Raw genomic sequence first — 57,289 nt, 5'->3', positions numbered from 1 at the left:
CGGCAGCTCCGGCTCATCCTGGCCCTCGACGTGCTCCTCGCTCCAGTTCACCACGGTCCCGTCCGTGTAGGACTGGGCCGCCGGCAGCAGCACGGTGGTGCCTTCGGCCGGCAGCCGGCCGACCGAGATCGAGAACGTCTGGTACTGGTTAGGGCCGATCTGGTGCGCCTCGTCCGCGGTCCACACCACGGAGGTGGCCGCGCGCGTCACCGTGGCGCCGTTGACCTCGACCGGCTCCGGCAGCTCGGACTCGATGACCTCCGCGGTCCAGCCGTCGATCGGCTTGACGGAAACGGAGGTGAACGGCGTGTCGGTCGGCAGCGTGACCTCGAGCTTGTTGGTGCTGGCGCTTTCCGATTCGTTCGGGACGCTGAAGGTCAGCTGCGAAAAGCCGCCTTCGGAGGTCGACGTCGGCGAGACGGTGACGTGGGCCGAGGCAGCGCCGAGGCCGAAGCTCATGAGGCCGGCGGTGGCAGCGAGGACGGCCGCGGCCTTGAGGGTCCTGTGGGCGCGCGGGGTTCGGGTGTTCATGGGTTTGCCTTTCGCGGGTCGCTGCCGTGCGTGCGCGGGCACGCCGATAAAGGGCAGCGGGAAATTGTGGACTGTGGGTTTAGGGAAGTACGACGGTGGGTGGTCCCCGCAGGCTGTCCGTGCGCAGATTGCGCCAGGGCGCCGGGATGGTGACGGAGTCGCGGCTGAACTGCCGCGGTCCGGCGGGAAGGACCGCCGCCGGACGCAGGATCGGAACCGACGGTCGGAGCCAGGCCAGCAGCAGGACCAGGGACGCCTCGCCCTTGCTGAGCAGCCAGGCGGTCACCACGGCGGCCAGCACGTGGCCGGCGAGCATGCTGAGAGGGTCGAAGCTGTCCGCGGCGTGCTGGGCCGGGGCCAGGACCTCAAGCGGGAGGCAGTGGATGCCGGTGCTTCCGCTCGCTGCGGCGGCATTAGTGTGGGCGGCACCGGCATGGCCGGCATGGACCGCCGGCGCCCCGGGCAGGCAGACGGTGGGATGGGACAGCACCGTGAAGGCTTCGTGGAGCAGCAGCTGGCCTGCCCCGAGAATCCCCAACAGCGCCGGCAGGGACAGCGGCCGGCCGGCCAGCCAGGTCACCGGCATCAGCAGTAGGGCCGTCAGCGCGATCAGAATTTCCACCGGCGGCAGAGTCCCGCCGCCGAGCACGTGTCCTCCGGCGGCCAGCGAGAACACGGCGCCGGTAATCAGGGCAGAACGGAAGAGACGCAGCGGGCCGTGGCGGCTCATGCCATCCTCCCATTCCCCGAGTCCAAGGCGGCTGCTTCGACCGTAAAAGCGGAAGATTGGAAAAAACCTACACACAGCAGGCCTTGCGGCACCGGGACGGCGGCCTCCGATCGCTCAACCGTCTTGGGTAGCTCGAAGGCACCCTCCGCGCCCGGCCCAGATTGCTCAGGTTCTTCCGTGGCGTCGCCACTTTTTGCGGCGTGTTGCCCAGACACGCCGACGAAGCCCCCCAGGACCTGAGCAGACTCAACCCGAGGGCGGGATCCTACATTTCCGGACCGAAAATGAACTCCTTCGCATGCGCCACGGCCTTCCGGAACGCGTCATTGCGCAGGGCGATCTGCTCCTCGTCCATCTCGTCACCGGCCTCCACGTACTGGATAAAGTCCGGCCGCAGCACCCAGATGTCCCCGGTCGGCGGCAGGTAAAAAACGCCGAAGGAACGGTGCTGGCGATCCTCTTCCTCCCAGATCGGCACCACCGCAACCGCGGCGCCGGTATCGATGTTGATCCACTGGGCCCGCGGGCGGGGCTGGTCATGGAAAAAGACGCTCGGATCCAGAAACGGCGCCGTGCCTTTGCCCCAGCGTGCCTCGAAACGTTCATGGAAGACCGGAAAGAGGGTGGAGTCATAGCGACGCCAACTGTTCATGGTGTGTCCTTTGCGAGGTGACGGCACGCTAGCCAAGGAGCCGCCGCAGCAGCGCGGCCAACTCCTCGAAGGGATCTGGATCGTAGGGTTTCGGCCTCTGGGGCCGGGCCGGCTCCTGGGACCGGGCCGGGGGGTTCTCCCACAGCCGGCCGTTCCGGTACACCGGCCCGACGCGGATAGGCGGCTCGCCTGCGAAGTGCGCGGGGTCGGCCGGAGCCGGACGCGCAGCCCCGCCGGGAACCGGTCCCGGACGGGGCCGGTTGGCGCGGTCATATTCGGCGCGCCTCCGGCTGTCGCCGAGCACCTCATACGCGCGCATGACCTGGCCCAGAGCCGCCGCGTCGGAGTCCCTGTTCCGGCTGTCCTGCCCAGGCGGCTGGACGTCAGGGTGGTACTTCCGCATCAGCTGCCGGTACGCGCGGGCGATCTCCGGGGACGTAGCCGTTGGGGCCACCCCCAGGATGGCGTAGTAGTCGGGGTCGTTGCGGCTCATCGGAAGTCTCTGGGACAGGGACATCAAGTTCGACGACGGCGGTCCCCGGCAGGGTGCCGGGGACCACCGGGGACGCGCCGGGTTAGGCGTTGATCTCCTGCTTGGTCCCGGCGCTGGAGATCTCGATCTTTCTTGGCTTGGCCTTCTCGGCGACCGGAATACGCAAGGTGAGAACACCGGCGTCGTACGAGGCCTGGATGCGGTCCGTGTCCAGTGTCTCGCCCAGGATCAGCTGGCGGCTGAAGACGCCGCGGGGCCGTTCGGCGGCGAGCATCTCGGTCTTCTCATCCGTCTTGCTCGGCCGTTCCGCCCGGACCGTCACGACGTTGTGCTCAACGTCCAGGTCCACGGACGCCGGATCGACGCCGGGAAGATCGAACTCAACGATGAACTCCTCGCCTTCCCGCCAGGCATCCATGGGCATGGCGGCGGGCCGGGCGGTGGTGCCAAAAACCTGCTGCGTGAGGCGGTCGAGTTCACGGAACGGGTCGGTACGCATCAACATTTTTTAGCCTCCTCAACTATTTGGTTTTCTCGGTTCGTACCCGCCGATCTGTATTGGCTGGTACACATTTTTTATACCGCGGGTGTAAGTTTGAATCAAGAGGAGTTTTGGAGGTGATCATGCCCGGCGAACAGCCCGAAGGGTCCCGTGCCGTGTATGGAATCGCGGTGGCGGCGGATCTGGTCGGTCTGGGGCAGCAGACCCTGCGGCAGTACGAACGCAAGGGCCTGATCGAACCCGCGCGCACTGGCGGCGGAACCCGCCGGTACAGCGAGGACGACCTGGTGCGGCTGCGCCGGATCGCCGAACTCCTCGATGCTGGCCTCAACCTGGCCGGAATCCTCATGGTCCTGCGCCTGGAAGAAGCCAACGCCGTACTGATCCAGGAACTGGCGGAGGCCAAGGCCCGGGCGCGCCGGCCGCGGCACCCCCGCGACGGCTAGCCACTCGGGGCCAGCGCGCATTGATGAACAAGCACAACAGAACAGAGGACACTGGCCGGCGGAGACGCAACTCAAGCGCCGCCGTCGGCAACGGCAGAAAGCGAAGGTGGAAAAATGACTGTTGCCTATACCGGCAAGGACCGCGGCATCAACCTGCTTCCGGGCAGGAACGGGCGCACCGGCGACGAACTGGTACCCAGCTGCGACACCTGCGGCACGGACGAATACCTGGTCTTTGAAGACTACGAGCCGCCGCAGCAGCTCCCCACCGGACAAATCCAGCCCGGCAGCACCAGCTACTGGTGCACCCAATGCGACCAGTTCAGCGGCCACCATGTGCCGATCGGCTGGGCCCCGCCGCGCTGGCGGATCACCCTGACCTGAACTCCCGCCCCGGTTGACTCAGCAGTTCACGCACGAAAAACGCGTTTTTCATGCACCTGCTGCGGAGCCAGCCGGGGGGAGGCGGACAAACAAGCGTCAGCTGCTGAACCAGCGGGAGGGACGGGTGCCGCCGTCAGCGCCGGGCCAGCCGGTAGGAGTGCTCGCGCAGCCGCCAGGTCCAACCGTAGATTTCCGCGCCCGGCAGCACATTCAGCATCGGATCGAACCGTAGGTCCGTATCCACGGCTTGGGTGCTGCCGGGAGCAGCGGACGACGCCGGCACCTGGCTTCCGGCCGATGTCAGGTGAAGTGCCCCGAACCTGGTCCATTCTCCGGTTGGCCGGGCGTGGAACAGATCGAGCGTCCAGTCGGTGCCGGCAGGGACCGTTCCGGGGCTGCCGGGATCCCCGCCGGTGGTCCGGGCGCCCAGCAGCACCGGTCCCCCGCTTCCCCGGTACGGCATGAGGGACGTGAGCCGGGCGCGGCCCGCCGTGCGGTGCATCAGCAGCGCGAACCGGGCCGGCACGTTCCAGCCGGTGGAGGCCAGCAGGATGTCCGCCTCGCCGGCTCCGGTCTGCACGCGCAGGGCCAGGCCGATGATGTCCGGCCAGGAGGCTGGGAAACCCAGCGATCGGGAGAGCCGGGCGGTGACCAGGGCGGTGCCCTGCTCGTCCAGCCAGACGATCCCGGACGTCCCTTCGCCGGTCTTCTCCAGCCTGCCGGTGAACAGGGCGCCCTTGGGGTGGATGGGTCGGTGCGGACGGAACAGCTTCACGCCGGCGAAGGCCGCCGCGAAGAGCCGGCCGAAGGCATTCGTTGGATGCATCACGCTTTGCAGTCTGCCAGCAGTGAAGGCACGGGGCCACACCCGGCCAACCATCGGTGTTAAGGCGGCGTTCATGTGCTGGAACCTTGGGCTCCTAGTATCCGGTTCATGGGAACAAAGATTTCGGTAATCGGCTGCGGCTATCTGGGCGCGGTCCACGCGGCGTGCATGGCGGAGCTGGGGCATGAGGTGGTCGGCATCGACGTCGACGAACGCAAGATCGCGGCCCTGCGGGAAGGCAGGGCGCCGTTCTTCGAACCGGGCCTGCCGGAGCTGCTGACGGCCGCCGGCGAGAGCGGGCGCCTGCGGTTCAGCACCGACATCGCCGATGCCGCCGGCGCGCAGGTGCACTTCATCGCGGTCGGCACTCCGCAGAAGAAGGGCGAGAACGCGGCGGACCTGCGCTACGTGGACGCCGCCGTCGACAACCTGCTGCCGCACCTGGGCGATGGGGACGTCGTCGTCGGCAAATCCACCGTTCCGGTGGGCACCGCCCGCCGGCTCGCCGAGAAGATCACCGAAGCCAACCCGAGCGCGCACCTGGTCTGGAACCCGGAATTCCTGCGCGAGGGCTTCGCCGTGCAGGACACCATTGCGCCGGACCGGATCGTGTACGGGCTGCCGGCCGGAGCGGAAGCCAATGAACTCGCCGGAATCCTCGACGCGGTGTACGAGCGCGCGCTGGGCAACAACACCCCGCGGATCGTCACGGACTACGAGACGGCGGAGCTGGTCAAGGTCAGCGCCAACGCGTTCCTGGCCACCAAGATCTCCTTCATCAACGCCATGGCCGAGGTCTGCGAGGCCACAGGCGCGGACGTCACCCAGCTGGCGGACGCGATCGGCCTGGACGAGCGGATCGGGCGCCGCTTCCTCAACGCCGGCCTGGGCTTCGGCGGCGGCTGCCTGCCCAAGGACATCCGCGCGTTCATGGCCCGCGCCGGCGAGCTGGGCGTGGACCAGGCCCTGAGCTTCCTGCGCGAGGTGGACCAGATCAACATGCGCCGGCGCAACCGCACCGTGGACCTGGCGCGCGAGGTCTGCGACGGCTCCCTGATTGGCAAGAAGATCGCGGTGCTGGGCCTGGCGTTCAAGCCGAATTCCGACGACGTCCGCGACTCTCCCGCGCTCAACGTCGCCGCCCAGCTGCAGCTGCAGGGCGCCGCCGTCGTGGCCACGGACCCTGAAGCGGTGGATAATTCGCAGCTGCGCTTCCCGGAGCTGACCTACGCGAAGACCGTGGAGGAAGCGGCCGAGGGCGCCGACGCGATCATGGTGCTGACCGAATGGCAGCAATACCGCCAGCTGGATCCGCACTGGCTCGGCGGGCTCGTGCGGAGCAGGACCCTCGTCGACGGCCGCAATTGCCTGGATCCTGCGGTGTGGCGGGCGGCAGGCTGGCGGTACCGGGCGCTCGGGCGGCCGTAGGGATCAGGAGTCCATACGCGTGTCTGCGTCCGCTGCCAGGACGGACAGCGGTTCGACGACGGCCCCCTCCGCCGGAAGGCCTGTCTCGCGGATCTGGAACTGGTTCGCCCCGCGTGGCCATTCGCGGAAGCGCCGAAATGCCATCGGAACGCCGCGAGCACCGGAAGCGTCGGGGCCGTCCATGACTTGTACGTGCACATGAGGCTGGGTCGAGTTGCCGGAGTTGCCGCAGTCGGCCACGTGCTGCCCCGCTGCCACTTCCTCGCCGGTCGCCACCCGAAGGGAGCCGGCCCGCAGATGAGCCAGGACAACGAACATGCCGCTGTGCCGCAGCGCAATGACCAAATGGTTGCCGGCCAGGGCAGCCGCGCCCTGACGGAGCCGCGCAGCTTGGCCCAACGAGTAGGGCACCAGGGTTAGCTGGGAGCGCCGCCCCGCGTGATCGGTCTCGCCATCGTGCGCGTGGACGACGATGCCGTCGGCCGGTGCCAGAATCGGCCGGCCGTACGCGAAGAATCTCTCCACCGGTTCGGTGGAGAGAAAGGTTCGCCAATCACGGCGGTTCGCGGTCCGCTGGTGTTGGTCCACACCGACGAAGTCGATGGCGTACCGACTGCCCATCAGGTTCGTTCCGTGACTGGGAATCCGGCGGGCGGGACTGTTTCTCGCCAGCCACGGGCCCTCGAAGGGCAACGAAATCACGATCTCCTGGGTCACGCCATTAGCCCTTCTCGGTGTCGGAGTTGATGGGGAACCTGCCGCACGCAGTCGTGCCGCTCCAAGCAACCAGTATCACGGACCAATACAGCCTGCGATGCTGTCCGCCCCGGCAGGCAGGGGGCAGGTGAATTCTTCCAGGCGCCGCTGCCAAACCGGTCCCGCGTGGCATCGTGGAAGGTCTGCAGTTCCGGGGCGCCCGCCTCAACCCGGTGGAAGCTGACCACCATGTCGCCCTCGACGGTGGACCGCGCAATTGCCAGCTCGGCGCCGTCATTCAGGTATCCGTGTTGAAGGCACTCCAGGCCTTCCGGCCCGGGCTCCTGCCCCAGCATGAGCACCATATCCGGGCACTGCGGCAGCGGGGTCCGGTTCCTGAACGCAGCCGGCGCGGCGGGGTCCGAGCGGGACTCCGCGATAACGCTGTCCGTGGACCCGCCGTCGTCGTAGGACCACCCGAAGATGGCCTCGCACCCGCAGAGCATCACGACTGCAGCGGCGAGAAGCACCGCCTGTCCTGTTCTCCGTCCGACTCCCATGGCTCTGGCCCCCCGTCGATTCCTGACTCGCTGCGAGTGGCAAGTGCCTTCCTTGAGTGTGATCCGGCGGGCACGCGGGCGCAAGGGACGGCCGGACCCGCACGCCGAGCGCTCCCGTGCCACCGTTGCCGATTATTTACGGCGGCGATTCCAGGGCGCTCCTGGAATTAGCCCAAGGCCGCTCGCCGCCCACGGCCGGGCAGCGGCGCAGACGGCTGCCTGGATTGTGGGCGCTGGCCTGCTGCTGCTCCGCATCCTCGGCAGCTATCTGCCTTCAACGACAGCGCGGCCCGCTCCTACCTCTTTGTCAGCGGCCTGCTGTTATGGGCGCTGTGGGCCTACGGCATCATGGTGGGGCTGATGGCGCGGAAGGATCGCGGCAGAAACGCTTAAATTACGACGGCGGCTGGGCGGCTTTGCGTGCCACTCCCCAGGTGCCTCCGGATTAGACATTGCCAACTGGCAGGCCTGGTGGATAGCGTCCGCCCTCTCCTTCCGCCGAGGGGTCAGATGCCTAGGATCGCCCAGCCGTAGGGGTTCAGGGTCAGGCGCGTTCCATCCAAGGTGCCCTCGCCGGCCAAGATGCCGCTGCCCGGCACATCAACGGTGACCGGATTGTTGGCCACGTTCAGGGCAACCATGAGCGCCTGCCCATCGGCCCGCGCCTCGTACACAAGGTGTTCGTTCGCCAGCGCCAGCACCCTGGTGCGGGCGCGATGCAGCCAGGCGTGCCGCCGTCGTACTCCGATCAGCTGGCGGTGCAGGTCGTAGGTGTACCAGCCGCCCTCGTATAGCTCGTCCGGGCTGTCCGGGAATTGCGGGCGGATGGCGTCGTCGCCGCCGGCGCGGTCTTCCTTCACGCCGCGGAAGGCCTGTTCGTCGCCGGAGTAGACCGAAGGTGTGCCGCCGACGGTGAACAGCACCGCGAGCGCGTGCGGGATGAGCGCCTTGTTGGTCAGGCGGCTGCCGAGCCGGGTGACGTCGTGGTTGCCGACGAAGGTCAGCGGCGCGAAGGTCTCCAGGAAGGAGTTGTGCCGGTCGAGCGCGGCGGACAGTTCGTAGAAGTTGGCATCGTTCAGCGAGCTCCAGATTGCCTTCCACAGCTCGTACTGGGTCGCCGAGTCCAGCCTGCCCTCGCGCACGGCGGCAGGATAGTCGCCGTGGATGTACTCGCCGACGAAGTAGGCTTGCGGGAATTCCGCGCGCACCGCGGGCAGGACCGTGGCCCAGAAGTCCGGCGGCACCGCGTATGCGGCGTCCAGTCTCCAGCCGTCCGCGCCGCGGCCCAGCCAGTGCTTCATGACGCGGATGACCAGATCGGCCACCTGCGGCTCGCCGTGGTTGAGCGCCACGAGGTGATGGTGTCCTTCGAAATCCGCATAGTCCGGTTCGGTCCCCGGCTGCCATTCCCCGAACGGCCAGGTGAGCCGGAACCACGGGGCCGTCTCGGCGGCGGGCCCCTCGGCAAGCACGCGCTGGAAGGCCGGGAAGCTGCGCCCGACGTGGTTGAATACCCCGTCCAGCAGCACCCGCAGCCCGCGGTCATGCGCCGCCGCGATCAGGGCATCGAAATCGGCGTCGTCCCCCAGCCGCGGGTCGATGCGGAAGTAGTCGGTGGTGTCGTAGCCGTGGGTTTCGGACGCGAAAACGGGGCCCAGTGCGATGCCGGAGGCGCCGAGTTTTACGGCGTAGTCGAGCCAGTTCAGCAGGCGCGGCAGCCGGTGTCCGACGGCGGGAAGCCCGGTCTGCGGGCCGGTCGCCTGGTCCGGGGCCGCTGCCGAGGGGTTGGGTGCCTGCCGCTCCGCACCGACGAAGCCCAGCGGGTAGACCTGCCACCACAGGACGTGCTCCACCCAGGCGGGTGCCGCCGTCGTGCTTTCCTGATCACCCTGGTTCCGGAGTCCGTTCATCCGCCTCATTCTGCCAGCACTTCAGGTTTTCCCAACCCGCCGGCCGTACTTTTGAGATGTGCCGGCAGGTCGGCACACGGGGCTGGAACACTTGGCCCACAGGGGGGAGCACAGCGTTCAAGCCTGTGGAAGCGAGGACCTCAGATGAGTACAGGCAATGATTCAGTAGTAGGAACTTATCTGGCCACCTTCACCGTCAATGTGGGAATGCCCGTGGAATTCGGCGGCTCCGCTGACGTCACCCAGTGGCTGGTGCCGATTATCGACGGCAAGGTTGAAGGGCCCCAGCTGAATGGCATCGTCCAGGCTGAGGGCGCTTATTGCTCGGTGGTCTGCGGTCCGCGGATGACGGTGCTGGAGGTGCGCTACGTGATCGAGACCGCTTGCGGCGAGCGCATCTATGTCAACGACTTCGAGACCCTTCCCGCCGGCTCGAAGGAATGCAACCGGATGCTGCTCGGCGAGGTGCCGGACTCGGCTCCCAAGGCGTTCCGCAGCGGGGCGCGGCTCATCTCCTCCGGGCCCACCTGGTCCTGGCTGAATGCCCGCACGTTCCGCGGTGTCGGGCAGCGGTATCCGGACCAGATCCGCCTTGAGGTCTTCATCCTGGCTGACTGACCCGGTCGACGGGGTGGGAGGGTTATTTCTCCTGGCGCACCCACAGGAGCTCGTACCCTTCCGGGATCTGTTCCTTAATGGCCGTAACGCCGGCCGTGTACGAGTCCGCCTCGACGATAATTTCCTCAGTGGCGGTGGGACGAATGATTCCAACAACTTTCACTGGCCCATCTTAGGCGCGTGGACGTTGAACTCCGCCGGACCCGGATCCGTGTTCTTGATGACAGCAGGCCCCATCCAGCGGAAGCCGCTGTCCAGAGGAACCGGAGCCCTCCTCGGATGCGGGGGCGGTGGCCCGCGAGGGGACGCCGCCCCCGCATTTTTGCGCCGGTTTCAGGGAAAGTACGACGTCGGCTGACCGGGTTTCCATCCGGGTCACCGTGAGGGCAGACCAAAACAGTAAGTTGGCTTACTATTAGGCATGGGCAAAGGCTCAGCGGAATCGATCCCGTCACACGATTGGAAGAACGCCATGACTTCAGAACGTGCCACCACCCGTACCCGCACCAACGTCCAGAAGGCGGCAACCGCCGTCGGCGCCGTGTTCCTGCTGGTCGGCATCCTCGGATTCATCCCCGGCATCACCACCGACTATGACCAGCTCTCCTTCGCCGGACATGAGTCGGGCGCCTTGCTGCTGGGCGTTTTCCAGGTTTCCATCCTGCACAACCTCGTCCACCTGCTCTTCGGCGTCGCCGGCCTGGCGATGGCCCGCACCGCGGCCGGAGCGCGCAACTATCTCATCTGGGGCGGGGCCATCTATCTGGTCCTGTGGCTGTACGGCCTGATCATTGACCACGACACCCCTGCCAACTTCGTCCCCGTCAACACCGCGGACAACTGGCTGCACTTCGTCCTGGGCGTCGCCATGATCGCCCTGGGCGTGCTGCTCACCCGCCGGCACACGGCGGACCGGGCGGACCGCGTCTGACCCGGAGCGCACAAACCAATATCCCAACAGACCGGTGGCGGACCCCCAGAGGGGAACCCGCCGCCGGTCTGGTTTATCCGCCGGTCTGGTTTATCCGGACGTGTCAGTCGTCGAAGTCGCTCTCGTTGAAGTCCTCAACGTCGTCAAAATCACTCTCATTGAAGTCCGCTATGTCGTCGGGGTCAAAACTCCGGATGCGGAGCCCGCCCTTGTCGTCGAAGGGCTCTGCCGGTTGGGCGGGCTGAACCGGAACGGCCTGCCGTACCGGAACGGCGGGCTGAACCGGAACCGCCGGCTGGGCCGGAGGCTGCGGGGCGGGCGCAGGCGGCGCCGGTGCGGGCGCGGGAACCACCGGCGTCGGGATGACCGTCGCCGGGGTGGAGGGTGTTTCCGGTTCCGGCGGCGGAGAGGGTTTTTCGGGTTCCGGGGCCGGCGTGGCCGTAGGTTCGGGGCTGGGTTGGCTGGTCGCCGGAGTTGCGGGAGCTGGAGTTCCTGGAGACGGCGTCTCCTGGGATGCCGGAATCCCCCCCGGTACCGGCACGGTCCGCTCCACTGTCACGCCAGCCAGCTCGCTGGCCGGAGGCAGTGCGTTGGCCGAGCTCCAGACCAAGGTGCCCGAGGCACCGGCCACAAGCAGGATAGGGATCCACAGCTTTTTCACCGCAGCCTCCTTCTGATGGGCAGTCGCGATACCGAAGGGACCAAACGTGTTCAGGACCCGGATGGGTACTCACGCGGCGGGAGCCTTTCCCTCTGGAACAAGGATGGCTCGGCGTCCTTGAGGATTCCTAACGTTCCAGCACTACGCCCCATCCCGGTGGGTCGCCAGGACGGCCTCGTCACTGACCCCCTTCAGAGTCCGGGTGCGCTGGAACGCCTCGCGTTGCTGCTGTGCCCCGGTTCCCCGGTGCGTGAGCTGTTTGAGCAGGTCAGTGACCCACTGCTCATCCCCGCAGTCCACCAACGCTGGGGTCAGGTGTTCGATGAACAGCTCCAACACCTGGCCGGCGGCGCAGGGTGTGGCGGCGATCGGGTGCAGCAGGTCTGCCTCGATTCCGGCCCGGCTGGCCTGCCAGCTGGCCAGCCGCAGCACGGAGGCGGGAACCGGCGCGGCAGGCTCCCCGGCGCGCCACTGCCGTGCGGCGGTCTCCACCAGGGCCCGGCTCAGGGCAGCCATGAGTACGGTGTCATCGGCCTGCAGGCAGACATCGGCTACCCGGATCTCCACCGTCGGATAACTGCGGGACAGGCGCGCATCCAGGTAGAGCATGGCCTCATCAAGGGGCACATTGGTGCCCAGCAGAGCGCGCAGGCTGCGGTGGTAGGCGTCGGCGGAGCCGTAGACCTCCGCCGGCCCGCCCATCGGCCACCGGCCCAGGGACTGGGTCCGGTAACTGGCATAGCCGGTGTCCTGCCCCTGCCAGAAGGGCGAATTGGCGCTGAGCGCGGTGACGACGGGCAGCCAGTTCCGGATCCTGTCCAGAACCGCCACACCCTCCTCGGCGGACTCCACGCCCACGTGGACGTGGCAGGCGCAGGTCAGCTGCTCCCGCGCGGTCACACCGAACCGTTCCGTAATCGCCTGCACCCGGGGCACCGGGGCAAGATGCGCAGTGAACGGAAGGACCGGCGTCGCAAGCGCAGCGGCCCTGGCCCGCACGCGGGCAGCGAGCCCGTCCGCCAGCGACCTGCCCGCAAGAATGTCCGCCCTCAGCTCCGCCAGGTCCGTGTGTACGGGAGTGATGACCTCAAGCTGTTCCAGCTGCAGCTCGGACACCAGCCGGATCCCCGAATCAGGGAGCACAGCAAGGCCAAGCAGCTCCTCGGCCCGGGGCACGGCGGCGCCGGTGTCCGCATCGAGCAGCAAGAGTTCTTCTTCAACCCCGAAGGTACGCACCTTGCCTACCCTATAGTCGTCAGGGCCGCAGGGAGGCCTGGTCCACCACGGCTCCCCTGCGGATCAGGCCGGAGGCTTCCCGGCAGGATTCGCCGAGCCCCGGCGGCATCCGCTCGGCTTTCGCCAGCTGATCCAGCAGATCGACGGTCCGCTTGGCCCAGTGGATGAAATCGCCGGCCGCCAGTTCGGTGTCCTGCAGTACCGTCTCCAGGCTTCCGCTGTCCGCCCACCGGTGCATGGCACGGACCAGGCCCAGCTGCGGCCGGAGGGTAGGGGTCAGGCCCCGCGCTTCTTCCTCGTCGCGCAGCCTGCTCCACTGCCGGATCGCCGCGTTGGTGGCGGCCTTCAGCGGCGTGGTGGGCATCCTGGGCCGGCTGCCCTGTTTGGCGGTCCGGGGCCGGTACACCAAGGCCGTGGCCATCCCGGCAAGTTCCGCCGGATCGAGGCCGGCAAGGGCACCGTCACCGATGGCCAGAGACACCAGCAGGTCCCTTTCGCCGTAAATCCGGCGCAGCCGGTGCCCGTCCGCGCCCAGGACCAGCTCCCCGTCCCTCTCCTTGAGGTAGCCGTAGTCCAGGAGGACATCGCACAGCCGGTCAAACGTCCGGGGGATGGTTTCGCCACGGCGTTGGTCCGCCTGGAACTGGGCGAACGAGTTCTCCAGGAGTTCCCGTGCCCCATTGCGCCCGAATTCCGCAATGAGGTTGACGCTCATGTTGTACGTGGGACGGAAACTCGAGATCAGCGGATAGGTCCGCTCCGTGGCCAGTCCCGCCACCACCGCCGGATCCGTGCCGGGCCGCCACAGGACGACGGCGTGGCCTTCCGTATCAATGCCGCGCCGTCCGGCCCGTCCCGTCAGCTGCGTATATTCGCCGGCGGTGATGTCGGTGCGGAATTCGCCGTTGAACTTCTCCAGCTTTTCCAGGACCACCGATCTGGCCGGCATATTGACGCCCAAAGCCAGGGTCTCGGTGGCGAAGACGGCCCTGACCAGCCCGTCGGCAAAGAGCTTCTCGACGACTTCCCGGAACGCAAAAACCATGCCGGCATGATGGGCGGCAAAACCCCGGCGGAGAGCGTCCCGCCATGCGGCGAATTCCAGCACGCGCAGGTCCGCCTCCGGGATACCGCGCACGGCCTCGTCGACCCGCCGCAGGATCTCCCAGCGCTGCGGCAACGTGGTCAGCCACATTCCGGACTCTGCGCATTCGCGGACGGCGGCGTCGCAGCCGGCCCGCGAGAAGATGAAACCGATGGCGGGCAGCAGGCCGTTCCCGTCCAGGCTCCTGATGACCCGGGGCCACCACGCCCCTCCGCGCGGACGGCCGCGCTGCAGCGCCCAGTCCCGTTCAAAACTCCGGGTGCGGCCGCGCTGTTCGTCGTCCGGTGCCGGCCGGCCGGCTCCCGACAACGTGGGCAGTGACAGCAGTTGCGGATTGATCCGGTGTTCCGGCGGAACGCCCTGCGCAGTGCCGCCCGGCGCATCAGCGTCCGCTGCCGCGGCAAACAGATCCAGGATTTCCGTGCCCACCATGACGTGCTGATGCAACGGCACCGGCCGGTACTCTGAGACGACGACGGCAGTCTCCCCGCGCACGCTATCCAGCCAGGCACCGAACTCTTCGGCATTGGAGACCGTCGCGCTCAGCGCCACCAACCGGACAGCTGCCGGCAGGTGGATGATGATTTCCTCCCAGACGGCACCCCGGACGAGGTCCGCCAGATAGTGCACTTCATCCATCACCACATAGCCCAGGCCCGCCAGCGCGGGCGAACCCCCATAGAGCATGTTCCGAAGGACTTCGGTGGTCATCACCACGACGTCGGCATCCGGGTTGATGCTGATGTCCCCGGTCAGCAGTCCAACGCTCCCGCTGCCGAACATGCCCGCCAGCTCGGAAAACTTCTGGTTGCTCAAGGCCTTGATGGGCGTGGTGTAGAACGCTTTCAGTCCGCGTTCCAAAGCCAGGAAGGCGGCGAACTCCCCCACCACCGTCTTGCCGGATCCGGTGGGAGCAGCAACCAGAACGCCCCGTCCGGCTTCCAGCGCACCACAGGCATCGGCCTGGAACGGGTCGAGTTCAAACCCGAGGCGGCCCCGGAACCGCTCCAGGCAGGTCCCGGGCGGGCCGACGGTGATGCCGGTGGACACGGTGGTGCGGCGGCGGAGGATGATGTGAAGACGGGAAGACTGTCAGCGGGAGAAAATAAGAGTTCCCGCGTAGGCCAGCAGCATGATCACGAACAAGGCCGTCATGCCAAGGATGAAACCCAGCCAGAGCCCAGGAACCCACCGTCGGGGCCCTCCCTCGTCATGGCCCTGGTCCCGGCTCATCTGGTCCTCGGCAGGAGGTGTTTCCCCCGGAGGCACCCCACCGCCCGGTTCCAGGCCGGTAATCCGCTGCTCTAAAGGATCCGGATTTGCATGCATACTCATGGTGCAGCCTCCTTTGTGGGTTCTTCGATATCTTCATGCGGCCGTTAGTCCAGGACACAGGCGATGGCGTCCGATGCCCCGTCACTGCTGAACGTGACCTCGGCGTTTGCGTCCGGGGCAGGCCAGTCGGAGTTCTCCTGGGCCACGCTGTTCAGGGCCATGATGTTCTCAGGTGATTCGAGCGAGCTTGTGGCAAAGACCGCCTCTTCCTGGTCCCCGGCGGTAGTGACCTGCAGGGCAACCATGTAGATGGAGTCGAAGTCCTCCGATTTCACTGCGGCACTCACTCCGGTGTAGGTAGCTTCCGGGCCAAGCCGTTCGGCAATGGCTTCGGCGGCAGCATCGGCGGCAACGCACCGGCTGCCGGCCTCCGTGGCAGCGCCGGTGGTGCTTTCGCCGGTGGCTGTCTGGGTTGCCGGAGGGCTGGGAGGAACGGCCGTAATGGTCTCGGTCGCGGGCGGGTTGGTTGCCCGGCAACCGGTGGCGGCCAGGACGACGATCGTGCCAAGCAGCAGTAGTGCCGATCGATTACTCATAGCCTCCAGTGTAGTGACTCATCTCACAGAAGGCAGGGTTTGTACCGAGCGACCTTCGCTCAGCCACCGCTGGCGGCAACCTGGCCCGGGGCCATTTCCCGACCGGGCGGGCTGCGCTAAAGTTCCTCTATCTGGTCACCCGGTTCCGGGCAACGCCTTCTCCGCCCAGGGAGGTCTGAACCATGTCCCACCAGCACCCTCCTGGCTCGCATGACGAGCACGGGCATCCGCACCTGATTGATCCGGAGCCGTGGGGCACCGGGGATCCGGCGGTGGAAGAGATCGTGCGGGGAGAGCCGAAGGCCCCGGAACAGGTGCCCGCGGGCGTCAGCCCCCGGCTCTACAACGAGGATCTGGCGCCCACCACGCGCAAGGGCCGCACCTGGCACGCCTACAGCATCTTCACCCTATGGGCCAACGACGTGCACTCGCTGGGCAACTACGCCTTCGCCATCGGGTTGTTCGCCCTGGGCCTGGGCGCCTGGCAGATCATGCTGGCCTTCCTGCTCGGGTCCGTCCTGCTGTTCCTGCTCCTGAACCTCTCCGGGGTCATGGGCGAACGGACCGGAGTGCCGTTCCCGGTCATGAGCCGGATCGCGTTCGGCGTGCGCGGATCCAACATCCCCGCCATCATCCGCGGCGCCGTGGCCGTGGCCTGGTTCGGCATCCAGACCTACCTGGCCTCGGTGGTGCTCCGGGTATTGGTCCTGGCCCTCGCCCCGTCGCTGGCGCCGCTGGATGCGAACTCCTTCCTTGGCCTGTCCACGCTGGGCTGGGCCGCGTTCCTGGCGCTGTGGGCGGTGCAGGTCGCCATCGTCAGCTTCGGCATGGAGATGATCCGCAAGTACGAAGCCGTCGCCGGCCCCATCATCCTGCTCACCATGCTTTCCCTGGCCGTGTGGATGTTCGTGCAGGCCGGCGGGTCCATCGCCTGGTCCACCGCGGATTCGCTGACCGGGGCCGAGATGTGGGTGCGGACCCTCCAGTCCGCCGCCCTGTGGGTGGTCATCTACGGCACGTTCGTGCTGAACTTCTGCGATTTCACCCGCGGCGCGCCCTCCGAGCGGTCGGTGGTGCGCGGCAACTTCTTCGGCATCCCCATCAACATGCTCTTCTTCGCTGCGATCGTCGTCGTCCTCTCGGGCGCCCAGTACAGGATCGACGGGACCGTCATCGAGTCTCCCACCGACGTCGTCAATGCCATCCCCAACACGTTCCTGCTGGTGCTGGCCTGCCTGGCCCTGATCATCCTGACAGTGGCCGTGAACCTCATGGCCAACTTCGTGGCGCCCATCTACACGCTGGCCCACCTGTTCCCCCGCACCCTGAACTTCCGCCGGGCCGCCATCGTCTCCGCCGTGATAGGCCTGGTGATCCTGCCGTGGAACCTCTACAACTCCCCTCTGGTCATCGTGTACTTCCTCGGCGGGCTGGGCGCGCTCCTGGGGCCGCTGTTCGGCGTCATCATGGCCGACTACTGGCTGGTCCGCAAGGGCCAGATCAACGTCCCGCAGCTGTACTCGGAATCCCCAGACGGGGAATACGCCTACCTCCGCGGCACCAACCGCAAGGCCATCATCGCGGGCACGCCGGCCGCCGCCGTCGCCCTGGTACTGGCCCTGGTCCCGGCGTTCACCTACATCTCCGGCTTCTCCTGGTTCATCGGCGCGATCCTGGCCGCCGTGATTTACCTGCTGATCATGGACCGCCACGCGACGTTCCACCAGGTCGACGGCGAGTCGATCGCCGTCGCCCCGAAGCACTGACCGGCTATCAGGCGGGAGGCCCCCGCTCCCCCGCACAACCCCGCCGCACTACCCGCACTACCCCCGCCGAAACCTCAGTTGTTGCTGAAAATGACTCCGAAAACCCGCAAAAACTGGGGTTTCGGCGGGGGGGTGCGGCAGGGCCGTTCCGCCGCGCACAGCCTTTAACCGGACCGATGGCGGGCCCAACGGTGCCCGCCATCGGTCCATTCGGGGCTACTTCTCCTCGTAGCCCCGCAAAGCCACGCCGAGGCCGAAGAAGGTGGGGGCCCACTGCCCGACGAAGATGCCCCATCGGTCCGCGCGGTCAATCCCTGCGCTCTCCGTCTTCTTGCTGGTGAACCAGGAAATGATGGACAGCCCAATCGACGCGAACGCGGCCATGTAGGCGTGCTCGCTCTTGATTCCCATGTCCGACAGCTTCTTCACTAACATTTCGCTTACTCCTTCACTTGTTTGTTTCTGTTTTGCCGTACCGGTTTACCTGTTGAATCGTCCTTGTGCAGCTTGTCCTGCACCGTGCCGGCCATCTTCTCCATGGCGTTGGGCAGTTCCGTGGTTCGTAGAACCGGGAATCCGGATGAGTGGGTGGCGGCATCGGCACGCCACTGTCCGGATTGGCCACTGCTTGTGGAAAACATCCGGTCAGACCTCCAAGACTGTCGCTTCGTTTCCGTCGAACAGGACGGACCCCTGCAGCCCGGAAAAATACTAAGGGTACTTACTTCCTATCATGGGAGGTTACGGGAGGGAAGGGTGGCGGTGGTCGAGGGCAGGGCCAGCGGAGTCGAAACCAGCCGTCCCAAGGTTTTTACAAGCTCGACTTACAACGATCAATCAGGCACATGTGCCATTCCTCCATGTGCAGGAAACCGCGTGAGTCCCCCAACGCGCAGGCCCTGCACATGGGCCCGCGCGGGCGCAGTGCGCGGACGTCTTGAACGGGGGCGTCCGGACAGCGAGCGGCGGCGGTACCACTGGGACCGCCGCCGCTCGTTTCCCTGCCTCTGGCGCAGACCCCTGCGGAGTCCGCTAAAGACCCAGCAGCCGGGGCACGGCAACGATGTCCGGGTGAATCCCGCGGTAGCTCAGCAGCAGATGCTCAATTGACCACCCATTCGTGCACGTGTTGCTGACCCAATATAGGTGGATCATTAAATCCTGACCAGATCTTTCGTTTTCCTTGTAGAAAGCCGGTCGTTGCCTTGAGCCTTATCCGGCAATCTGGGTTTTCCTCTTGGAACAGCTTCAAGACGGCGCAGGACGCTCCCGCGGTTTCGTCAGAGTCGACGAGGAGGCGCCTGCGCCAGCAGAGAGACTGACAGACAGACCAGGTAATGCTCCGGTAACGTATTGGCAATTAAATTGGCTCGACATGGCCGGACGGATTGGGCACCAATTCAGCAAGCCCGGCCATAAGACAGGTTGGACAGCAGTGACATTTGACGACAGGCAACAGTCCGCTCTTCCTGGTGCCCGAGGAGTGCTGAGCATCGAGATCTGGTCCGAGCCCGCTGCGGGGAATGCCTTCCGGGCCCGCTTGCTTCTCTCTCAGGCTTCCGAGGGGCAGCCGCAGATCGAGTATGCGAACACGCCGGAGGATGTCCTGCAATCGGTCCGGCAATGGCTGGCCTCACTGGCTGAACCTTCCGACAGCGAGTAACCCAACGAGCTACGGGCCCGGCTGCCGCAGACTGGTGACCAAGCGGACAAGGGCTTCGGTGGGCGCGATACCCATCTCGTCTTTCAGCTTGGCACGGTACCGTTCGAAGGCGCGCAGCGCGGAAGCGTTGTTGCCCAGTTTGTGTTCGGCAAGGATCAGGAGCCGGACGGCGCTTTCGTAGAGCGGCTCCAGTTCCACCGCGGCCTCCGCCGCCTCCAGCGCCGTCTCATAGTCCTGATTAGCCAGACCGTAACCGGCGACGGCGTGGAAGGCGTGCAGCCGCGCCTGCCGCAGCCTGGCCTGCTCATGGAGAACCCAGTCGTCGTACCAGCCGGGAAGCAGTTCAACGTCCCGAAGCCGGACGATCTGCGAGCGCACTGAGCCGTCGAGGCTGCCATGGTCCAGTTCCCGGATCAATGCAAGGACCTGGTGCAGGTCTGCTTCCACCGATTCACCGAGCGACAGAATGCCGTTGCGATTGACCAGCAGGCCCGGCACTTGATGCGTGATCGAATGCACCGCCACACGCAGGCTTTCCATGGCAAGGTGCTCAGGGCTTTCCGGCCACAGCAGTCCGCCAAGGTAGCTGCGGGGACGCGGGCCGTAAATGGCCAACGCGGTAATGAGCCGTTGTTGCCGTACCGCGACGTGCACGACGTCGTCGTTCCGGCGCAGTTGCCACGAGCCTAAGAGCGTCAGCTGAAAGCGGTCGCCCACGTCTTCCCCCTGTCCTGGCCCATCCATCCAGCAGTTGGAACGTTCCTGAATCTACCCCAGTTCATGCCGTATGGCACTGGCACCACTTCCCGCGAAACCTCAGCAGTTGTCAAGAATGAGTTCGAAAACCAGCAAAACTGAGGTTTCGCGGAAGGTGGGGAGAGGCGGAAGGTGGGGCGGGAGGTGGTGAAAGTCAGTCCAGGCCGGCGGCCTCCCACATTGCTCCGCTGCGGATGAGCTCTTCGGCGGCCTCTAGTTCCGGGGACAGGAAGCGATCGGTGCCGGGCCCGGGGACAGCGGAACGCAGCACCCCCAGAACCCGTGAAGCAGCAGGCCCCGGCTCCAGTGGTGCCCGCAGTTCCAGACCTCTACACGCGGCCACCAGCTCCACCGCCAGCACCCGGCGCAGGTTATCGACGGCCTTACGCAGCTTCCGTGCGGCGTGCCAGCCCATGGACACGTGGTCCTCCTGCATGGCCGAGCTCGGAATAGAATCCACCGACGCCGGCACGGCCAGCCGCTTGTTCTCCGACACCAGCGCGGCCTGCGTGTACTGCGCGATCATCATCCCCGAGTCCACGCCGGGATCATCGGCCAGGAACGCCGGCAACCCGTGCGAGCGCGCCGGGTCCAGCAGCCGGTCCGTCCGCCGCTCGGCAATGGAACTCACGTCCGCCACAGCGATGGCCAGGAAGTCCAGCACGTACCCCACCGGCGCCCCGTGGAAGTTGCCGTTAGAGCTGACCCGGCCGTCGGGCAGCACCACGGGATTGTCAATCGCGGCGGCCAGCTCCCGGGACGCCACCAAATGCGCGTACTCCACGGTGTCCCGCGCGGCGCCGGCCACCTGCGGTGCGCAGCGCAGCGAGTAGGCATCCTGTACCCGCGTATCCCCGACCCGGTGCGACGCCACAATCGGCGAATCCGCCAGCACGCGCAGCATATGGTCGGCGCTGACGGCCTGCCCCGGGTGCGGCCGCAGGGCCGAGTGCAGCTCCGGCAGGAACACCTGGTCCGTGCCCAGCAGCGCCTCCACGGACAGCGCGGCCGTCAAGTCCGCCACATCCAACAAGGAACGCAGGTCTGCGATGGCCAGCAGCAGCTGCCCGAGCATCCCGTCTGTGCCGTTGATCAGCGCCAGGCCTTCCTTTTCCGCCAGAACCACCGGTGAAATCCCCGCCGCCGCGAGCAGTTCCGGCACGGGACGCACGACGCCGTCGGGCCCTTCCGCTTCCCCCTCGCCCATGAGCACCAGGGCGCAGTGGGCCAGCGGCGCCAGATCGCCGGAGCAGCCGAGCGATCCGTATTCGCGCACCACCGGGGTGATGCCGGCGTTGAGCACGGCGAGCATGGTTTCCAGCACCACCGGCCGCACGCCGGTCACGCCGGAGGCCAGGGTCTTGGCGCGCAGGAACATCAGCGCGCGCACCACCTCCCGCTCCACGGCCGGGCCCATGCCGGCGGCGTGCGAGCGGATGAGCGACTTCTGCAGCTGCGACCGCTTGTCCTGCGGGATATGCCGGGTGGCCAGCGCGCCGAAGCCGGTGGAGATGCCGTAGGCGGGGGTTTCGGAGGCGGCGAGCGCGTCGATGTGCCGGCGGACCTCCTCCAGCCGGGCGCGGGCGGCGCCGTCCAGCACCACGGTGGCGTTGTCGCGTGCGACGGCGACAACGTCCTCGAGTGTCGTGCCGGCGGCTCCCGACCTAATGGTTTTTGGACGGATGCCGGTACGGGCTTCAAGTCGGGCGGGGTTCATGATGTTGCTTTCGTTTGGTGGGTCAGATGGGCCGGCAGTGGCGCCAGGTCTGCCGGATGAGGGGCACGCCGGGGCGGTAGGCCAGGTGGATGTGGGAGGGGGCGTCGAGCAGGCTGAAGTCCGCGCGGGCGCCGACAGTGAGCCGGCCGATGTCCGTCCGCCGCAGCGCCTGCGCGCCACCGGCGGTGGCGGCCCAGAGGGCCTCGTCCGGGGTCATGTGCATATCCCGCACGGCGACGGCGATGCAGAACGGGATGTTGGTGGTGTAGCTGGAGCCGGGGTTGCAATCGGCGGCCAGGGCCACAGTGATGCCCGCGTCCAGGAACCGACGCGCGTCCGGATACACCGCCCGGGTGGAGAACTCCGCGCCGGGCAGCAGCGTCACCACGGTCGAGCCGCCCGCGAGCGCCTCGATGTCCGCCGCGGAAGCGAACGTGGCATGGTCCGCGGATGCCGCACCGAGTTCCACCGCCAGCTGCAGGCCGGGGCCGCGTTCCAGCTGGTTGGCGTGCAGCCGCGGCAGCAGCCCGTGCTCCATGCCGGCGGTCAGAATCGCCTTGGCCTGGTCCGCGTCAAAGGCGCCGCGGTCGCAGAAGACATCCACCCACTTGGCATGCGCAGCACAGACCGGGATCATCTCCCGGATCACCAGGTCCACGTAATCATCGGAACGCGAACGGTATTCGGCAGGCACCACGTGAGCTCCCAGGAACGTCGTCTCCTCGGTAAAGGACCGGGCAATGCACAGCGAGCGCAGCTCGTCCGCAAGAGTGAGACCGTACCCGGACTTCATCTCCATGGTGGTGGTCCCGGAGCGCGCGGCCTCGTCCACCAGCCGGGACACATTGCCGGCCAGCTCCTCATCGGACGCGCCCCGGGTGGCGGCCACCGTCGTCGCAATTCCGCCGGCAGAGTATGGGCGCCCGGCCATCCGGGCGGCGAACTCCTCGGCGCGGTCCCCGGCGAAGACGGGGTGCGCGTGGCTGTCCACGAAGCCCGGGATCACCGCCCGGCCCCCGGCATCCACCCGGGAGTCAGCAGCCCCGGACGGCACGGAAGTTGACGGGCCCACCCAAGCGATGCGGCCGGCGTCGTCCGTGACCAGGGCGGCATCGGTGAGGATCCCCAGCGGACCGCGGCCAAGCGACGGATCGTTGGTGACCAGGGAGCCGATGTTGGTGACCAGCAGGGACATTACCCCTCCCGCATCGGGAGGCGGACGCCGCGCTCGGCGGCGACGTCGACGGCCCGCTGGTAGCCGGCGTCGGCGTGGCGGATGATGCCCGTGCCCGGGTCGTTGGTGAGCAGCCGCTCCAGCTTCGCGGCAGCCAGCTCAGTGCCGTCTGCTACGGAGACCTGGCCGGCGTGGATGGAGCGGCCGATGCCGACGCCGCCGCCGTGGTGGATGGAGACCCAGGTGGCGCCGGAGGAGGTATTGAGCAGGGCGTTGAGCAGCGGCCAGTCGGCGATGGCGTCCGAGCCGTCGGCCATGGCCTCGGTCTCGCGGTATGGGGAGGCGACGGAGCCGGAGTCCAGGTGGTCGCGGCCGATCACGATCGGCGCGGAGACCTTGCCCTCGGCCACCAGCTTGTTGAAGAGCAGGCCGGCCCGGTGGCGTTCGCCGTAGCCCAGCCAGCAGATGCGGGCGGGCAGGCCCTGGAACTGGACGTGTTCCTGCGCGGCGGTGATCCACTGCTTGAGGTGCTGGTTCTGCGGGAAGAGCTCCAGGATGGCGCGGTCGGTGACCTCGATGTCCTTGGGGTCGCCGGAGAGCGCCACCCAGCGGAACGGGCCCAGGCCCTCGCAGAACAGCGGGCGGATGTAGGCGGGGACGAAGCCGGGGAAGTCGAAGGCGCGCTCACAGCCGCCCTTGCGGGCCTCGTCGCGGATGGAGTTGCCGTAGTCAAACACCTCCGCGCCGCGGTCCTGGAATTCCACCATGGCCTGCACGTGCTGGGCCATGGAGGCCTGGGCCTTCCGGGTGAAGCCCTCCGGGTCCCCTTGGGCCTCGGCGTGCCAGTCCGCCACGGAGATGCCGATGGGCAGGTAGCTCAGCGGATCGTGCGCGGAGGTCTGGTCCGTGACGATGTCCACGTCCACGCCGCGGCGCAGCAGCTCCGGCAGCACCTGGGCCTGGTTGCCCACCAGGCCCACGGAGAGCGCGCGCCGCTCGGCCTTGGCGGCCAGCACCATCTGAAGCGCGGCGTCCAGGTCCGTCTCCACCACGTCCAGGTAGCGCGTGGCGGCGCGGCGGCGCAGGCGGGATTCGTCGACGTCGACAATCAGCACCGCTCCCCCGTTCAGGGTGACGGCCAGCGGCTGGGCGCCGCCCATGCCGCCGCAGCCGCCGGTGACGGTCAGCGTGCCGGCCAGGGTCGCCCCTTGTTCTGCGAACCTTTTGCGTGCGACGGCGGCGAAGGTCTCGTACGTGCCCTGCAGGATGCCCTGGGTACCGATGTAGATCCAGGAGCCTGCGGTCATCTGCCCATACATGGTCAGGCCCTCGGCCTCCAGCCGGCGGAATTCCGGCCAGGTGGCCCAATCCCCCACCAGGTTGGAGTTGGCGATCAGCACGCGCGGTGCCCACTCATGCGTGCGGAAGACGCCCACTGGCTTGCCGGACTGGACCAGCAGCGTCTCGTCCGCATCCAGGGTCTGCAGCGTGCGGGTGATCGCGTCGAACGCCTCCCAGCTGCGCGCGGCCCGGCCGGTGCCGCCGTACACCACCAGGTCATCCGGGCGTTCGGCGACCTCCGGGTCCAGGTTGTTGTGCAGCATGCGCAGCGCCGCCTCGGTCTGCCAGTTCTTCGCGGTCAGCCGGGTGCCGCGGGCGGCCCTCACGGGCCGGGCTCCGGGAAGTGCCATCGTGGGTCCTGCTTTCGTTCTCTGAGGTTCTGGAGAGCGGGTGCCCGCGGTCTCCGGTGACCGGGGGCGATCCGCTGATGTATCCATGGAACCGCTTTTGGAGCGCCCGAGCGAGGGTTTTTAAGTGGCGTTGTCCTGGATTACAGACAGCGGGAACTGGCGGTTGAGGGACGCCTGCCAAGGCGAATTCGAAACCAAGCGGCGGTAGTTGAGCGGCGATGGTTGAGCGGAGCGCAGCGGAATCGAACCCAAAAGAACGAAGGCGGTGCGTGGCTAAGCGCCGAAGGTTGAGGAAGGCCCGTCACGGCCCATTCGGATCCGAGTCCGCAGAGCCTGCCCCCAGAAAGCGGGTAGCTGCAAATGGACATCCCCGCAAAGCAGAAGGGCTTTGATGAAGCATGGACCAGTAACGTTTGGATAACGGCCCTATTGCAAATCTTAGAGCGTCGTGTAGATGCAACCCCCCAAATGGCCGCTGCAATGCGGCATGAACTGAGAGTATAGGCGATACAGATGGCAATTCGTGAGGATGAAATTCAGTTCGATGAACGAGGAGGCATTTTCAAGCCGAGAGGAACCTGGCGCTACGACGATACACACGAGGTGCCAGGTACTCTAAAGTTCAATGTTGCGAATGGCTCTGGAGAATGGGTGGAGTTTGATATAGCTGCAGACTATCCCACCACACTTCCCATCTGGCGTTCCGGGAAACTTGGCAATAACCGGTCGGCGAGTATTTCCTTGGAACTGAAGTACCATATTGACAAGGTAATAAAAATCAAAAGATGGCGACCTGGAGTGTTTGGCATTCCCGGCGACGGTGGCGGTGATATAAGGTTCAATGTCCCAGATTATGGAGACGTCATTATCGAGATCTCCTGTATCGGCTAGCTTTGTCCTGGTTGGCTGGCATATTCATCAGGGCTCCAAGATCCGGTCAGTTAGGGCCGGTAACCGCGCATGAAAGTGAAATGACCAGTCTCGCGTTTACCGAGGCGGTGAGCGCATTGCCTAAGCTAGCTTCGACCGCACAGTACGCGCTCCGGATGTCGACACCGGTGAGCGACGACGAAGCTTTTCATCGCACCGGATTCGGTGACTTTCCGATCGCTCCAGACAGCGACGACGAGGGTAAGAATGGATTCGCTCCGCAGCCACCAAAGTAAGGGCGACTTGCCCTTCCCTGCCGGCGGATGAAGCTTCTTCCGGCTGAACTTTGGCCCGCTTCCTTCTGGGACAACATCATGAACAAGACTTCGCGCATTGTGCTAATTCTCGGGATCCTTCTGCTCTCAAGCTGCAGCTCGACAGACGCTCCAATTCAGCCCGAGTCACCCCAGGTCTCGACAACTGCTACAGACAAGCAAAATTCGCGCCCACCGGCGGCGCCCATACCCCGGCCTGCAACGACCGAAGCTGGCTCACCCATCCCCCAGGCACCTACCAGTCGGGCGGAACCAACCGAGGAGGTGCCAGTGATCCCCCAAACACCTACTAACCCATCCGTACCCATGACTCCGCGTCCGAACCTGCCAGTTGCACCTAGCCTCCCCCCGGCCCCGCCAGCCGAACCTAACGAACCACCGGTCCTGCCGGCTGTACCTAATGAACCGCCGGTTCAACTTGTGGGAATGTGGAATGGCGGGCCCGGGGACAGTTCAGATTGGTGGCTTGAAATCGGGCAGGATGGATCCTACGTATGGGCCAATGACGAATTGGGATGGTTCGATCAGGGATACATAACCGTTGAAGATTCTGCCATCACTTTCACGTCAACTTTAGGCGCGCCTGTGATACAGGAAAGATGGAGTGTCGATAATTCCATAATTGGTCCGATTCTGAACCTTGGAACTTCATCCTACGTTCAAGGATGAATATATATGGAGTCACTAACTATTTTCGAAGCATTCTGATGCTCCGCCAGATAAACATCAAACGGAAACTTCCCCATGGATCATCAGGAGTAAAGGAAATTGCCATGGTCCGACCCAATTCCGGTGCTGCGGCCCGAAAATCACTTGGAGTAATTCGACTTACTTTTGGAACCGTTGCCCTGATCGCACCCCACGTACTAGTCCGCAGGTTCCCGGAATACGGAGGGAACGGGACAGCAGCGAAATACGCATTCCGGCTGTTCGGCGTCAGGACTATTGTCATCGGTCTAGAACTGCTGCTCCTCAAAGGCTCTGCGCTGGACCATGCGACCAATCTCGCCCCTGTTATCCATGGAAGCGATACCATTGCGGCTTTCCTGGCCGCGAGATACGGCAAGCTGCCGAAGCGAATCGGCATCATGCTTGTCACCGTATCAGCATTCAATACGGTGCTGTCTTTCCTGGCCCGCAAACGCTAGGTCCCTTTGCTCTAAGGGGAAGGAGATCAGCCATGGTCTTCCCGTACCGGAGTGACACCGCAGTCGGCCGTTCCCGCTCTGTTCCCGCCCCAGAATCTAGACAGAGGCCTGAGCTAGGCGACCGGTCATCAGAATATGACTACGTTGTCGTCGGGTCGGGAGCCGGCGGCGGGCCTATCGCAGCGAACCTGGCCGAGGCCGGGATGAAAGTGCTCTTACTCGAGGCCGGCGGCGACGACCACTCGTTCAATTATCAGGTTCCCGGATTCCATGCTGCGGCAACCGAAGACATTCGGCAGCGCTGGGACTACTACGTCAGGCACTATTCAGATGACCGCCAGCAATTGCTGGATGAAAAATTCGTTGCGGAAGAGGACGGGGTCCTGTATCCACGGGCGGGAACATTAGGGGGCTGCACCGCCCATCACGCCATGATTACGGTCTGCCCCCATAACCGCGACTGGGATCAGCTCGCCGAGTTAACCAAAGACCCGTCATGGAACAGCAGGCGGATGCAACGGTACTTCGAACGGCTCGAACGGTGCCATTATGTACCGCCGCCTCTGCTGCCGCCGCGTTGGCTGGCTCCTTTCCCCTGGCTCGGACGCATCCCCTTGCTGTCCGACCGCTTCACGAACCGCAGTCGGCATGGCTTTAGCGGCTGGCTGGGCACGAGCCTCGCCAGTCCCTGGCTGGCACTCGGTGACCGGCAGTTGCTCAAGATTATTGCAGCGGCAGCCGAAGAATCGCTCAGTCACTTCCTGAAACGACCGTTGGCGCCTCTGGAAGGACTGAATACGTTCTTTGATCCCAATGACTGGCGGGCACGGGAGAAGAACGCCCAGGGGGTCTGGTTCGTGCCGATGGCAACCAGTCGGGGCCGCAGAAACGGAACCCGTGAGCGGATCCGAGCTGTGGCGGAACAATACCCGGACAATCTGGAGGTACGCACCCACTGCCTCGCCACCAAGGTCCTCATCGACAACAAAAGGGCGATCGGGGTGGAGTACATTGAGTCCCCGCATGCCTACCGCGCTGATCCGCGCGCCGACGGGGACGGTATGCTTCCGGCAGTCCGTCACGTGTATGTCCGGCGGGAGGTGATTCTTGCAGCAGGTGCGTTCAACACTCCTCAGCTTCTCCTGCTGTCGGGCGTCGGACCGGCCCAGGACATGAGGAAGCACGGAATCGAAGTGCGGGTTGACCTGCCGGGCGTGGGCAAGGGACTTCAGGACCGCTACGAAGTCGGCGTCGTGTCGGAAATGAAAACGGACTTCCCTCTGCTGTTGGGAAAATCCTTCACCGCTCCTGTGCCGGGATCGGATCCCGAGCCCGCCTTTCAGGAATGGGAGAAAGGTGAGGGGGTCTACACCAGCAATGGTGTCGTCGTCGGCATCACGGCAAAATCCAGTCCGTCGCGGCCGGACCCGGATCTGTTCATTTTTGGACTTCCCACGCGGTTCACCGGTTACTACCCCGGCTATTCCCGGGCGCTGGAGGGAGCCCGGAATTTCTTCACCTGGGCAGTTCTAAAGTCCCATACCAACAACACCGCAGGATACGTCACGCTACGTTCGGCCGATCCGCGCGATAAGCCGGAAATCAACTTCCGGTATTTTACCGAAGGCAATGACAGCGGCGAGGATCTGGAGGCCGTGCTGGCCGGCGTCCGGCTCGCCCGCAGGATCATGCGCAACGCCGGCACCGTGACCGAACGGGAAATCGTTCCGGGACCGTCGCTGCAGTCGGCGGAGGACTTGCGGACCTTCATCAGGAACCAGGCCTGGGGCCACCACGCATCCTGCACCTGCAGGATCGGCAAACCCGACGATCCGATGGCCGTCGTCGATGCCCGGTTCCGGGTAAAGGGCGTCTCACATCTGCGGGTCGTCGATGCCTCCATCTTCCCGTCCATACCCGGCTTCTTCATCGCCACGGCAATCCATATGGCCGCAGAAAAGGCCAGCGACGTCATCCTGTCCGATGTCAGCGTCCTGACCCGTCTGGCCAGTCGCATGAGCCGGCACGGGGCTTCGAACGTTTTCACCCACAGAACGACAAGGATTCCTAGGACATAGTCATGCACTTCATACGCCCTCAGATTCTCAGAAACATACGAAGCTCCTCGCGGTCACAGGAGCCGCAGAAGTACCACGACTCGATATTCTGGCGTAGCTATGAGAGTTCGGCCGCATTCCTGGACCGAACTATCGGCTGGGACCGGTTGCCCGGATTTCTCGGCCTGGCCGTCCTTGTCGGCCTCAGAACCACGCTGCGGAAGCACAACCTCTTCGACACCAATGTCCTGCCCGCAACTCTGCCGTATCCAGGATCATCTGCCGCTCCCGGGTCACCGTTCCGGTTCCGCAGCGCCGACGGCGCGGACAACGACCTGACTGACCCGTCCATGGGGAAAGCCGGCACCCGCTTCGGCCGGAATGTTCCCCTGGAAAAGACCGGTCAAAGGCCGGAGGAGTTACTCTCCCCCAATCCGCGGGAAGTCAGCCGGGCTTTGCTGACGCGCGACAAACTCATTCCCGCAACTTCAGTCAATGCACTCACCGCCGCTTGGCTCCAGTTCATGATCAGCGACTGGTTTGACCACGGCGAAGGACTCGACAGCGACCGGTGGGAGATCGAACTGCTCCAGGACGACCCCTGGACCGAGCGGCCTCTCCGCATCCGCCGCACGATCCCGGATCCGACCCGTTCCCCGGACGATACAGCACCGCCCACCTTCATCAACACCGAAACCCACTGGTGGGACGCCTCGCAGCTCTACGGGAACAATCTGCAACAGCAGCGGGAATTCCGCTCCGGTACCAGTGGACAACTCCGCATCGGCGACGATGGACTGCCCCCTCGACCCGCCGGCACCACCGAGGACCCCACCCACAAGCCTGGCTTCTGGCTGGGCCAACTGATGCTGCAGACATTGTTCCGGCTCGAGCACAACTCCATCTGCGACCGGCTGCGCGCGGAATATCCGACCTGGTCCGATGAGGAGTATTTCCAGCGGGCTCGGCTCATCAATGCCGCCCTGATTGCCAAGATCCACACAGTGGAATGGACCCCGGCTGTCATCAGCCACCCGACGACGGCCGCCGCCCTTCGACTCAACTGGTGGGGCCTCCAGGGGGAGCGCCTCCACCGATACTTCGGCCGTCTGAGCAACAGCGAAGTCATCAGCGGAATTCCGGGTTCCCCGACAAACCACTATGGAGTGCCCTATGCCATCACCGAGGAATTCGCCGCGGTCTACCGTATGCATCCGTTGATTCCGGATGACTATGCCTTCCGCAGCGTGGAGGACAACCGTCCGCTGTGGCACGCCACGCTGCGGGATCTAGCCGGTCCTGTCGGCTCTTTTGCAGCCCTGCAAAACGTGTCGCTGACCGACGCGCTCTATACCTTCGGCACGATGCACCCCGGCCTCGTCACGCTGCACAACTTCCCGAAGTTCCTGCAGACCTTCGAACGCCCGGACGGTGAATTGATGGATCTGGCCGCCACTGACATTCTCCGCGAACGTGAACAGGGCGTACCCCGATACAACGAATTCCGCCGGCTCCTGCACCTGAAACCCGCCCGGTCCTTCGAAGAGCTGGCACAGGACGCCGATGATGTGGCAGCCCTGCGTAGGCTCTACGGAAACGACATCGAGAAGGTTGACCTCCTGGTCGGATTATTCGGTGAGAGGCGTCCCCGCGGCTTCGCGTTCAGTGACACCGCCTTCCGGATTTTCATCCTGATGGCCTCCAGGCGCCTGAACAGCGACCGATTCTTCACCGTCGATTACCGCCCGGAGGTCTATTCGCAGGCTGGGCTGAACTGGATTGCCGACAACACCTTCGGCACGGTCCTGGCCAGACACTTTCCCGAACTCGCAGCTCCCCTGCAGGGACTGAAGAACGCCTTCACCCCGTGGCAATACCCGGTTCCGCAGCCATGAACGCCCAACCGCATCGGGAGTTGCGCCTGGCGTTGGTCTGCACCGGCGGGGTATCTCTGGCCGTCTACATGTTCGGCATTTGCCGGGAAATCCAGGAACTGCTGGTGGCTTCAGCGGTCAACTGGCACGGCCGGCCCGAAGACGGCGCCGAGGGAACGAGACGGCTGTACCGGGAGGAGCTGGCTCGCGCCGGCGAAGACCGGAAGGAGCCCCTGAGGGTTGTCCTCGATGTCATCTCCGGCACCTCCGCCGGCGGCATCAACGGGGTGTACCTGGCCAAAGCCGTGGCCGGGGACCTTTCCCAGGCGCCTCTGCGGGAGCTTTGGCTCAATCAGGGGGACATCAAGAAGCTGCTCGCCGGTTTCGGGCCATCTTGGTTCCGGCTGGGCCTGTTCGGAGCACGCCTGCTGTTCAGTCGCGGGGAAACCAAGGCGGCCCCCCTGCGCGGCGACCGCATGGTCAGCAACCTTTATCAAGGGCTCTGCCAGATGGATACAGTCGGCCCGCGGCCGGGCGGACACGGCACGCTCATTGAAGTCGGGGAATCGCTGGACCTCTTTGTCACCCTCACCGACGGCCGCGGATATCGCAGGTATGTCACCGTTTCTCCGGACAGCCAACCGCTGCGCGACCGCACTCACCGGCATGTGCTGCATTTCCAGACATTCGCACCGAACGGACCGGCGCGGCCGCTGCAGCCGCATCAGAGAAACCAGTTCGCACCGAACTACAACGCAGACCTGACCTTTGCGGCGCGGGCAACGTCAAGCTACCCTGGCGCATTCCCTGTCGTCACGCTCGACGAGTTCACCAAAGCCCTCAGGCAGAACGGCGGCGGCTCCTTCGATGTAGAGCGGTTCGCCCGGGAATTCTTCGCCGAATACACCGAATGGGATGACCATCCCCGCAACACTTGGTTTGTGGATGGCGGGGTTCTGGACAATCACCCCTTCGAGTACGCCATCAGAGCCATCGACCGTAAGCCCGCCGGCTCCGAAGTCGACCGCCGCATCATCTACATCCAGCCGGAGCCGACTCTGGCACCCCCGGCAGGTGAACCGGCACGGAACGCAACCGCACGGCGGGCCGCCGGCAAACCAAACTGGCTCGGCACCGTCCTGGCGGCGCTCTCCGGCATCCCGCGCAACGAACCCATTTTGGATGAGATTTTCACCATCCGGCACCGCAATGAGCGAATCCGCAGGCTCACCGAACTTGCAGCCGAGCGCCTGCCGGAAATCCAGGCCACGCTGTCCGGCCACGACCTTTGGAATGAAGGTAAATCAGACTACGGGGACATAGTTCGAGTCATCCGGGACATGCACAGCGAAGCGGATTGCAGGCTCGGGGATAACCTGGAAACCTACCAGAAGCTGCGCCTCCAATCAGTGGCCCGCAGCTTCAGCGATCTCACCGCTGCGGCATTCGGCTACCCAGAGAGTTCCAGCGCCGCTGCGTTCCTCCGGGAGGCACTCACGCAGTGGATCGGAAACCTCGCGGAGGTCCGGGAACACCGATCCACCGGCGTCAATGCCTTCCTGCGCCAGTACGACCTTGCATTCCGCGAACGAAGACTGAAATTTGTCCTCGCGGGTCTAAACGAGCTCTACACGTCTGGAACAACCTCCCCCAGCCGGGCGGAAGTGGACCAGGCCAAGGCCAGAACTTATCAGGCGCTGCAGCGGCTGTGGGACATCCCCGGCAGAATGGGCGAAGACCTTGAGACCGAAGTATCCGGGCTTTTCGGTCCGGCAACGCTCAAGCCGTGGCTGGCAAAGGACCCCCGGGAATACGTCAAAAAGCACGCGGCCCAGCTCGAGAAGGTCATGGAGCATGTCAGGAACTGGATCAGCGAAGAACTCATAGACTTCAGTCGGGACCTCTGGGCTGATCTCCAGGCCGAAACCGAGTCTTGGCCCGAGCCCGTCCGCGGCAGCCTGCTGGCCCGTTTCGCTGGTTTCCCGCTCTGGGACATCACCAGTTTCCCGGCCATTGCACTGACCCAGATCCAGCAGTCCGCACAGATCAGGGTGGACCGCTTTAACCCGGACGTGGCGCGCGCCCTGCCCTGGGACGGCCCCAAAATCCTCAGCACCAGCTGGGGGCGGTTCGGAGGGTTCTTTCAGCGCCGACGCCGCGAAAACGACTATCTGTGGGGCCGCTTGGACGGCGCTGAATTGTTGATGCGCTTGATGAATCCCAACATCACAAACAAACAGCTCGCCGCAGCGTTTCACACCATCCTCGCTGAAGAGCAAGCGCTGCCGGCGCTGCGGGGATCCGGACCCAAGGACCTGCGGCCCTTACTGGAACGGGCCATCGCCAGACTGGAGGAACAGGCTGCCGCGACAGGAGCAGGAAAGTTGACGCCGGCAAACATGGCCAAGGCCGCTGACCCCTAATCAGCGTCCTGAGCAGCAGACCGCAACCACCCCGGCCGTCCCAGTCGACGTATCAGCAGCATTAACTCACATGGTTTAAGGATTGTCCGATGAATCTGGATTCACTTCCCGATGAAGTACTAGCCTCGATCGAGGTCCGGAACTTTTGGCGGCGCCAGGTTGCCAACGGCGGAGCGGAGCTGGAGTTCCTCGTCTCCGACCTGGCCAGATGGGTGCCCGGTTCAGCGGTGAGGGTCGCATTCCTCGACGGCGACACCCGGCTCCACGAAGACATCGCGAACGCCACCCGCCAAATCACCGACGCGTGCAATCTGGAGCTGGACTTCGGCCGCTCTGGTTCCGGCCAGTACCGCCGATGGCAAGAGAACGATACACAGTACTCTGCCGAAATCCGGGTCAGCTTTGACCTGGGCGGGTATTTCTCACTGGTCGGCACTGACAGCAACGACCCGACGATCGGAACCCCAAACAGCTCCGTGGGCGGCCGACCCTGCCAGCGCAGCCTCAATCTCGGCGGGTTTGCCGCGGCCCAGCCCCCGGGATGGGAAGGGACGGTCCGCCACGAGTTCCTGCACGCGCTGGCCTTCCACCACTCGCATCAGAATATGCGCGGTACCTGCCAGCAGGAGTTCCGGTGGGACGACGACGACGGTTACCTTCCAACTCAGGACCCCCGCGGCGTCTTCGTTCCCGACGGGCAGGGACGACGTCCGGGGATCTACACCTATCTCGCCGGCGCACCCAACCACTGGCCTCGCAACAAAGTCGACCACAACCTGCGCACCCAGGAGGACCCAGATCTGATCGCCGGTCCCTTCGATAAGGAATCAGTCATGCTGTACCGATTCCCGCCGTTCTTCTACAAAACCAATCCGAGCAGCTGCGCACCAGCCGGCAACGGAATCAACCTGTCCAATGGTGACAAGCGCGGCCTGACACTCCTGTACCCGCACGAGGTTGACGCCCTGTCCGCCCTCCAGCAACGGGCCTCCGCAGCCTTCGATGCCGTAGAGGCAGCCGCCGGAGCCGGCTTGGAATCCGCCGACAGCCTCGACGGGGCACTTCGGGACAGAGCGGCCGAACTGCTGAGCGCCTTCTCCGGCCTGCCTGTCTGAAGGAGCATGCCATGTCCGCCGAAAAGAATTCCGCTGCACAGCCATCGCCTTCGAACGAGGAACTGCTGGCGGCCCTGCGCCGGTTCATCAGAACGCAAGGCAATGACTACTTGAAGGATCCGAACATTTCCTCCATCGGCGTCGGCTACAAAGTCACCGACGGGAGACCAACGGAGACCATTTCGCTCCAGTTCACCGTCGATGAGAAAGTCGGACCGGAAGAGCTGGAATCCCTCGACACCACAGCGATACCGCAATCGATTGAAGTCGACGGCGTCACTGTGCCCACAGATATTATCGAGCGCAGCTACGAGCCCTCGTTCCATGTCGTGGCCGAACCGGAAACGCCCCGGGGTAAGGGCCGCGTCGACCCCATCGTGCCCGGCGTCAGCGTGGCACACACCAAGGTCAGCGCGGGCACGATCGGCTGCATCGTATACGACAAGAACGATGGGACGCCGCTGATTCTCAGCAACTGGCACGTGCTGCACAGCCCCCACGGAGCCCTCGGGGACGACGTCGTCCAGCCGGGTCCGCTGGATGACAACCGGATTAACCGCAACCGCCTTGGCCGACTGATAAGGTCCTACCTAGGCATTGCCGGTGACTGCGCAGTCGCCTCCATCGAGGAGCGCCGCTTCGAACCGGGCATCGACGGGCTGGGGGTCGCACCCGAACTGCTGGGAGTGCCAGAGCTGGGTGACAAGGTCGTCAAGTGCGGCCGCACAACCGGAGTGACGCACGGTATCGTCCGACGCATCGAAACCATGGTCAAGCTGTCCTACGATTCCGCAGGTGAGCACACCATCGGCTGCTTTGAAATCGGTCCCGACCCGGTCACCCCGGCCGCCGATGCTGAGATCAGCAAAGGCGGTGACTCGGGCGCAGTCTGGATGTTCAAGGACACTGACGGAGAAGCCAGTCCGGTGATCGCAGGGCTCCATTTCGCCGGCGAGACCGGAAGCAACCCTGACGATCATGCCCTTGCCTGCCTGCCTGAGCCGGTGTTCGAAAAACTCGGAATCTCCCTGCAGGCTCCAGCACCCGCGGCGGCAGCCGAGACTGCAAACAGCGGATATGACAACGGCTTTCTCGACCGCCGGATCGATCCACCGACCGTCGACCCGGCCTTGCGGGAAGACGCTATCTCCCTCGACGGGTCCGAAGTCGTCCCGTACACGCACTTCTCACTGACGCTCAGCAAATCGAGGCGGCTCGCGCGGTGGGTCGCTTGGAATATCGACGGCGGCACGCTGAAGAAGATCAGTCGGAAAGGGCTGGACTTTGTCTACGACGACCGCATCCCGGACCGGTACCAGCACGGCAACGAGCTTTACCGCGACAACAACCTCGACCGCGGACATCTCGCCCGCCGCGCCGACGTGCTCTGGGGCCCCATGCCTGAAGCGCAGCATGCCAACAAGGATTCGTTCTGCTTCACGAACATCGCGCCGCAGATGGAGGACTTCAACCAAAACAGCCAGAACGGCGTCTGGGGCCGGATCGAGGACGCACTGTTCGCCGACGTCGATGTCGCCAACCTGAAGGTCAGCGTCTTCGGTGGACCGGTCTTCCACGACGACGACCGCCGGTACCGGGACGCGCAGATCCCGCGCGAGTACTGGAAGATTCTCGCCTACGTCGAACAGGGACATCTGAAGAGCCGGGCATTCCTGCTGACCCAAAACCTCAACCAAGTGGAGGCACTTGAGCTCGACGAGTTCCGCGTTTTCCAGGTTTCCCTGTCCGAAATCGAGGAACGCACGCACTTGCGGTTCCCCGATGAACTACGGAACGCTGACACGTTCACAGCCCCAGAATCTCTTCGCGTCCGACGACCCCTCAACAGTCCCTCCGACATTGAGTGGTGAGATCTGTTTATTCGGGAACGTGATGATTCCACGAAAGCGAAGCCTAGATCCCTGGGGTTGGTTAGGCCAAGGGCTGGAGGTCTTGGGGCTGGAGGTCTTGCAAACGGAACCTGTGCGAGCTATCGAAGCATCTGTGCCCCTAGATCCGTGGGACTACTGAGGTAATGCAGGAAACTACGGAACGAAGATGCTGTGTTTGAGGTTGGTGTCCGCGCGGATGATTTCTTGGAGGACCTGGGCTTTCTGATTGATGATGTCGCCAACCATCAATTCCCATTGGCTGTGGTAGCTATCTTCCGGAAGCGGTGGGGTGTCTGGATACACCAGCACTTCCAAGGTGTCAGTATTGAAGTGCCGCTCAAGGTCGGCCTTCAATCCGGCTCTGTTTTCGCGAGTGAATTGGTAGAGCTGATCAATCCTCTTCGCATAGTTTTCCCATAGTTCGTGCAGATGGGCGCCGCCACTCGTTTGATCATAATAGATGTCAATCTTGGTCGTGATCTGTTCCTTTTCAACTGCCCATTGCTTGTAGGAGGCTTGTGGTTTCTCGCTGAAGCGCATGTCCATCACGAAGGTGACGAGTGCGTCATTGATTTCCTTGACAAGTTCGTCCTTTATCTCCAGCTCCTCAGCATGGACCTGCCATGTATGGGACACATGGGGAACCAAGACGCCGGTAAAAACTGCCGCGAATACCAGCAGGATGAATGGGTGAATCAGATGCTCTTTAGTCTCCGGTGAAGGCGGCCACCACTTACGCCAGCCTTTTCTTTCCTTGACTGTGCCTTCGCCTTCACCTCGCGATTTCGCGGAGCCGGTGTCGATTGTCATTTCGTTGACCTCGTGCTTGTGGTGCCTTCTGGGCACGGACACCTATTTCGTTGAAATAAATTCGGTAGCTGGTGGGCTCTCATTGGTTCCATCGTCAGCAGCAATGTACAAGTACGTGTGTTACCAGTGCGTTACCTCACCGCACAGACACCTACCGTCCGTACCAGCCTGTCAACCGGGACGCCATGGCGGCCTTTATGTACCGCCTGAGCACCCAGCCGACCAACAACTGGCAGCGTCTGCGAACAAGAGCCCCGGCGTGATCTCACGCCGGGGCTCTTGTCGTCAGCTCTCAGATCGATCAGACGTACGCACCCTGGAGTCAGTCATACCGCTGTCCCGCCGGGTTCGACGGCAGCAGCATGAAGATCAGCAGAGCCAGTGCCCCCAGGAATGGCACCAGCACGATCAGGATCAGCCAACCGCTCATGTTGACGTCGTGCAGCCGCCGCGCGGCCAATGCCAGGAACGGCACAATGGTGGCCAGTCCCCAGATTATGGCCAGGATGCTTCCAATCACGGCCCCGGGCCCTGTTGCCGTAACGAAGAAACTGGTTTCCGTGGTGGTGCCGCCGGAGTAGATGATGAGCTGCAGGACGATGCTGACTACGATGGCGACCAGGAACCACCACCAGTATTCGCTCCTGCTGGCTTGGCCATCAAACATGGCGTACTTCTTGAAGAAGCGCCGCACCGCCGCGGCGAACGTAGCCCCGGAGTACGGCGCCCACAGCGGCGGTTCAGCATGGTTTGTCGGCGTGCCTGGAGCCGGTTGCTGCGGATAAGTCACGGTTCCCCCTGTTACTGGTGATGCCAGTGACGACCAGATCATCCTGGGCACGCGAGAAACTCAGTGGAAGGGCTCGGCCCATTTGGCTGAGCGGAGCGCCAGCGGAGCCGAAGCTAAGAAAGAACGACGGCGGCAGCTCCCATCACGGCCTCCGTCACCTTACGGATGCAACCAGCAGGAAATAAACCCGCGCCAGACACTGTCACAGGTTGGGGTCTGCGTCGATCACGTCCTGCAGAATGTCTCCCTTGAGGTCGACAATTTGGTTAACGAGGTCCTGCCAGGCTTGCCGGTGCTCCTCTCCCGGGCCGCCGGCCGGTGCCGGGGCGGCGAGAACCTCCAGGCTCTCGGTCCGGAAGCGCAACTCGACCAGATCAACCAACTCATTTCTGTGCTCGGTCATCGGACGGTACAGCTCATCAATTCTGTGTGAGTAGTCGTCCCAGTCTTGGTGGAGTTCCGAATCATCGTCGCCTGCCCACGGAATGTGCGAGTCGTTTGTGCCCTCGAAGTACACGCGGGTCTTGGTATTGATCTGCTCCGTTTCGACCGACCAGTCCGTGTAGGCAGCAGTGAGAGCCGCGGGGTCCCGGTTGAACCGCATGGCCATGACAAAGGTCAGGAGGCTTTCGTTGATCTCTTCAACAAGTTCGTCACCCCCTATTCGGTAACACCTCGATAACGGTCCCCGGTAGAAACTACCAATGCAACGTCCCGCTCCTGGGACGGGAGCCGGGCGTTCCTTGCCGGCGCTCCCGGCAACTTCATAGCTATATTTCCGTGGGTTCAACCCACTCGTTCATGCGGGCGCAAGAAGAACAAAGCCGGCCGGTGGCACCGTCAGTCGGATGGCCCGGCCGTTGCGCTCTTCGACATTCGCCACGGAACCGATTTCCGCCGGATCGGTGGAGTACCGGTAGATGTAGTTGTCCCCTGACGAGTGCAAACCTGAATCGACAGTCACCCACGCCGTGGTCGCCCGACGGGTGTCAGTGTTGATGGCGCAGACCACTTCCCGGTCGGACAGGATCCGGCTCCAGGCAATAACCGATTCGGTCCTCGAGCCGAAGCCGCGCGGGAAGCCAAAGTGTTCACCGTCTCCGGAGATTTCGCGCAGGTACTGCCGGCCTCGGCTCAGGGCGAGCTCGCCATTGCGGATGGCCAATACGTCCGCAAGCACCCTGTAGGGCCAGGAGGTCTCATCGAAGGTATGCCGGCCGACACTTCGGAATGGTCCAAAGTTGCCACCGAACATGGCCTCCCGGATGTAGCGATCATGGCCACCCGCACCGTCAAAGCCCTGCTCGCTGCCGTAGTAGACACAGGGGATCCCCAAGGTTGTGACATTCGCAGCGAGCACGGCGGGCGCAAGCAGCCTGCCGTCGTCGTCCGCCGCGAAGCGCGCCTTATTGTGACCATTGCGAACCTGATCGTGGTCGTCGTAGGAGGTGACAACGTGGTCGCGGAACCATGTATGACTCCCTTGGCCTACCAGCACGGAATTGCGGAACAGCGAGAAATATTCCTCCGGCCAGGACCGCCCTTTAACGAAGCCCTCAAGTTTCGCCTGCACGTCGGCCAGGCCCAGCGCAGCGTCCAGCCCGGTCTCCTCCATCAGTTTGACGGCGAAACCTCGTGAGCCGGTGATCTCGCCAACCAGAAAGAAACGGTCCTTGCCAATAGATTGTGCGAACTCGTGGATTGCGGACGCAAAGTATCTCGTCGCACCGGCTTCCATGTGCTTGACGGTATCCACGCGGAAACCGTCAAGATCGGCGTAGGCAAGCCAGTATTTGTAGGCGGTGGTCAGATTCCGTAGTGCTTCGGAGGGCCGGTACTCATCAACCGGTCCGGAGCCATGCCAGACATCCTTGTAACCGAAGAAGTCTCCCTCAAGGAATTCCGGATTGTAATCCCAGTTGTTGATCCGGCCCCGGGCGGTGAAAGTTCCGTCACGCTGCAACTCGGCCGGCCAGACGCCGCTGCCGGGCTGGGCAGGATCGATTGGATAAGGGAAAGGCAGCGACGCCGCCCCCGCGCCATCGCGCCAGCCGGCGACGGCATAGGGTGATCCATCCCAGCGGGGATCAATGTAGGTCCTGCCGGAATCCGGGTCGAACGTCGTGTACCGGTCTTGGACGTAGCCGAACACATCTCCGGTATGGTTCAGAACGATGTCGAGGATTACGTACAGATTCGCCGCGTGGGCTTCCCGGACCAGTTCACGCAAGTCCTCGCGCGTACCGTAATGGGGATCGATCTCCAGAAAGTCCTGTGTCCCATAGCCGTGGTAGTCGTCCGTACCTGGACGCTGGCGCAGTACCGGGCTGATCCACAGCACGGTAACGCCCATTCGCTGAAGGTAGCCCAGTTTGGACCGGGCGCCCTCGAGGGTGCCACCCACCCACGTCCCTCCGGCCGCGCGCCAGGCAGCAGCATCCTGTTCACTGGACAATGCATTGGCGTTGTCACGGGCCTCGAATCGCGGCGTGCTACCTGCCACGGGTGCACCGGCAATATCCAGATAGCCATCCTCCTGCCCGTCTGAAAAACGGTCGATGAGTAGGAAGTATAAAACCTGATCTGCCCAGGACGAGGGCGACGGGTGGAAAGAACGTTGAATTAAATTGTCCCAGTCGATTTGATCAAGGCGCGTCGCCATTGTGTGACTCCTCGTATTCAGTGAAGACATGAGTGGTGAAACCAGAAGCATGTCGCGTGCCGTGCGCCCTCATGTTAGGAGTGTGGGCGTTACCCATCCGTTACGCTCCCGACTGGTTCGAGCCGCCGGCTATAGTCGCGGGGACACCGGGAGCCCGCCGTCCTAGCTCAGATAACGCCGCCGTAACGGCCGGCCGGGTTCACTGTCTTTGAAGGACAAAGGCCCCGATTGCCTTTCTCCTGGCCCAGTGGAGTGAACACAGCGGGAAGAGCCGGCTTCATGACACATACAGCCACAGCTGTCAACGAACTGCTGCGCACGCCCGGCCCTCAGCTCGATAATCTTTTTCGCAGCTCGCCCTCGGGCCGGATTCCCGTCGAGGACAGTGACGGAACCATCCTCCTCGCACCGGGTTCCGCGTTCACTAGCATGAACGGACGCGGCAGCAATGATCCACCTTGCCGATGAATTTCTGAATGCCGGAAGCAAGGGTTCGTGAGCCTTCATGCCCAACCAGAAATTACGCACGAAAGCGGAGGAAACCTGATGACAACCAACCAGAGCGAAATCCAGGATGCACTGCTCCAGATTGGCCGCATAGCCAGGAGATTCACGGAAAATGCTGCTACCTCAGGTGATGGCAAGGCCGGTGTGACTGACGGCTGCCGGATCATGACACTGCCGCCTCGGTTGTGGGAGAAAGCGGCCCACGTAGCAATGCGGATCTATCCGGTCAACGCACCGCTACTAGAACTGCCCCCCCCCCGTCGATAACATGCCCACAGACCTGCCCATGAGGGCCACCATCAACACGGCCAAGTACTGGGGGCCTCAGCCCAAGCGGCTGTCGGTGAGCTTCATGGAGAGCACACCTTCAGACCTACGTAATCAAATCGTCAGCCATTTGAATGCGTGGACAAAAACCGCGGGCATCTCGTTCGCCGAGACCAATGGGATCGGCGATGTGCGAATCTCCCGGGGACCGGGAGGCTACTACTCCTATCTCGGAACCGACATCAAGCTCGTACCGCAGAACCGACAGACCATGAATCTGGAAGGTTTCACTATGAACACCCCGGAAGACGAGTACCGCCGGGTCGTTCGACACGAAGCTGGACACACGCTCGGATTCCCGCACGAACATATGCGCAAAGCCCTGGTCGCCCGCATTGATCCGGCGAAGGCCTACAGGTACTTCCTCAGGGCGCAAGGCTGGGACAAGACCATGGTCGACCAGCAGGTGCTGACCCCGTTGGGGGGCAATTCGATTATCGGTACGGATCCGGATCAGGACTCCATTATGTGTTACCAGCTACCCGGGGAGATTACCTATGACGGCCAACCGATCCGCGGCGGTCTCGACATCAATGCCACCGATTTCGCCTTTGCCGGAACTATCTATCCCAAGGTCCTTCACTCGATAACCGACAACGTCGAGACGAACGCCGCGCTGCACTGTATTGAATGGGATGAGTCGGAGGACGTCTCCGTCTGATAAGGGTGAACCCATGAAGGAATGCGAGGCCCCGGATCGCCAGGAGCCTACGAGGTGAGCCGGCTGATTGACCTCGAGCCGAGTCAGCAGGATCTACCCGCGGAACTTGTGGTCGAGGTCGGGGACGTGCTCCGGTTCGCCGCGACGGGCGGTCATCTCCGGACAGGAACAGCTGTCGAACTCATCGGGATACTGAATACCAGCGTGCTGGGCACCGATGGGCAGGTGCTCAGCCCGCTGGGGGCACCCAGTACCGTTCTGTTCCGGGCGGTCATGCCAGGGCAGGCGGGGATCGACATTGTAACGGGCGACCCATGGCAGTCGCCCATTACCCACAGTCTGAACGTCGTTGTCGAGTAAGACGGACCACGAACAGCTGAAATTCGACGCTGCAATCAGGTGCAAATACTCAAGAAGTACGGCGGCGTCTGGGTTCGCTGCCCGGGCACCGCTCGCTTCGTTCAGCTCCGCCTGTGGCACCAGAACGCTCCCCTGGCGCGCTTCCCTTTCGAAGAGCCCTCCCATGAGTTTGGCGGAGGTGCTTACAGGAGTCTCCAGTGGGTGGTGTACGACGACGGCGGACCGGGTCGATTGTGCGAGTTCAACAGGCGTTGGTCGCCTATTTTGTCGCGTCGCGCGCTAGGCTGACGGTGGCCACATCAGCGCAACTCAAGTCAGTTCATTGGGGGCGTGACGATGAAGGTCAACGCGCTGCAGATCCCTCCGGGGCCCGTACATGGTCAGGCCCTCGGCCTCCAGCCGGCGGAATTCCGGCCAGGTGGCCCAGCCCCCACCAGGTTGGAGTTGGCGATCAGCACGTGCGGGGCCCTCGGGTTTGCCCAGTCCAGGTAAAGACGGGAACTTTCTCGTCAGCGAATCCACGACACAGCACAGGTGTGTTCATGCAGTCCGCAAAGCCTGCAGTAACGGCACAGTAACGGCTTCCCCTTAGGATGCATGCCAACGCTAACTGGCCTAACTACTACTTTCAGAGCGACAAGCGATGATTTTCAGCCAATCAAAGCACCGAAGGGAATCGGCATTGGCCACCGTCACACCGACCATGTCGTGCCGCTGGGTTCTGGAGTCCACAAGAATAACCGGCGACCTGCGTCCAAATCTATGGAATCCTGACTGCTGAAAAACTCGGAGGCTCGAATGGACCCAATCGCAGATCTCGCCATACAGGCTCTGAGAATCCACAGAGATATTGAACCAATTAGGGACTGGCTGAGGGACGTACTGACCATTTCTGGCGAATTCAAGCAGGTTGAATTCGACTCTCTTCCGTCACTCGCTACCTGGAACTCATGGACAGAAAATGAACATGTCTTACTCGGGGATGGAGAAGACCGGGAATCTTTGAAGGAGCGAAAGAAAAGAATTGAACGAACAGTGAGGCGTGCATACTCAGTTGCAAGTAAAACACACGACACAACCACTCTGCTTAACCTCTACATTTGGGCACTGTGCAACGACGCCTGGGAATGTACTTGGAAAACAGAGCCGATACTCAGCATTATCGATGCTGTTATTCTCTTTAGCAAAAGAAACACACAGGAATGTGTGTTATCACTTGGCCTCCTTAGGCTGCTAAAACGAGAGGTTACTGTCGAGATTGCAGCTGCGTCAGGATCGCTGAAACTCCATGGAGAGCAAGCAGAGTCCGCCTGGCAAGAAGCGCAGAGATTGAATCACCAGGTGGAGATGTATTCGACGAATCCGCTATCCGCATTCGCAAGAGAGGTAGCAGAACGAGAGACGCAGTACTACGAAAGCCTATCCAAAGCCGCGAAGGCAGCACGAAAATACTTTACCAGTGAAAACGTGGATCTGAACTCTGCAATTGAAGAGCTAAAACTTGCCGAAGAAAGCAGTTCCGACACGATTGACAGAACAGAGCTCCGTGCTCACAGGCTCAGTCTTGAAGGACTGCGTGCTGCGGCGCACGTACCGCACTTGTACGTAAGACGCGGAAAAATATTCTACATTTATCCCTTTGGCCTGCTGGGCATAAGCCCCAAATACCTAATTCAAAAAATTCGTCAAGACGCACTCGACCGGGTTCAATGGCATCTCGATGGCGTAGCATCCCTAAGGATTGAAAATGAACTTAAGCTGGCCGATGTTTGGAATGGCGAAGATCCCTTTACCCGCGAATACAGAGGGGCAGCAGTCCGACTGCCAGCCCTAATCTTGCCAGATTTCGAATATGAGAACGATGTACGTTTGATACCTGAATTACGTTTCTCTGAGTTGGGGAATCATATCCTACTTATTGAAGGCGAAATTAGGGATGCAAACGCCCAAGACCTCTACAGGTCGCTCACTAGGGTGTCGGCCCAATATTCAGATTGTGCTAGATTGGGCGCTCCGCTAAAAACAGAGAATCGTGGTTCCCCCGGTGCAACGTGGAAGAACCTCATTGACTTCGCACGCCGTATAATTCAGGCGCTTCCGAAACAGCTTTCTTCAGCGGATCGCAAATGCGAAGCCATCTTCCGGCCAGGCACCTATAAAACCATCGTATGGATACAGGAAGCTGGTGGGCAGAGGCCCGGTACTAACACAAACATCCTCACGAACAGAGTCGGCGAACTGCGCACAAAGTTTGGATTTCAACTACTCGCCAACCCTGTTCGTTACGGCGCCGGATCAATAACGGAATGGGCCACCCAATCGCCCGGGTCCGGAACAGTTATTCATGCTCCCGAATTAGACGAGTGCCTTATCTTGGATAATGGGAACAATACTTTGGTCTGCGCCTTCGGATCTCCCAATTTTCAAGTACAAGGAGTGATTGAACTAGCAGAATTCGCGGTCAGCTTGCCCGGTTTATTTTCCGCATGGAACAGAAGATTGGCTGACGACTTACGATCGCTCCGTGAAGCTCGCATGCGGATTGACGAGCAGCTAGATATCCTACGGAAAATCTCGCACGCCGTTGGTGAAGGACAATATGTTGGGTCTACGAATTACGAGAGAGCAAAGGAAATAACAGCGAGTCTGGGGCAATACCAGTCAGGGATCGAGCACCTAGCCTTCAAGTTACGTACATTTGTAATAGATGGCAGACTTGATCTCATGTTTATCGCCTCGCCCTCATTGGTCACTTCCTCGGTGGCGCGAAGAACGTTGGATGAATTGCTTAACGCGGCAGACTTTAAAAAGCTTCAGCGAGATTATATCAATATTGTAGACGACGTGCTGGCTGACGTACTTCATTCCCTGTCGGATCAACGATTGAGCCGGATTCACGAGGAGCAGGAGCAGCGGGAAAATAAAGTTGAGCGCGCCAACCGAACTCGCATCGATATTTTCTTAGCCATTGTTACTGGGATAGGGTTTTCTGGTCTTTTTTCCATCGTGCGAGATGGCTACGATTTTGAGGACGAACAATCTCTTGTTCTAGTGGCCCTTGTTTTACTGGTGGCCGTCGTTATCGGGTTCACGACTTATCTATTGCATGGACTTCGCCAGGAACCTTCCCCTATCGGTAAAAAGAAGAACGACCAACCGTGCCGCTCTCAGTCAGATCCCCCTATTGCGGACATAGGCGCCAACCATTCCAGAGTGATTCCCCAATGAAGATTGTCACCAACCGGAACCACCTTGCGTTGAGAAGTGCCTACGTGCGGCTACTACGTCCAAGTTTTCCTGAAGAGGAACTCGCAGACTTGCAATCCTTAGAGCAAGGATTAGACTCGGGCCGAGTTGAAGCGTTTTATTGCTATTCCGAACTGGGATTACCGCTAGCAGTGGCTATTGCAGAGTGGTCAGAATCGAGTAGGGTCCTATTGCTGTCATACCTCGTGACGGACCGCTTATTCCGGGGAAAGGGGATAGGCAAGGGCCTTTACGACCATGCAATGTCGCAGTGGAGGAGGAGTTATCAGCCTTGTCTCATCTTGGCCGAAGTCGAAAATCCTGCATATCACGTGACAAGCCCCGAGTATGGCGACCCAATTCGTCGCCTTCGCTTCTATGGCAGTCTAGGTGCTCGGGTATTGGACATACCGTACTTCCAACCGGCCTTGCGTCCGCACTACCCTCGTGTGTCCGAAATGTTGCTCCTTTGCCTTCATGCCGATCCGCCCTACGTTAAGGAATGTGATGACCTGAAAATTGATTCCAGACCATTGAGAGATTTTTTTGCGAATTATCTGAACGAAGTGGAGGGCGGGATCAGAAACGATGCTGAAACCGCGAGAATGTTTGAGCGACTAAATTCATTGATTCCTGTATCAACATTTGAAATTCGCGATATAGAGTTTCCGCCGACTTCATGTCCTTCTTGAGTAGCCTCCGTCTTGAGTAGCCGTTAGCCCGATCGTTGACTTCCTTTCGATAGACATTTGAGGCATCGAGCCCAAAGCTTTTCTCCTCCATCACCCCCAGCAGGTGGTAGACGCTCAAGCGCGGCAGGTCCAAGGCGGAGGCAATGGAGAGGAAGCCGCTGTCAACCTAAGCAACCAGTGAACCGTCAGGGGTTTAGGCCTCTTCTTACGGGACCCGACATGCTAACCTGATGCGCTTTCCCAGATGGTCCCGCACCGCCACCGCCACCGACGCGACCTCCGGGGTGCCTCCCCGTCCTCGGTGGCGTAGGCGCACTGCCGGACCTGGTCCAGGTGCGACTGCAGTTGCGTGTACTTGGTGATCGGATGCGCCGCCTCGTGCCGGGACACAAACGCCGCCGCGTTCGGATACAGCGCCCGCTTCTGCGACTTCGGCGCCAGCGGCCAGGATCGCCCGGCCGCTGGCCGTCAAATGAGCCGGCAACCGGACCCCGACGTCGGTCACCAGCGATGGCCGGTTCTTGGCCCGCTCCTCCACGATGTACAGCACGTCCCGCCCGTGCAGCACCGCCAGGTGCGCGCTCTCGCCGATCCTGTCCACCAGCCCGGCTTTCGGTGACGTGCTCTCCACGATGCCAGACAGCCGCCAAGGGTGAAGTACGACGACGGCGGGCTGGGTTGAGGGGGGCGGGATTAGGAGAACCACTGACGGCGACGAGAAGCCAGCGGGACCTTTCGTGTCACATTTTGTATTGCGACTTGAGGAACTTATTCTCAGATCGGTCTGTACTGCACAGACGTTCAATAACCGGAGAGATCCGGAAAATACAGGGGGAAATACATTGGCCTTATACAGGCATCGGTTCAGGCGCATCGCCGCACTCGTCGCAGGATTCCTGGCCGCATTCATGATCATTGGCTCTGCACCCGCGGCCGTCGCCGCACCTGCAGGAGGATCCATCACCGGCACCGTCACAGTATCGACAGTCATTGAAGCCGATCAGACGTGGGTTCAGGCCTACCAATTTGACTCGCCAATGACTAATTTCTCGGCGGACGTCGCGGCGGACGGTACATATGCGTTCCCGGATCTTGCCCCGGGTACATACAAGTTGCAGGTCATCGGCCTCCACAGTGGCACTGTTGACCAGTGGTATGGCGGATCATCCTTGGAAACAGCAACGCCAGTGACGATTACGGCCGGTGAAACGGCGTCCGGCATCGACTTCACAGTGGTCAAGGGCGCTTCAGTCAGCGGCACCGTTTCGCTGCCGGAGGGCGTAACTTCTTCAACGTCCCGGAGTATTCATATCTTCGACGCTGCCGCACCGAACAACTGGAACTCCGTCGGCCAGGCGCATGTTGCTGATGACGGAGCCTACAAGATCTCGAGGCTGCCAGCAGGCTCTTACAAAATCCGGTTCACTGGTACGGGCATGCAGGAGCAATGGCTCACGAGCAAGTATTCTTTTGAGACGGCAGATCCCATAACGCTCGCCACGGGTGAGGACCTTTCCGGCATTGATGCCACGCTGGAGCCACGGGGAACGATTAGCGGCAAAGTCACTGTGCCTGAGGGCGTCGACCTCGCCGACGTGACAGTCGAACTGCACAGCGGGATCAACATACTGGCCCCTGACACCGAAACCGCGGTTGCCGCAGATGGAACTTACCAGTTCACCAATCTGGAGCCGCGGGATTACCGGTTATTGTTCCGAGACACTTCCGGCAAGGCCCTTTCCGTCTGGTATGAAGACAGTTTGATTCGCCCCACGGCTACCGCCATCAACGTCGGCTACAGCACGGACATCACGGGCATTGACATCACGATGGTCCTGCCCTCGAGCATCAGCGGCAGAGTAGCCGTACCCGCCGGCGCCAACGATGTCTATGTCGCTGCGTTTAGAGCCGATACCTCGACCGCGGACGACCTCGGGTATAGCGCCGGAGGAAATTGGATCAACGGCGACGGCACCTACACCCTGCCCAACGTGCTGCCGGGTTCCTACAAGCTCCGTGTCTCGATCGGCACCGAGGGGAACGAAGTCTGGTACGGCGGTCAGTCCTTTGACACGGCGACGCCTCTCACCATCACGGAGGGCGGCCAACACCTTACGGACATCAATTTCGATCTCAATCCCGAGACTCCCGCCCCCTCCTTCACCGACGTCGCGGAGGCCAACCAGTTCTTCACCCAGATCAAGTGGCTGGCCGAGCAGGGCATCTCCACCGGCTGGACCGAAGCGGACAGCACCAAGTCCTTCCGCCCCGTCTCCCCGGTCAACCGCGACGCCATGGCCGCGTTCCTCTACCGGCTCGCCGGCAAGCCGGACTTCACTGCCCCGACCGCCTCGCCGTTCACCGATGTCGCCACCGACAACATGTACTACAAGGAGATCACCTGGCTCGCCGCCCGGGGCATCTCCACCGGCTGGACCGAAGCGGACGGCACCAGGACCTTTCGCCCCTACCAGCCCATCAACCGCGACGCGATGGCGGCCTTCATGTACCGGCACGCCGGCAAACCGGACTTCACCGTTCCGGCGGCGTCGCCCTTCGCCGACCTGCTGAACGACAACCAGTTCTACAAGGAGATCACCTGGATGAAGGACCGGGAAATCTCCACCGGCTGGCCGGAGGACAACACCTACCGCCCCTACCAGCCCGTCAACCGGGATGCCATGGCGGCCTTCATGTACCGCCTGAACACCCAGCGAGCCAACGGCTAGCAGCCCATGCAACACGGCCTGTCCTCACCGGTTCCGGTGAGGACAGGCCATCTCATTTTGGGAGAAGAAAATGCGCCGCTGCATAGAAGTTCGCTTCACCGATCGGCGGGGACTGCACAGACCGCTGACGGACAGCAAGACGGAAAGAACGACGGCGGCAACTCGCGCAGGTGGGCATGTCGCCTCTCCTGGGAGATATCCGTGTTTTAGGGTGAGACCACGAGTTCCAGAGTCAATGAAGATTTGGGGGCAACAACATGACCAGGAAAGCAACATGCCAGCCGTGGTGTGAACAGCACGAGTCGGACTTCGACATGGATGAATGCACAGCCGTGCGCCGCATCTATCCGGAGAAGGACCTTCCCGGCGGCAGTCCAGCCGGGGATATGTCCGCGGACGCGAACGAACCGGACAGTATCAACGAGCTCTTCCCTGAGGCAGGATCGGCGCACCTGAAGGCGAACTTCCCGCGGGAGGGCAAGGATGTCGCTATAACGCTCGAGCTGGACGACCCCGCCTCGATGTACACCCTGGCCTATCTGCACACCGACCTGGCCGGACTCAAAGCCATGCATGCCAGCATCGGGGAATTCATCAAGGATCTCGAAACGCGCGGGAGACCAGCCGGCATCTGAACGCGAGCGGGTAAGGCCTGCAGTCAGGCCTTACCGCTCTTCCCCAGAATCCGCCGCGATATGAACGCCGCCGCATTCGGGAACAAAGCCCGGGTCTGGGACTTCGGCAGCGTGGCCAGGATCGCCCGCCCGCTGGCCGTCAGATGGCCCGGCAGCCGAACCCCTACGTCCGTCACCGACAGGCGTACGACGGCGTTAGGTCCTTCCGCTTCTACCTCACCATGCGCTGTCAGACGGGCAGCCTGACCGTGACCGCAGTTACGGCACTAACTGCCACCATTGCCACCGAAGTGGCGGCGCAGGCGGCCCCGAATGACCTGGCCATTACCTTCATCCATCACGGCTCGTATCCCCAACGGGCTCATGTACCGGCTCGACCCAGCCGCCCTCAGCTTGTCGATCAGGCGGGCCACATACTCCGCGTACTGGGTGTGGCCCGCCAAGGTCGGGTGCAGCAGATCCTCCCGGTACTCAATCACCGCCGGGTAGGAACTGACATACTCCCGGCCCGCATCGGCGGCAGCCGTAGCAAGAACCGTCTCAACGTGGTCCACCCGGCCGGCACGCTACGGCGCGTCGGTGGGTCCGAGCACGATCACCCGGGGCACTTCGGCCAGCTCGGCCAGCAGCGCATCGGCCGCGGCCTCGACCTCGGCAGCGGTGGCTTCCTCATCATTCAGACCGCCCTGGATGACGACAATCTCCGGGTCCAGGGCAAGGACCGTATCCACGCGGGAGGCGAACTCCTGCAAACCGCAGTACCCGCCGTTGGTGTAGCCGGTGCGGCCGATCGCGTTCACATACGTGGTCCACCCCTCGGCCTCGCCCAGCTGGGTCGCCCAGCTGTCCTGGCGCGGATCCGGCAGGCCCATGGCCTGCGAGTACGAGTCACCGAGGACCACGGCGACCGGGTTGCCGGTGGTGACAGGGTCCTGGTCGTGCCGGGATTCGACATCTTCGCTGATCCGCACGCACTGCGCCCGGTTGTACTCGTCCCGTTCGGCGTCCTTGAATGCCTTGTAGCCGACACCGCCGACAGTGGTTCCGGCAACGGCAACGGTGGCAGCGATGATTACGGCGCGGCGGCGCAAGGCCATGATTCCCCCAACAAAGAATTTCCCCAGTAGATGGATTGATCGTAAGGCATCTTTTGAAGGGGAAAGAATTATCTCTAGTACCGGCCCTAAATGAGGCTTTCCTCTTGGTCCCAGGCGTCTGCTTCCATGCAGTCAGCCGAACAGTAGGAATAGGACGTAGCCGGCCTGATCGGCGCGCCAGGTTGTTTGCACCAACTGCACACGTCCGGGTCCAATAGTGCACTAAACCAAGCCTTGAGCCAGTAAATCGGCGCCATGATTCCCCCAGTATTCCCCCAACAGATGGATTGATTGTAATGCATCCAAACGGGGAAAGAATTATCCGGCATAGCGCCCGGGACAAGACGGGAAACAAAAGTCCTTCCCTTCCGAGAGTGGGGACATTGTCTAGTGGGAAACTCAAATTCTGGCCGTACCCTGGGACAGGTAGCTGGCTGGAGAACAGAGACTACTGCCCCTGCCAGCCGGAGCGTCATACACGGCCTTCATGTACCGCTGGAACCACAGCCTCGGGAGTCTACCCGGCAACAGCTACCCCTAACTACCTCAAGGTCTACCAACTAGCGGCCGCTCTTCCCCAGAATCCGCCGCGACAGCTCCTCCGCCACCGGCCGCACCTTCTCCATCAGCGCCGGCCACTCCCCTCCGGCACCCGGCTGGACAGGAACGTGACCGCGATCGACGCCGCCGGCCAGCCCAAATGGTCCCGCACCGCCACCGCCACCGACGCGAACTCCGGAGTAACGTCCCCCTCCTCGGTGGCATAGCCGCGTTGGCGCACCTGGTCCAGATGCGACTGCAGGTGCGTGTACTGGGTGATCGGATGCGCCGTCTCATGCCGGGACACAAACGCCGCCGCGTTCGGATACAGCGCCCGGGTCTGGGACTTGGGCAGCGCGGCCAGGATCGCCCGGCCGCTGGCCGTCAGGTGGGCGGGCAGCCGGACCCCGACGTCGGTCACCAGCGACGGCCGGTTCTTCGCCCGCTCCTCCACGATGTACAGCACGTCCCGGCCGTGCAGCACCGCCAGGTGCGCGCTCTCGCCGATCCGGTCCAGCAGCCCGGCCAGCAGCCGCCGGCCCAGCCGGGACAGCGGCTCCTGCCGCGAGTAGGCCGAGCTCAGCTCAAACACCGATAGCCCCAGCCCGTACTTCTGCTCCTCCTGCAGGTGGAGCACAAAGCCGTTCGCCTCCATCACCCCCAGCAGGTGGTAAACGCTCGAGCGCGGCAGCTCCAGCGCCGAGGCAATGGAGGACGCCGCCACCGGCCCGCGCCGGGAGGCGAGCAGCTTGAGGATCCGCAGCGTGTTCTCCGCCGCCGGGACCTTGGACGCCATAGCCACCCCGCACGCAAGAAGAAGGAACTGCTGTCCATCATCTTCTTCATCGCGGCGCTGAATATGCTGCATGTGAAGGTCTTCGGCGAGCTGGAGTTCTGGTTCTCCCTAATCAAGGTGTCCGCAATCATCGCCATGATCGCCGGCGGCGCGGCCATCATCGTCCTCGGCTTCTCGCTCGACGGCGGCACCGCACCCGGGCTGGGCAACCTCACCGCCCACTGCGGCTTCTTCCCATTCGGGTTCGAGGGCCTGCTGGCCTCCTTCGCCGTGGTGATGTTCGCCTTCGGCGGGATCGAAACCATCGGCATCACTGCCGGCGAGGCCGCCAACCCCAAGACCTCCATCCCGAAGGCGATCAACACCGTCCCGGTGCGCATCCTGCTCTTCTACGTGCTGACCCTGGGCGTGCTGATGACCCTCTTCCCGTGGAACGAGGTAGGCAGCGAGGGCAGCCCCTTCGTGCAGATCTTCGAGGGCCTGGGCATCCCGGCCGCCGCGCACATCCTCAATATCGTGGTCATCACCGCCGCGCTGTCCGCGATCAACAGCGACATCTTCGGCGCCGGCCGGATGATGTACGGGCTGGCCCAGCAGGGCCACGCCCCCGCCGGCTTCGCCAAGGTGACCCGCAGCGGCGTGCCTTGGATGACCGTGCTCACCATGGGCATCGTCCTGCTGGCCGGTGTGGTCCTCAATGCCCTGATCCCCGAGGACGTCTTCCTGGTCATCGCCTCGATCGCCACCTTCGCCACCGTCTGGGTGTGGATGATGATCCTGCTCTCCCATGTGGCCATGAAGCGGGACATCGCCCGCAACGGCAAGGCGCTTTCCGAATTCCCGGTACCGCTGTGGCCGCTGGCCTCCCGGGCCGCGATCGCCTTCATGGTCCTGGTCATCGCCGTGCTCGGCTTCTTCCCGGACACCCGCGTAGCCCTGATGGTCGGCGCCGTGTGGATCGGCCTGCTGGTGGTGGCCTACACACTGTGGGTCAGGGGCCGCGGCCGGCAGCGCGCCGACCTGCCGGACGAGACCGCGCGGCTGCCCGCGGTGGCCGCCGATGTTGAGGCGGAGCAGGTGCGGTAGCGCCGGCTTTCAGGGCGGAAGTGCGACGGCGGCAAAGGTCTCGTACGTTCGCTGCAGGATGCCCTGGGTGCCAATGTAGATCCAGGAACCGGCACTCATCTGCCCGCACATAGTCAGGCCCTCGGCCTCCAGCCGGCGGAACTCCGGCCAGGTGGGATAGGTCATGACTCCCCTGATGAGTATGTGCCAGTGATGACGGGACCATCCTAGGTACAGGGAGAAACCTCTTGGCAAGGGCCGCCGCGTCAGCGGAGCCGGGAAATAACGACGCCGGCCTCCTCCCCTGGCGCCGCGCGTTGCCTTAGGGTGGGATCAGCATTTGCCAGCGTCAACGAGGACTTGGGGACAGCGACATGATCAGGAAGCAGACGTGCCAGCCGTGGTGCGAGCAGCACGAGGCCGATTTCGATATGGATCAGTGCACGGCGGTCCGCCGCATCCGTCCGGAGAAAATCCTTCCCGGCAGCCCGGATCTTTCCGCATCCCCGGAAGCGAGCGGCCCCATCCACGAACTGTTCCCCGAGCCTGGGACCGCACCTGAAGGCGAACTACGCGCGGGAAGACGGCGAGATCGCAGTGACGCTGGAGCTGGACGCCCCCAGTTCCGAATACACCCTGGCATATCTGCATACCGACCTGGCCTGGCTCAAACACCTGCACGCCGCCCGCTGACGGTCAGATGCGCCGGAAGCCGAACCGCCACATCCGTCACGAATGACGATCGTTCTTCGCCCGCTCCTCCATGAATTATGGCGGCAAGAACGACGCGGGCGACCTCAAGAAGCGGTCGAGTTTCCTGCTTCGGGGGGCTGTCAGTGTCGTTGGCCGAGACCGGCCAAAGTCAATATCAACGAGAAGCTGGCGAGTCACACCCCACCACTCCAATTCCTTTTCTAGCGTGCTCTGTCGTTTCCCGTGCATAAGCACCCCGTGTCTGCACGATGCGGCAGGAAAGGACACTTTTGAGATGCGCCAGCTTCCGCGCTAAGGGCGCAGTGACTGACGGAGCCCCCAACGCCTTCCCCACCTCCAACGGCGCTCGGGCCAAGAACGGCGCCAACGGCGTGATGTAATTCCCGGCCCGCCACGGTGCCGCCACCATCAGCGGCTCGATCAGCTACCCCCCGCTCCTCGGTTACCCGGCCAGACCTGCTGCCCCTTGGCCTGCACGGGGTGCCTGGCAGCAGGCATTGCGTGGTGAAGCAGAACCTTGCGGTCCTGTCCATTACCGCGGCGCAGTGGTCCACCCCAGGGAAAGCCACAACATCGCGGGGGGGACGATTACGTGCTGCTGAGGCTAGGCATCGAAGACGCGCCGACCGCGTATGAGAGGCCACCCGAAGCTGGGACTGCCCCGGTTCAGTTGACTCCTGACTTGTGAGAATTCTGTCCCTGCAGGAAGGATGTTCCTGTGCTGAAGCCCTATCCCGCCGAGTTCCGCCGCGATGTCGTCGCCGTGGCCCGCAAGCATGAGGCGCCGCTGGCGCAGATCGCCAAGGACTTCGGCTTCTCCGAAGCGAACCTGCATAACTGGCTGAAAAAGGCCGACATCGAGGACGGCATCACACCCGGCGTGACGGAGAAGGAGGCGGCCGAACTGCGGGAGGCGAAGAAACGGATCCGGCTGCTGGAGCAGGAGAACGAGATCCTGCGCCGGGCCGCGGCGTTCTTCGCCCGGGAACTGCCCCCAAAATGACTCTTCTATGGGTTGTGTCAACCCATGATTGCCTGGAGCTGGCGGAAGACTGAGCGGCAGATGTATCGCTTAAGGGACCGGCGGATCTCGCGTTTGGTTTTGCCTTTGGTCAGGCTTCGTTCGACATAGGCCCTGGTGTCGGGGTCAAAGCTCATGCGCGTTCGGACGATGACGTCGAAGGCACGGTTGAGCTGGCGGTCTCCGGAGCGGTTAAGCCTGTGGCGGGTGGTGTTTCCGGAGGACGCCGGCTGGGGTGCCACCCCGCCCAGGGCGGCGAAGGCTGCTTCGGATCGTATCCGGCCGGGATGGGAATAGGCGCAGATGATGATGGCGACGGTAACCGGACCGATGCCGGGAATCTCCTGAAGCCCGGGGGCGATGGCCTCGGCCTGCCTGTGCAGAAGGGAGCTGTTTTCCTCAAGCTGGCGGGTGCGTTCGAGGACGGATACGGCAAGTCTTTTGGCTTCGGTGCGTGCTATCCGGGGCGCGGCATCGGGCGTGCCGGAAGAGGCAGAGCGTGCACGCCAAGCGGCAACGGTTTTCAGCTGAGCATCGTTCAGCGGCCGGCGGGCATCGATGCCCAGGCTGACAGTGCGCAGCAGGGCGGTGAGCGCGTTGCGCTCGGCGGTGCGCAGGTGATCGATCAGGGACCGGGAGCCCAGCAGGATGCGAAGGGCGGTCCGGTCACCGGCTGCCCGCGGCCGGATGAGGTGCGAGGTGCGGCAGCCAAGGATACTGCGGGCTGCGGCCTCGGCGTCTATGGCATCTGATTTTCCGCCGTAGGCGCGGGACGAGCGGGAAGGAGGCCGCACTTCGGCCACCGGTATCCCTGCTGCGGCCAGGGTCGCCACGATGGAGGAGCCATAGGAGGAGGTGCCTTCCACGGCGGCGAGAACTTTTCCGGCATTTCCACCGAAAGTGGGAAGCGCTTGGATCGTCATGGACCCGCGCCAAGCATCGCCGCTCCGGAGGAGCGACCATGAAACTTATCCGTTACGCGGACGATTTTGTGGTTCTTGTCAACGGAGAACGAGACCATGCCGAAGCGCTCTGGGATGAAGTCGCGGCGGTCCTGAAGCCGATGGGCCTGCGCCTGTCGGTGGAGAAAACGAAAGTCACCCATATCGATGACGGGTTCGATTTCCTGGGGTGGCGTATCCAGCGCCGCCGGATCAGGGGTCACTGCGGGAAAACAGCCGTCTACACCTACCCGTCCAGGAAGTCACTGGCATCGATCATGGACAAGGTGCGGACACTGACCCGCAGGGGATTGCATCGGACACTGGCAGACCTGCTGCGCCGGATCAACCCGGTGCTGCGGGGCTGGTGCAACTATTTTCAGCACGGCGTATCCAAACACACCTTCAGCTACCTCGATCACTTCGCTTTCTGGAGGATCGCGGGCTGGCTGCGCAAACGGCACCCGAAACTGAATAAGCACACCCTGGTGCGGCGCTTCCTTCCCGGATGGGAAATCAGCGCCGAGGGAATCGGATTCTTCCGGGCCTGGCAGGTCCCTGTGACCCGCTACCAGTACCGTGGAATCCGAATCCCCACACCATGGACCACAACAGCATTGGCATGATCATGTGGAGAGCCGGATGCCCAGGAATGGGCACGTCCGGTGCGGAGGGCGGGCGGCAGAAACCCACCGGCCGGAAATGGCCGGCAGGGCGCTGCTGTCCGACCCTACACCGAACACCGCACCGACGAGGGCAAGCTCTACCTGTGCGCGATCAAGGACGTCTACTCCAACCGGATCGTCGGCTACTCCATCGACTCCTGGATGAAGGCATCCCTGGCCGTCTCCGCGCTGTGCAACGCCGTCGCATTGAGGGCCCCGCAGGAAACTGGCGTGCACAGCGACCGCGGATCCCAGTTCCGCTCCACCGCTTTCGTGCGCACGCTCAAAAGCCACGAGCTGACCGGTTCGATGGGCAGGGTCGTCGCGTGCGGGGACAACGCCGCGATGGAGTCCTTCTTTGCCCTGCTGCAGAAGAACGTCCTGGACCGGCAGCGCTGGGCCACCCGGCAGCAACTGCGCCTGACCATCGTGACCTGGATCGAAAAAACCTACCACCGCCGGCTCCGCCAGCGGGCCCTCGGCCGTCTCAGACCGATAGAGTTTGAGACGCTCGAAACCGACCTTCAAGCCGCCTGAAAACCATCAACCCCGAGAGCCAACAAAACCCGGGGCAGTCCCCTGCGAGGGTACTGGGTGCCCCATTTCGCGTCGAACTCCGCGAACCGCTCCCTGGCCGCTGCCTCGGTCGGGGCGGTGTAGACGGGTTTGAGGTCCTTGCCCATCTCCTCCCAGTAGTGCCGGGAGGCGAACCGGAACGTGTTGCGGATCAGGTGAATGATGCAAGCCTGGACCGTGGCGAGCTCTCAGACGGCAGTGATCGCATCGGGCAGTCCCTTCAGCCCGTCACAGACGGCGATGCACACGTCTTCCACGCCCCGGTTCTTGACCTCGGTGAGCACCCCGAGCCAGAACTTGGCGCCCTCCCCGCCGTCTCCGGCCCAGATGCCCAGGATGTCCCGTTCACCGTTGACGCTCACCCCGATGACCACGTAGAAGGGCCTGTTGCGCA

General features: G+C 63.3%; 50 protein-coding genes and 8 pseudogenes (1 of these 58 cut by a window edge). 25 read left to right on the top strand and 33 right to left on the bottom strand.

Translation table 11 applies throughout. The annotated features are described in order from the left end of the window. The 5 genes from AC5RWU_RS10735 to AC5RWU_RS10715 form a co-directional block, all read right to left on the bottom strand. Positions 1 to 531, bottom strand: partial view of a YcnI family copper-binding membrane protein gene (locus AC5RWU_RS10735; protein WP_494030668.1) — the 5' portion only. 228 nt of this gene lie to the left of the window's left edge; the window shows 531 of its 759 coding nt (coding positions 1–531); the start codon lies at positions 529 to 531; the stop codon falls past the left edge of the window. 79 nt (positions 532 to 610) lie between these two features. After that, on the bottom strand, positions 611 to 1,261 hold the full coding sequence (locus AC5RWU_RS10730; RefSeq protein ID WP_494030667.1) for a hypothetical protein: 651 nt from the start codon (positions 1,259 to 1,261) through the stop codon (positions 611 to 613). A gap of 265 nt (positions 1,262 to 1,526) precedes the next feature. After that, positions 1,527 to 1,913 carry a hypothetical protein gene (locus AC5RWU_RS10725; RefSeq protein WP_494030666.1) on the bottom strand — a complete coding sequence of 129 codons (387 nt, stop codon included), beginning with the start codon at positions 1,911 to 1,913 and terminating at the stop codon, positions 1,527 to 1,529. 28 nt (positions 1,914 to 1,941) lie between these two features. Further along, a complete protein-coding gene (locus AC5RWU_RS10720) occupies positions 1,942 to 2,406 on the bottom strand; it encodes a J domain-containing protein (RefSeq protein WP_494030665.1) in 465 nt (154 codons plus the stop codon). Between the two features lie 82 nt (positions 2,407 to 2,488). Next, entirely contained in the window at positions 2,489 to 2,911 is a 423-nt protein-coding gene (locus tag AC5RWU_RS10715) for an Hsp20/alpha crystallin family protein (RefSeq protein WP_494030664.1), read from the bottom strand. Positions 2,912 to 3,030: 119 nt separating this feature from the next. Here AC5RWU_RS10715 and AC5RWU_RS10710 point away from each other — a divergent pair, with 119 nt between their 5' ends. Both AC5RWU_RS10710 and AC5RWU_RS10705 read left to right on the top strand, forming a co-directional pair. Further along, on the top strand, positions 3,031 to 3,354 hold the full coding sequence (locus AC5RWU_RS10710; RefSeq protein WP_494030663.1) for a MerR family transcriptional regulator: 324 nt from the start codon (positions 3,031 to 3,033) through the stop codon (positions 3,352 to 3,354). Between the two features lie 114 nt (positions 3,355 to 3,468). Next, positions 3,469 to 3,738 carry a hypothetical protein gene (locus tag AC5RWU_RS10705; RefSeq protein ID WP_494030662.1) on the top strand — a complete coding sequence of 90 codons (270 nt, stop codon included), beginning with the start codon at positions 3,469 to 3,471 and terminating at the stop codon, positions 3,736 to 3,738. A 133-nt stretch (positions 3,739 to 3,871) separates the two neighbouring features. Here AC5RWU_RS10705 and AC5RWU_RS10700 read toward each other — a convergent pair whose 3' ends face one another. Then, positions 3,872 to 4,564, bottom strand: coding sequence for a hypothetical protein (locus AC5RWU_RS10700; RefSeq protein WP_494030720.1), 693 nt, complete (start codon positions 4,562 to 4,564; stop codon positions 3,872 to 3,874). Positions 4,565 to 4,672: 108 nt separating this feature from the next. Here AC5RWU_RS10700 and AC5RWU_RS10695 point away from each other — a divergent pair, with 108 nt between their 5' ends. Continuing rightward, positions 4,673 to 5,992, top strand: a complete 1,320-nt coding sequence (locus AC5RWU_RS10695; protein ID WP_494030661.1) for a UDP-glucose dehydrogenase family protein — start codon at positions 4,673 to 4,675, stop codon at positions 5,990 to 5,992. 3 nt (positions 5,993 to 5,995) lie between these two features. Here AC5RWU_RS10695 and AC5RWU_RS10690 read toward each other — a convergent pair whose 3' ends face one another. From AC5RWU_RS10690 to AC5RWU_RS10680, 3 genes are all read right to left on the bottom strand, one after another. Further along, positions 5,996 to 6,709, bottom strand: coding sequence for a M23 family metallopeptidase (locus tag AC5RWU_RS10690; protein ID WP_494030660.1), 714 nt, complete (start codon positions 6,707 to 6,709; stop codon positions 5,996 to 5,998). Then, entirely contained in the window at positions 6,706 to 7,218 is a 513-nt protein-coding gene (locus tag AC5RWU_RS10685) for a hypothetical protein (protein ID WP_494030659.1), read from the bottom strand. Before AC5RWU_RS10685 ends, AC5RWU_RS10690 begins: the two co-directional genes overlap by 4 nt. Positions 7,219 to 7,754: 536 nt before the next feature. After that, positions 7,755 to 9,158: an alpha-amylase family glycosyl hydrolase gene (locus AC5RWU_RS10680; protein ID WP_494030658.1), complete on the bottom strand. Its 1,404-nt coding sequence runs from the start codon at positions 9,156 to 9,158 to the stop codon at positions 7,755 to 7,757. Positions 9,159 to 9,302: 144 nt separating this feature from the next. Here AC5RWU_RS10680 and AC5RWU_RS10675 point away from each other — a divergent pair, with 144 nt between their 5' ends. Beyond that, positions 9,303 to 9,776, top strand: a complete 474-nt coding sequence (locus tag AC5RWU_RS10675) for a DUF3237 family protein (protein ID WP_494030657.1) — start codon at positions 9,303 to 9,305, stop codon at positions 9,774 to 9,776. A gap of 22 nt (positions 9,777 to 9,798) precedes the next feature. Here the strand turns inward: AC5RWU_RS10675 and AC5RWU_RS10670 are convergent, their stop codons facing one another. Further along, a complete protein-coding gene (locus tag AC5RWU_RS10670) occupies positions 9,799 to 9,939 on the bottom strand; it encodes a hypothetical protein (protein WP_494030656.1) in 141 nt (46 codons plus the stop codon). Positions 9,940 to 10,248: 309 nt separating this feature from the next. On the opposite strand from AC5RWU_RS10670, the gene AC5RWU_RS10665 reads away from it, so the two are divergent. Then, positions 10,249 to 10,707 (top strand): DUF4383 domain-containing protein, encoded by a 459-nt coding sequence (locus tag AC5RWU_RS10665; protein WP_494030655.1) that lies wholly within the window; start codon positions 10,249 to 10,251, stop codon positions 10,705 to 10,707. A 103-nt stretch (positions 10,708 to 10,810) separates the two neighbouring features. Here the strand turns inward: AC5RWU_RS10665 and AC5RWU_RS10660 are convergent, their stop codons facing one another. The 5 genes from AC5RWU_RS10660 to AC5RWU_RS10640 all read right to left on the bottom strand — a co-directional run bounded on the left by AC5RWU_RS10660 (position 10,811) and on the right by AC5RWU_RS10640 (position 15,580). Next, the gene (locus AC5RWU_RS10660) at positions 10,811 to 11,368 is read right to left on the bottom strand and encodes a hypothetical protein (protein WP_494030654.1); all 558 of its coding nucleotides are present in this window, start codon (positions 11,366 to 11,368) and stop codon (positions 10,811 to 10,813) included. 141 nt (positions 11,369 to 11,509) lie between these two features. Continuing rightward, complete coding sequence (locus AC5RWU_RS10655) at positions 11,510 to 12,604, bottom strand: glutamate--cysteine ligase (RefSeq protein ID WP_494030653.1); 1,095 nt, start codon at positions 12,602 to 12,604, stop codon at positions 11,510 to 11,512. A gap of 19 nt (positions 12,605 to 12,623) precedes the next feature. Then, positions 12,624 to 14,759, bottom strand: a complete 2,136-nt coding sequence (locus tag AC5RWU_RS10650; RefSeq protein ID WP_494030652.1) for a DEAD/DEAH box helicase — start codon at positions 14,757 to 14,759, stop codon at positions 12,624 to 12,626. A 42-nt stretch (positions 14,760 to 14,801) separates the two neighbouring features. After that, the gene (locus AC5RWU_RS10645; protein WP_494030651.1) at positions 14,802 to 15,044 is read right to left on the bottom strand and encodes a DUF6480 family protein; all 243 of its coding nucleotides are present in this window, start codon (positions 15,042 to 15,044) and stop codon (positions 14,802 to 14,804) included. Positions 15,045 to 15,088: 44 nt separating this feature from the next. Further along, on the bottom strand, positions 15,089 to 15,580 hold the full coding sequence (locus AC5RWU_RS10640; protein ID WP_494030650.1) for a hypothetical protein: 492 nt from the start codon (positions 15,578 to 15,580) through the stop codon (positions 15,089 to 15,091). Positions 15,581 to 15,762: 182 nt separating this feature from the next. Here AC5RWU_RS10640 and AC5RWU_RS10635 point away from each other — a divergent pair, with 182 nt between their 5' ends. Then, positions 15,763 to 17,346: an NCS1 family nucleobase:cation symporter-1 gene (locus AC5RWU_RS10635; protein WP_494030649.1), complete on the top strand. Its 1,584-nt coding sequence runs from the start codon at positions 15,763 to 15,765 to the stop codon at positions 17,344 to 17,346. A 216-nt stretch (positions 17,347 to 17,562) separates the two neighbouring features. Here AC5RWU_RS10635 and AC5RWU_RS10630 read toward each other — a convergent pair whose 3' ends face one another. Beyond that, a complete protein-coding gene (locus AC5RWU_RS10630; RefSeq protein ID WP_494030648.1) occupies positions 17,563 to 17,781 on the bottom strand; it encodes a hypothetical protein in 219 nt (72 codons plus the stop codon). A 5-nt stretch (positions 17,782 to 17,786) separates the two neighbouring features. Continuing rightward, entirely contained in the window at positions 17,787 to 17,987 is a 201-nt protein-coding gene (locus AC5RWU_RS10625) for a hypothetical protein (protein WP_494030647.1), read from the bottom strand. Between the two features lie 842 nt (positions 17,988 to 18,829). On the opposite strand from AC5RWU_RS10625, the gene AC5RWU_RS10620 reads away from it, so the two are divergent. Further along, positions 18,830 to 19,009 (top strand): hypothetical protein, encoded by a 180-nt coding sequence (locus tag AC5RWU_RS10620; RefSeq protein WP_494030646.1) that lies wholly within the window; start codon positions 18,830 to 18,832, stop codon positions 19,007 to 19,009. Positions 19,010 to 19,018: 9 nt separating this feature from the next. Here AC5RWU_RS10620 and AC5RWU_RS10615 read toward each other — a convergent pair whose 3' ends face one another. The 4 genes from AC5RWU_RS10615 to hutU form a co-directional block, all read right to left on the bottom strand. Further along, positions 19,019 to 19,726 (bottom strand): AfsR/SARP family transcriptional regulator, encoded by a 708-nt coding sequence (locus AC5RWU_RS10615; RefSeq protein ID WP_494030645.1) that lies wholly within the window; start codon positions 19,724 to 19,726, stop codon positions 19,019 to 19,021. Positions 19,727 to 19,919: 193 nt separating this feature from the next. Beyond that, positions 19,920 to 21,482: a histidine ammonia-lyase gene (gene hutH / locus AC5RWU_RS10610; protein ID WP_494030644.1), complete on the bottom strand. Its 1,563-nt coding sequence runs from the start codon at positions 21,480 to 21,482 to the stop codon at positions 19,920 to 19,922. Positions 21,483 to 21,504: 22 nt separating this feature from the next. Beyond that, complete coding sequence (gene hutI / locus AC5RWU_RS10605; RefSeq protein WP_494030643.1) at positions 21,505 to 22,677, bottom strand: imidazolonepropionase; 1,173 nt, start codon at positions 22,675 to 22,677, stop codon at positions 21,505 to 21,507. Beyond that, a complete protein-coding gene (hutU, locus tag AC5RWU_RS10600) occupies positions 22,677 to 24,347 on the bottom strand; it encodes a urocanate hydratase (RefSeq protein ID WP_494030642.1) in 1,671 nt (556 codons plus the stop codon). The genes hutI and hutU overlap by 1 nt, the downstream gene beginning before the upstream one ends. A gap of 513 nt (positions 24,348 to 24,860) precedes the next feature. Between hutU and AC5RWU_RS10595 the strand changes: the two genes are divergently transcribed. The 7 genes from AC5RWU_RS10595 (at position 24,861) to AC5RWU_RS10565 (ending at position 36,040) form a co-directional block, all read left to right on the top strand. Beyond that, positions 24,861 to 25,238, top strand: coding sequence for a hypothetical protein (locus tag AC5RWU_RS10595; protein WP_494030641.1), 378 nt, complete (start codon positions 24,861 to 24,863; stop codon positions 25,236 to 25,238). Between the two features lie 1,021 nt (positions 25,239 to 26,259). Next, positions 26,260 to 26,700 carry a hypothetical protein gene (locus AC5RWU_RS10590; RefSeq protein WP_494030640.1) on the top strand — a complete coding sequence of 147 codons (441 nt, stop codon included), beginning with the start codon at positions 26,260 to 26,262 and terminating at the stop codon, positions 26,698 to 26,700. 209 nt (positions 26,701 to 26,909) lie between these two features. Then, positions 26,910 to 28,778, top strand: a complete 1,869-nt coding sequence (locus tag AC5RWU_RS10585) for a GMC family oxidoreductase (protein WP_494030639.1) — start codon at positions 26,910 to 26,912, stop codon at positions 28,776 to 28,778. 146 nt (positions 28,779 to 28,924) lie between these two features. Continuing rightward, a complete protein-coding gene (locus tag AC5RWU_RS10580; protein WP_494030638.1) occupies positions 28,925 to 30,652 on the top strand; it encodes a peroxidase family protein in 1,728 nt (575 codons plus the stop codon). Further along, a complete protein-coding gene (locus AC5RWU_RS10575; RefSeq protein ID WP_494036983.1) occupies positions 30,649 to 33,054 on the top strand; it encodes a patatin-like protein in 2,406 nt (801 codons plus the stop codon). The genes AC5RWU_RS10580 and AC5RWU_RS10575 overlap by 4 nt, the downstream gene beginning before the upstream one ends. Before the next feature lie 89 nt (positions 33,055 to 33,143). Further along, positions 33,144 to 34,169: a zinc metalloprotease gene (locus tag AC5RWU_RS10570; protein WP_494030636.1), complete on the top strand. Its 1,026-nt coding sequence runs from the start codon at positions 33,144 to 33,146 to the stop codon at positions 34,167 to 34,169. An 11-nt stretch (positions 34,170 to 34,180) separates the two neighbouring features. Next, the gene (locus AC5RWU_RS10565) at positions 34,181 to 36,040 is read left to right on the top strand and encodes a DNA/RNA non-specific endonuclease (RefSeq protein ID WP_494030635.1); all 1,860 of its coding nucleotides are present in this window, start codon (positions 34,181 to 34,183) and stop codon (positions 36,038 to 36,040) included. Between the two features lie 174 nt (positions 36,041 to 36,214). Here the strand turns inward: AC5RWU_RS10565 and AC5RWU_RS10560 are convergent, their stop codons facing one another. From AC5RWU_RS10560 to AC5RWU_RS10545, 4 genes are all read right to left on the bottom strand, one after another. After that, positions 36,215 to 36,871 (bottom strand): hypothetical protein, encoded by a 657-nt coding sequence (locus AC5RWU_RS10560; RefSeq protein ID WP_494030634.1) that lies wholly within the window; start codon positions 36,869 to 36,871, stop codon positions 36,215 to 36,217. Between the two features lie 322 nt (positions 36,872 to 37,193). After that, complete coding sequence (locus AC5RWU_RS10555) at positions 37,194 to 37,661, bottom strand: DUF805 domain-containing protein (RefSeq protein WP_494030633.1); 468 nt, start codon at positions 37,659 to 37,661, stop codon at positions 37,194 to 37,196. Positions 37,662 to 37,863: 202 nt separating this feature from the next. Further along, entirely contained in the window at positions 37,864 to 38,271 is a 408-nt protein-coding gene (locus AC5RWU_RS10550; RefSeq protein ID WP_494030632.1) for a hypothetical protein, read from the bottom strand. 189 nt (positions 38,272 to 38,460) lie between these two features. Beyond that, positions 38,461 to 40,323 (bottom strand): alpha-amylase family glycosyl hydrolase, encoded by a 1,863-nt coding sequence (locus tag AC5RWU_RS10545; protein WP_494030631.1) that lies wholly within the window; start codon positions 40,321 to 40,323, stop codon positions 38,461 to 38,463. Between the two features lie 546 nt (positions 40,324 to 40,869). On the opposite strand from AC5RWU_RS10545, the gene AC5RWU_RS10540 reads away from it, so the two are divergent. The 5 genes from AC5RWU_RS10540 (at position 40,870) to AC5RWU_RS10520 (ending at position 46,116) form a co-directional block, all read left to right on the top strand. Further along, the gene (locus AC5RWU_RS10540) at positions 40,870 to 41,097 is read left to right on the top strand and encodes a hypothetical protein (protein WP_494036982.1); all 228 of its coding nucleotides are present in this window, start codon (positions 40,870 to 40,872) and stop codon (positions 41,095 to 41,097) included. A 19-nt stretch (positions 41,098 to 41,116) separates the two neighbouring features. Continuing rightward, entirely contained in the window at positions 41,117 to 41,818 is a 702-nt protein-coding gene (locus AC5RWU_RS10535; protein WP_494036981.1) for a M12 family metallopeptidase, read from the top strand. 54 nt (positions 41,819 to 41,872) lie between these two features. Further along, positions 41,873 to 42,178: a hypothetical protein gene (locus AC5RWU_RS10530; RefSeq protein ID WP_494030629.1), complete on the top strand. Its 306-nt coding sequence runs from the start codon at positions 41,873 to 41,875 to the stop codon at positions 42,176 to 42,178. A gap of 798 nt (positions 42,179 to 42,976) precedes the next feature. Further along, positions 42,977 to 45,406 carry a hypothetical protein gene (locus tag AC5RWU_RS10525; protein ID WP_494030628.1) on the top strand — a complete coding sequence of 810 codons (2,430 nt, stop codon included), beginning with the start codon at positions 42,977 to 42,979 and terminating at the stop codon, positions 45,404 to 45,406. Continuing rightward, complete coding sequence (locus AC5RWU_RS10520; protein WP_494030627.1) at positions 45,403 to 46,116, top strand: GNAT family N-acetyltransferase; 714 nt, start codon at positions 45,403 to 45,405, stop codon at positions 46,114 to 46,116. The genes AC5RWU_RS10525 and AC5RWU_RS10520 overlap by 4 nt, the downstream gene beginning before the upstream one ends. A gap of 238 nt (positions 46,117 to 46,354) precedes the next feature. Here AC5RWU_RS10520 and AC5RWU_RS10515 read toward each other — a convergent pair. Further along, a pseudogene (locus AC5RWU_RS10515) lies at positions 46,355 to 46,726 on the bottom strand (IclR family transcriptional regulator); the annotation flags it as partial. Positions 46,727 to 47,303: 577 nt separating this feature from the next. Between AC5RWU_RS10515 and AC5RWU_RS10510 the strand changes: the two are divergent. Next, the gene (locus AC5RWU_RS10510) at positions 47,304 to 48,845 is read left to right on the top strand and encodes an S-layer homology domain-containing protein (protein WP_494036980.1); all 1,542 of its coding nucleotides are present in this window, start codon (positions 47,304 to 47,306) and stop codon (positions 48,843 to 48,845) included. A gap of 314 nt (positions 48,846 to 49,159) precedes the next feature. Then, positions 49,160 to 49,480, top strand: a complete 321-nt coding sequence (locus AC5RWU_RS10505; protein WP_494036979.1) for a hypothetical protein — start codon at positions 49,160 to 49,162, stop codon at positions 49,478 to 49,480. Positions 49,481 to 49,533: 53 nt separating this feature from the next. Here the strand turns inward: AC5RWU_RS10505 and AC5RWU_RS10500 are convergent. The 4 genes and pseudogenes from AC5RWU_RS10500 to AC5RWU_RS10485 all read right to left on the bottom strand — a co-directional run. Beyond that, positions 49,534 to 49,656, bottom strand: a pseudogene (locus AC5RWU_RS10500) (IclR family transcriptional regulator); the annotation flags it as partial. A 90-nt stretch (positions 49,657 to 49,746) separates the two neighbouring features. Continuing rightward, complete coding sequence (locus AC5RWU_RS10495) at positions 49,747 to 50,034, bottom strand: hypothetical protein (protein ID WP_494030624.1); 288 nt, start codon at positions 50,032 to 50,034, stop codon at positions 49,747 to 49,749. Between the two features lie 12 nt (positions 50,035 to 50,046). Continuing rightward, positions 50,047 to 50,577, bottom strand: a complete 531-nt coding sequence (locus AC5RWU_RS10490) for a GDSL-type esterase/lipase family protein (protein ID WP_494030623.1) — start codon at positions 50,575 to 50,577, stop codon at positions 50,047 to 50,049. A 560-nt stretch (positions 50,578 to 51,137) separates the two neighbouring features. Next, positions 51,138 to 51,913 (bottom strand): annotated as a pseudogene (locus AC5RWU_RS10485) (IclR family transcriptional regulator). A gap of 27 nt (positions 51,914 to 51,940) precedes the next feature. Here AC5RWU_RS10485 and AC5RWU_RS10480 point away from each other — a divergent pair. Then, positions 51,941 to 52,999, top strand: a pseudogene (locus AC5RWU_RS10480) (amino acid permease); the annotation flags it as partial. Positions 53,000 to 53,020: 21 nt separating this feature from the next. Here AC5RWU_RS10480 and AC5RWU_RS10475 read toward each other — a convergent pair. After that, a pseudogene (locus AC5RWU_RS10475) lies at positions 53,021 to 53,158 on the bottom strand (hypothetical protein); the annotation flags it as partial. A 1,252-nt stretch (positions 53,159 to 54,410) separates the two neighbouring features. Between AC5RWU_RS10475 and AC5RWU_RS10470 the strand changes: the two are divergent. Further along, a pseudogene (locus AC5RWU_RS10470) lies at positions 54,411 to 54,692 on the top strand (transposase); the annotation flags it as partial. Between the two features lie 20 nt (positions 54,693 to 54,712). Here AC5RWU_RS10470 and AC5RWU_RS10465 read toward each other — a convergent pair. After that, a complete protein-coding gene (locus tag AC5RWU_RS10465; protein WP_494030622.1) occupies positions 54,713 to 55,636 on the bottom strand; it encodes a transposase in 924 nt (307 codons plus the stop codon). Between AC5RWU_RS10465 and AC5RWU_RS10460 the strand changes: the two genes are divergently transcribed. Both AC5RWU_RS10460 and AC5RWU_RS10455 read left to right on the top strand, forming a co-directional pair. After that, a complete protein-coding gene (locus tag AC5RWU_RS10460) occupies positions 55,525 to 56,280 on the top strand; it encodes a group II intron maturase-specific domain-containing protein (RefSeq protein WP_494030719.1) in 756 nt (251 codons plus the stop codon). The two genes, AC5RWU_RS10465 and AC5RWU_RS10460, sit on opposite strands and share 112 nt — an antisense overlap. A gap of 108 nt (positions 56,281 to 56,388) precedes the next feature. Further along, a pseudogene (locus AC5RWU_RS10455) lies at positions 56,389 to 56,856 on the top strand (transposase); the annotation flags it as partial. Between the two features lie 50 nt (positions 56,857 to 56,906). On the opposite strand, the pseudogene AC5RWU_RS10450 reads toward AC5RWU_RS10455, so the two are convergent. Further along, positions 56,907 to 57,289 (bottom strand): annotated as a pseudogene (locus AC5RWU_RS10450) (transposase); the annotation flags it as partial.

This window comes from Arthrobacter sp. B0427-1-12 (assembly GCF_059092905.1).
The sequence above is the reverse complement of the archived record's forward strand: the minus strand, read 5'-3'. Positions and strand labels throughout refer to the sequence as shown.

Bases quoted from the DNA above. Each gene is read 5' to 3' on its own strand.
- AC5RWU_RS10730 (WP_494030667.1), bottom strand. From the start codon at position 1,261: ATGAGCCGCCACGGCCCGCTGCGTCTCTTCCGTTCTGCCCTGATTACC.
- AC5RWU_RS10725 (WP_494030666.1), bottom strand. From the start codon at position 1,913: ATGAACAGTTGGCGTCGCTATGACTCCACCCTCTTTCCGGTCTTCCAT.
- AC5RWU_RS10720 (WP_494030665.1), bottom strand. From the start codon at position 2,406: ATGAGCCGCAACGACCCCGACTACTACGCCATCCTGGGGGTGGCCCCA.
- AC5RWU_RS10715 (WP_494030664.1), bottom strand. From the start codon at position 2,911: ATGTTGATGCGTACCGACCCGTTCCGTGAACTCGACCGCCTCACGCAG.
- AC5RWU_RS10710 (WP_494030663.1), top strand. From the start codon at position 3,031: ATGCCCGGCGAACAGCCCGAAGGGTCCCGTGCCGTGTATGGAATCGCG.
- AC5RWU_RS10705 (WP_494030662.1), top strand. From the start codon at position 3,469: ATGACTGTTGCCTATACCGGCAAGGACCGCGGCATCAACCTGCTTCCG.
- AC5RWU_RS10700 (WP_494030720.1), bottom strand. From the start codon at position 4,564: ATGCATCCAACGAATGCCTTCGGCCGGCTCTTCGCGGCGGCCTTCGCC.
- AC5RWU_RS10695 (WP_494030661.1), top strand. From the start codon at position 4,673: ATGGGAACAAAGATTTCGGTAATCGGCTGCGGCTATCTGGGCGCGGTC.
- AC5RWU_RS10680 (WP_494030658.1), bottom strand. From the start codon at position 9,158: ATGAACGGACTCCGGAACCAGGGTGATCAGGAAAGCACGACGGCGGCA.
- AC5RWU_RS10675 (WP_494030657.1), top strand. From the start codon at position 9,303: ATGAGTACAGGCAATGATTCAGTAGTAGGAACTTATCTGGCCACCTTC.
- AC5RWU_RS10665 (WP_494030655.1), top strand. From the start codon at position 10,249: ATGACTTCAGAACGTGCCACCACCCGTACCCGCACCAACGTCCAGAAG.
- AC5RWU_RS10645 (WP_494030651.1), bottom strand. From the start codon at position 15,044: ATGAGTATGCATGCAAATCCGGATCCTTTAGAGCAGCGGATTACCGGC.
- AC5RWU_RS10640 (WP_494030650.1), bottom strand. From the start codon at position 15,580: ATGAGTAATCGATCGGCACTACTGCTGCTTGGCACGATCGTCGTCCTG.
- AC5RWU_RS10635 (WP_494030649.1), top strand. From the start codon at position 15,763: ATGTCCCACCAGCACCCTCCTGGCTCGCATGACGAGCACGGGCATCCG.
- AC5RWU_RS10630 (WP_494030648.1), bottom strand. From the start codon at position 17,781: ATGTTAGTGAAGAAGCTGTCGGACATGGGAATCAAGAGCGAGCACGCC.
- AC5RWU_RS10625 (WP_494030647.1), bottom strand. From the start codon at position 17,987: ATGTTTTCCACAAGCAGTGGCCAATCCGGACAGTGGCGTGCCGATGCC.
- hutH (WP_494030644.1), bottom strand. From the start codon at position 21,482: ATGAACCCCGCCCGACTTGAAGCCCGTACCGGCATCCGTCCAAAAACC.
- hutI (WP_494030643.1), bottom strand. From the start codon at position 22,677: ATGTCCCTGCTGGTCACCAACATCGGCTCCCTGGTCACCAACGATCCG.
- hutU (WP_494030642.1), bottom strand. From the start codon at position 24,347: ATGGCACTTCCCGGAGCCCGGCCCGTGAGGGCCGCCCGCGGCACCCGG.
- AC5RWU_RS10595 (WP_494030641.1), top strand. From the start codon at position 24,861: ATGGCAATTCGTGAGGATGAAATTCAGTTCGATGAACGAGGAGGCATT.
- AC5RWU_RS10590 (WP_494030640.1), top strand. From the start codon at position 26,260: ATGCTCCGCCAGATAAACATCAAACGGAAACTTCCCCATGGATCATCA.
- AC5RWU_RS10575 (WP_494036983.1), top strand. From the start codon at position 30,649: ATGAACGCCCAACCGCATCGGGAGTTGCGCCTGGCGTTGGTCTGCACC.
- AC5RWU_RS10570 (WP_494030636.1), top strand. From the start codon at position 33,144: ATGAATCTGGATTCACTTCCCGATGAAGTACTAGCCTCGATCGAGGTC.
- AC5RWU_RS10565 (WP_494030635.1), top strand. From the start codon at position 34,181: ATGTCCGCCGAAAAGAATTCCGCTGCACAGCCATCGCCTTCGAACGAG.
- AC5RWU_RS10560 (WP_494030634.1), bottom strand. From the start codon at position 36,871: ATGACAATCGACACCGGCTCCGCGAAATCGCGAGGTGAAGGCGAAGGC.
- AC5RWU_RS10550 (WP_494030632.1), bottom strand. From the start codon at position 38,271: ATGGCCATGCGGTTCAACCGGGACCCCGCGGCTCTCACTGCTGCCTAC.
- AC5RWU_RS10545 (WP_494030631.1), bottom strand. From the start codon at position 40,323: ATGGCGACGCGCCTTGATCAAATCGACTGGGACAATTTAATTCAACGT.
- AC5RWU_RS10540 (WP_494036982.1), top strand. From the start codon at position 40,870: ATGACAACCAACCAGAGCGAAATCCAGGATGCACTGCTCCAGATTGGC.
- AC5RWU_RS10535 (WP_494036981.1), top strand. From the start codon at position 41,117: ATGAGGGCCACCATCAACACGGCCAAGTACTGGGGGCCTCAGCCCAAG.
- AC5RWU_RS10525 (WP_494030628.1), top strand. From the start codon at position 42,977: ATGGACCCAATCGCAGATCTCGCCATACAGGCTCTGAGAATCCACAGA.
- AC5RWU_RS10520 (WP_494030627.1), top strand. From the start codon at position 45,403: ATGAAGATTGTCACCAACCGGAACCACCTTGCGTTGAGAAGTGCCTAC.
- AC5RWU_RS10505 (WP_494036979.1), top strand. From the start codon at position 49,160: ATGGATGAATGCACAGCCGTGCGCCGCATCTATCCGGAGAAGGACCTT.
- AC5RWU_RS10490 (WP_494030623.1), bottom strand. From the start codon at position 50,577: ATGGCCTTGCGCCGCCGCGCCGTAATCATCGCTGCCACCGTTGCCGTT.
- AC5RWU_RS10465 (WP_494030622.1), bottom strand. From the start codon at position 55,636: ATGACGATCCAAGCGCTTCCCACTTTCGGTGGAAATGCCGGAAAAGTT.